The organism is Lentzea sp. CC55, assembly GCF_021056325.1.
GTDB classification, from domain to species: domain Bacteria; phylum Actinomycetota; class Actinomycetes; order Mycobacteriales; family Pseudonocardiaceae; genus Lentzea; species Lentzea jiangxiensis.
Window position 1 is genome coordinate 1 of the sequence record NZ_JAJCXE010000046.1, and the last position, 57,369, is coordinate 57,369.

Annotated in this window: 57 protein-coding genes (1 of these 57 only partly in view); 27 read left to right on the forward strand and 30 right to left on the reverse strand. The window is 69.3% G+C overall.

Going from position 1 to position 57,369, the window contains the following annotated elements; genetic code table 11:
- Nucleotides 1-89 precede the first annotated feature (89 nt).
- Complete coding sequence (locus L6E10_RS29010; RefSeq protein WP_236223298.1) at nt 90-404, reverse strand: DUF3099 domain-containing protein; 315 nt, start codon at nt 402-404, stop codon at nt 90-92.
- 77 nt (nt 405-481) lie between these two features.
- Here L6E10_RS29010 and L6E10_RS29015 point away from each other — a divergent pair, with 77 nt between their 5' ends.
- From L6E10_RS29015 to L6E10_RS29040, 6 genes are all read left to right on the forward strand, one after another.
- Complete coding sequence (locus L6E10_RS29015) at nt 482-1,966, forward strand: CdaR family transcriptional regulator (protein WP_236223300.1); 1,485 nt, start codon at nt 482-484, stop codon at nt 1,964-1,966.
- A 28-nt stretch (nt 1,967-1,994) separates the two neighbouring features.
- Nucleotides 1,995-3,464, forward strand: coding sequence for a methyltransferase (locus tag L6E10_RS29020; protein ID WP_236223302.1), 1,470 nt, complete (start codon nt 1,995-1,997; stop codon nt 3,462-3,464).
- Nucleotides 3,461-3,886, forward strand: a complete 426-nt coding sequence (gene dtd / locus L6E10_RS29025; protein ID WP_236223303.1) for a D-aminoacyl-tRNA deacylase — start codon at nt 3,461-3,463, stop codon at nt 3,884-3,886. Before L6E10_RS29020 ends, dtd begins: the two co-directional genes overlap by 4 nt.
- Before the next feature lie 235 nt (nt 3,887-4,121).
- Nucleotides 4,122-5,111 (forward strand): sigma-70 family RNA polymerase sigma factor, encoded by a 990-nt coding sequence (locus L6E10_RS29030; protein WP_090102658.1) that lies wholly within the window; start codon nt 4,122-4,124, stop codon nt 5,109-5,111.
- Nucleotides 5,112-5,361: 250 nt separating this feature from the next.
- Nucleotides 5,362-7,026 carry a fumarate hydratase gene (locus tag L6E10_RS29035; protein ID WP_374237572.1) on the forward strand — a complete coding sequence of 555 codons (1,665 nt, stop codon included), beginning with the start codon at nt 5,362-5,364 and terminating at the stop codon, nt 7,024-7,026.
- 70 nt (nt 7,027-7,096) lie between these two features.
- Nucleotides 7,097-7,366, forward strand: a complete 270-nt coding sequence (locus L6E10_RS29040) for a glyoxalase (protein ID WP_236223307.1) — start codon at nt 7,097-7,099, stop codon at nt 7,364-7,366.
- A 439-nt stretch (nt 7,367-7,805) separates the two neighbouring features.
- Here the strand turns inward: L6E10_RS29040 and L6E10_RS29045 are convergent, their stop codons facing one another.
- Entirely contained in the window at nt 7,806-8,075 is a 270-nt protein-coding gene (locus L6E10_RS29045) for a hypothetical protein (RefSeq protein ID WP_236223308.1), read from the reverse strand.
- Between the two features lie 98 nt (nt 8,076-8,173).
- Here L6E10_RS29045 and L6E10_RS29050 point away from each other — a divergent pair, with 98 nt between their 5' ends.
- The gene (locus tag L6E10_RS29050; protein WP_236223310.1) at nt 8,174-8,392 is read left to right on the forward strand and encodes a hypothetical protein; all 219 of its coding nucleotides are present in this window, start codon (nt 8,174-8,176) and stop codon (nt 8,390-8,392) included.
- 105 nt (nt 8,393-8,497) lie between these two features.
- Here L6E10_RS29050 and L6E10_RS29055 read toward each other — a convergent pair whose 3' ends face one another.
- Genes L6E10_RS29055 through L6E10_RS29085 form a run of 7 tightly spaced genes read right to left on the reverse strand, consistent with a single transcriptional unit; the run spans nt 8,498 to nt 15,501 of the window.
- Nucleotides 8,498-8,959, reverse strand: coding sequence for a hypothetical protein (locus L6E10_RS29055; protein ID WP_236223312.1), 462 nt, complete (start codon nt 8,957-8,959; stop codon nt 8,498-8,500).
- A 56-nt stretch (nt 8,960-9,015) separates the two neighbouring features.
- A complete protein-coding gene (locus L6E10_RS29060) occupies nt 9,016-10,152 on the reverse strand; it encodes a hypothetical protein (protein WP_236223314.1) in 1,137 nt (378 codons plus the stop codon).
- The gene (locus tag L6E10_RS29065) at nt 10,146-11,405 is read right to left on the reverse strand and encodes a glucarate dehydratase family protein (protein WP_236223316.1); all 1,260 of its coding nucleotides are present in this window, start codon (nt 11,403-11,405) and stop codon (nt 10,146-10,148) included. Before L6E10_RS29065 ends, L6E10_RS29060 begins: the two co-directional genes overlap by 7 nt.
- Before the next feature lie 13 nt (nt 11,406-11,418).
- On the reverse strand, nt 11,419-12,321 hold the full coding sequence (locus L6E10_RS29070) for a 5-dehydro-4-deoxyglucarate dehydratase (protein ID WP_236223318.1): 903 nt from the start codon (nt 12,319-12,321) through the stop codon (nt 11,419-11,421).
- An 8-nt stretch (nt 12,322-12,329) separates the two neighbouring features.
- Nucleotides 12,330-13,208, reverse strand: a complete 879-nt coding sequence (locus tag L6E10_RS29075; RefSeq protein WP_236223319.1) for a carbohydrate ABC transporter permease — start codon at nt 13,206-13,208, stop codon at nt 12,330-12,332.
- Entirely contained in the window at nt 13,205-14,191 is a 987-nt protein-coding gene (locus L6E10_RS40955; protein WP_236223321.1) for a carbohydrate ABC transporter permease, read from the reverse strand. Before L6E10_RS40955 ends, L6E10_RS29075 begins: the two co-directional genes overlap by 4 nt.
- Nucleotides 14,188-15,501 carry a sugar ABC transporter substrate-binding protein gene (locus tag L6E10_RS29085; protein ID WP_236223323.1) on the reverse strand — a complete coding sequence of 438 codons (1,314 nt, stop codon included), beginning with the start codon at nt 15,499-15,501 and terminating at the stop codon, nt 14,188-14,190. The genes L6E10_RS40955 and L6E10_RS29085 overlap by 4 nt, the downstream gene beginning before the upstream one ends.
- 124 nt (nt 15,502-15,625) lie before the next feature.
- Between L6E10_RS29085 and L6E10_RS29090 the strand changes: the two genes are divergently transcribed.
- Genes L6E10_RS29090 through L6E10_RS29100 form a run of 3 tightly spaced genes read left to right on the forward strand, consistent with a single transcriptional unit; the run spans nt 15,626 to nt 18,781 of the window.
- Nucleotides 15,626-16,414 (forward strand): IclR family transcriptional regulator, encoded by a 789-nt coding sequence (locus L6E10_RS29090; RefSeq protein WP_236223325.1) that lies wholly within the window; start codon nt 15,626-15,628, stop codon nt 16,412-16,414.
- Nucleotides 16,415-16,457: 43 nt separating this feature from the next.
- Nucleotides 16,458-17,282 (forward strand): NAD(P)-dependent oxidoreductase, encoded by an 825-nt coding sequence (locus L6E10_RS29095; RefSeq protein WP_308102902.1) that lies wholly within the window; start codon nt 16,458-16,460, stop codon nt 17,280-17,282.
- A gap of 8 nt (nt 17,283-17,290) precedes the next feature.
- On the forward strand, nt 17,291-18,781 hold the full coding sequence (locus tag L6E10_RS29100; protein WP_308102918.1) for an aldehyde dehydrogenase (NADP(+)): 1,491 nt from the start codon (nt 17,291-17,293) through the stop codon (nt 18,779-18,781).
- A 72-nt stretch (nt 18,782-18,853) separates the two neighbouring features.
- Here the strand turns inward: L6E10_RS29100 and cpt are convergent, their stop codons facing one another.
- The gene (gene cpt / locus L6E10_RS29105) at nt 18,854-19,399 is read right to left on the reverse strand and encodes a chloramphenicol phosphotransferase CPT (protein ID WP_236223329.1); all 546 of its coding nucleotides are present in this window, start codon (nt 19,397-19,399) and stop codon (nt 18,854-18,856) included.
- Between the two features lie 208 nt (nt 19,400-19,607).
- The gene (locus tag L6E10_RS29110; protein WP_236223331.1) at nt 19,608-20,927 is read right to left on the reverse strand and encodes an NAD(P)-binding domain-containing protein; all 1,320 of its coding nucleotides are present in this window, start codon (nt 20,925-20,927) and stop codon (nt 19,608-19,610) included.
- Nucleotides 20,928-21,073: 146 nt separating this feature from the next.
- Here L6E10_RS29110 and L6E10_RS29115 point away from each other — a divergent pair, with 146 nt between their 5' ends.
- The 4 genes from L6E10_RS29115 (at nt 21,074) to L6E10_RS29130 (ending at nt 24,155) form a co-directional block, all read left to right on the forward strand.
- On the forward strand, nt 21,074-21,751 hold the full coding sequence (locus L6E10_RS29115) for a hypothetical protein (protein ID WP_236223333.1): 678 nt from the start codon (nt 21,074-21,076) through the stop codon (nt 21,749-21,751).
- A 10-nt stretch (nt 21,752-21,761) separates the two neighbouring features.
- Nucleotides 21,762-22,940: an RtcB family protein gene (locus L6E10_RS29120; RefSeq protein WP_236223334.1), complete on the forward strand. Its 1,179-nt coding sequence runs from the start codon at nt 21,762-21,764 to the stop codon at nt 22,938-22,940.
- A gap of 71 nt (nt 22,941-23,011) precedes the next feature.
- Complete coding sequence (locus L6E10_RS29125; protein WP_236223336.1) at nt 23,012-23,596, forward strand: hypothetical protein; 585 nt, start codon at nt 23,012-23,014, stop codon at nt 23,594-23,596.
- The gene (locus tag L6E10_RS29130) at nt 23,589-24,155 is read left to right on the forward strand and encodes a hypothetical protein (RefSeq protein WP_236223337.1); all 567 of its coding nucleotides are present in this window, start codon (nt 23,589-23,591) and stop codon (nt 24,153-24,155) included. The genes L6E10_RS29125 and L6E10_RS29130 overlap by 8 nt, the downstream gene beginning before the upstream one ends.
- A 92-nt stretch (nt 24,156-24,247) precedes the next feature.
- Here the strand turns inward: L6E10_RS29130 and L6E10_RS29135 are convergent, their stop codons facing one another.
- The 5 genes from L6E10_RS29135 to L6E10_RS29155 form a co-directional block, all read right to left on the reverse strand.
- The gene (locus tag L6E10_RS29135) at nt 24,248-24,589 is read right to left on the reverse strand and encodes a hypothetical protein (RefSeq protein ID WP_236223338.1); all 342 of its coding nucleotides are present in this window, start codon (nt 24,587-24,589) and stop codon (nt 24,248-24,250) included.
- Between the two features lie 339 nt (nt 24,590-24,928).
- A complete protein-coding gene (locus tag L6E10_RS29140) occupies nt 24,929-25,696 on the reverse strand; it encodes a GntR family transcriptional regulator (protein WP_236223340.1) in 768 nt (255 codons plus the stop codon).
- A 31-nt stretch (nt 25,697-25,727) separates the two neighbouring features.
- Nucleotides 25,728-26,513, reverse strand: coding sequence for a glutamate ABC transporter substrate-binding protein (locus tag L6E10_RS29145; RefSeq protein WP_236223341.1), 786 nt, complete (start codon nt 26,511-26,513; stop codon nt 25,728-25,730).
- 217 nt (nt 26,514-26,730) lie between these two features.
- Nucleotides 26,731-29,409 carry a GNAT family N-acetyltransferase gene (locus tag L6E10_RS29150; RefSeq protein WP_374237578.1) on the reverse strand — a complete coding sequence of 893 codons (2,679 nt, stop codon included), beginning with the start codon at nt 29,407-29,409 and terminating at the stop codon, nt 26,731-26,733.
- 18 nt (nt 29,410-29,427) lie between these two features.
- Nucleotides 29,428-30,600: an acetoin utilization protein AcuC gene (locus L6E10_RS29155; protein ID WP_236223345.1), complete on the reverse strand. Its 1,173-nt coding sequence runs from the start codon at nt 30,598-30,600 to the stop codon at nt 29,428-29,430.
- A 100-nt stretch (nt 30,601-30,700) separates the two neighbouring features.
- Here L6E10_RS29155 and L6E10_RS29160 point away from each other — a divergent pair, with 100 nt between their 5' ends.
- Nucleotides 30,701-31,303: a hypothetical protein gene (locus L6E10_RS29160; protein WP_236223347.1), complete on the forward strand. Its 603-nt coding sequence runs from the start codon at nt 30,701-30,703 to the stop codon at nt 31,301-31,303.
- Between the two features lie 43 nt (nt 31,304-31,346).
- Here L6E10_RS29160 and L6E10_RS29165 read toward each other — a convergent pair whose 3' ends face one another.
- Nucleotides 31,347-32,198 carry a sulfurtransferase gene (locus tag L6E10_RS29165; protein ID WP_236223349.1) on the reverse strand — a complete coding sequence of 284 codons (852 nt, stop codon included), beginning with the start codon at nt 32,196-32,198 and terminating at the stop codon, nt 31,347-31,349.
- 78 nt (nt 32,199-32,276) lie between these two features.
- On the opposite strand from L6E10_RS29165, the gene L6E10_RS29170 reads away from it, so the two are divergent.
- From L6E10_RS29170 to L6E10_RS29185, 4 genes are read left to right on the forward strand one after another with little or no spacing between them, the layout of a single operon-like run.
- Entirely contained in the window at nt 32,277-32,972 is a 696-nt protein-coding gene (locus L6E10_RS29170) for a metal-dependent transcriptional regulator (RefSeq protein WP_236223351.1), read from the forward strand.
- The gene (gene galK, locus L6E10_RS29175; RefSeq protein ID WP_236223353.1) at nt 32,969-34,144 is read left to right on the forward strand and encodes a galactokinase; all 1,176 of its coding nucleotides are present in this window, start codon (nt 32,969-32,971) and stop codon (nt 34,142-34,144) included. The genes L6E10_RS29170 and galK overlap by 4 nt, the downstream gene beginning before the upstream one ends.
- 36 nt (nt 34,145-34,180) lie before the next feature.
- Nucleotides 34,181-35,143: a UDP-glucose 4-epimerase GalE gene (gene galE / locus L6E10_RS29180; RefSeq protein WP_236223355.1), complete on the forward strand. Its 963-nt coding sequence runs from the start codon at nt 34,181-34,183 to the stop codon at nt 35,141-35,143.
- A 6-nt stretch (nt 35,144-35,149) separates the two neighbouring features.
- Nucleotides 35,150-37,147, forward strand: coding sequence for a S9 family peptidase (locus L6E10_RS29185; RefSeq protein ID WP_236223357.1), 1,998 nt, complete (start codon nt 35,150-35,152; stop codon nt 37,145-37,147).
- On the opposite strand, the gene L6E10_RS29190 is transcribed toward L6E10_RS29185, so the two are convergent.
- A complete protein-coding gene (locus tag L6E10_RS29190) occupies nt 37,117-38,151 on the reverse strand; it encodes a DUF4192 domain-containing protein (protein ID WP_236223359.1) in 1,035 nt (344 codons plus the stop codon). The two genes, L6E10_RS29185 and L6E10_RS29190, sit on opposite strands and share 31 nt — an antisense overlap.
- A 175-nt stretch (nt 38,152-38,326) precedes the next feature.
- The gene (locus L6E10_RS29195; protein WP_236223361.1) at nt 38,327-40,126 is read right to left on the reverse strand and encodes a Xaa-Pro dipeptidyl-peptidase; all 1,800 of its coding nucleotides are present in this window, start codon (nt 40,124-40,126) and stop codon (nt 38,327-38,329) included.
- Between the two features lie 107 nt (nt 40,127-40,233).
- Here L6E10_RS29195 and add point away from each other — a divergent pair, with 107 nt between their 5' ends.
- Together add and cutA are read left to right on the forward strand one after the other, a co-directional pair.
- Nucleotides 40,234-41,235, forward strand: a complete 1,002-nt coding sequence (gene add, locus L6E10_RS29200; RefSeq protein ID WP_236223363.1) for an adenosine deaminase — start codon at nt 40,234-40,236, stop codon at nt 41,233-41,235.
- The gene (gene cutA, locus L6E10_RS29205) at nt 41,232-41,546 is read left to right on the forward strand and encodes a divalent-cation tolerance protein CutA (RefSeq protein ID WP_090102704.1); all 315 of its coding nucleotides are present in this window, start codon (nt 41,232-41,234) and stop codon (nt 41,544-41,546) included. The genes add and cutA overlap by 4 nt, the downstream gene beginning before the upstream one ends.
- On the opposite strand, the gene L6E10_RS29210 is transcribed toward cutA, so the two are convergent.
- A complete protein-coding gene (locus tag L6E10_RS29210) occupies nt 41,529-43,553 on the reverse strand; it encodes a UvrD-helicase domain-containing protein (RefSeq protein WP_308102903.1) in 2,025 nt (674 codons plus the stop codon). The genes cutA and L6E10_RS29210 overlap by 18 nt on opposite strands.
- Nucleotides 43,554-43,886: 333 nt before the next feature.
- Between L6E10_RS29210 and L6E10_RS29215 the strand changes: the two genes are divergently transcribed.
- Nucleotides 43,887-45,179, forward strand: coding sequence for a 6-phospho-beta-glucosidase (locus L6E10_RS29215; protein WP_236223367.1), 1,293 nt, complete (start codon nt 43,887-43,889; stop codon nt 45,177-45,179).
- Between the two features lie 233 nt (nt 45,180-45,412).
- A complete protein-coding gene (gene lspA / locus L6E10_RS29220; protein WP_236223369.1) occupies nt 45,413-45,898 on the forward strand; it encodes a signal peptidase II in 486 nt (161 codons plus the stop codon).
- Here lspA and L6E10_RS29225 read toward each other — a convergent pair.
- Entirely contained in the window at nt 45,870-46,535 is a 666-nt protein-coding gene (locus tag L6E10_RS29225) for an endonuclease V (RefSeq protein ID WP_308102904.1), read from the reverse strand. The genes lspA and L6E10_RS29225 overlap by 29 nt on opposite strands.
- A complete protein-coding gene (locus L6E10_RS29230; protein WP_236223371.1) occupies nt 46,513-47,478 on the reverse strand; it encodes a DUF3500 domain-containing protein in 966 nt (321 codons plus the stop codon). The genes L6E10_RS29225 and L6E10_RS29230 overlap by 23 nt, the downstream gene beginning before the upstream one ends.
- Before the next feature lie 145 nt (nt 47,479-47,623).
- Here L6E10_RS29230 and L6E10_RS29235 point away from each other — a divergent pair, with 145 nt between their 5' ends.
- On the forward strand, nt 47,624-47,845 hold the full coding sequence (locus L6E10_RS29235; RefSeq protein WP_236223372.1) for a hypothetical protein: 222 nt from the start codon (nt 47,624-47,626) through the stop codon (nt 47,843-47,845).
- Complete coding sequence (locus L6E10_RS29240; protein ID WP_236223374.1) at nt 47,838-48,374, forward strand: SRPBCC domain-containing protein; 537 nt, start codon at nt 47,838-47,840, stop codon at nt 48,372-48,374. Before L6E10_RS29235 ends, L6E10_RS29240 begins: the two co-directional genes overlap by 8 nt.
- A gap of 103 nt (nt 48,375-48,477) precedes the next feature.
- Here L6E10_RS29240 and L6E10_RS29245 read toward each other — a convergent pair whose 3' ends face one another.
- From L6E10_RS29245 to L6E10_RS29260, 4 genes are all read right to left on the reverse strand, one after another.
- Complete coding sequence (locus tag L6E10_RS29245) at nt 48,478-49,404, reverse strand: MBL fold metallo-hydrolase (protein WP_236223377.1); 927 nt, start codon at nt 49,402-49,404, stop codon at nt 48,478-48,480.
- A gap of 25 nt (nt 49,405-49,429) precedes the next feature.
- A complete protein-coding gene (locus L6E10_RS29250) occupies nt 49,430-49,858 on the reverse strand; it encodes a CBS domain-containing protein (protein WP_236223378.1) in 429 nt (142 codons plus the stop codon).
- 145 nt (nt 49,859-50,003) lie between these two features.
- Nucleotides 50,004-50,165: a hypothetical protein gene (locus L6E10_RS29255; protein ID WP_236223381.1), complete on the reverse strand. Its 162-nt coding sequence runs from the start codon at nt 50,163-50,165 to the stop codon at nt 50,004-50,006.
- A gap of 185 nt (nt 50,166-50,350) precedes the next feature.
- Complete coding sequence (locus L6E10_RS29260; protein ID WP_374237573.1) at nt 50,351-51,550, reverse strand: hypothetical protein; 1,200 nt, start codon at nt 51,548-51,550, stop codon at nt 50,351-50,353.
- Between the two features lie 87 nt (nt 51,551-51,637).
- Here L6E10_RS29260 and L6E10_RS29265 point away from each other — a divergent pair, with 87 nt between their 5' ends.
- Nucleotides 51,638-52,396: a DUF4239 domain-containing protein gene (locus L6E10_RS29265; protein ID WP_236223385.1), complete on the forward strand. Its 759-nt coding sequence runs from the start codon at nt 51,638-51,640 to the stop codon at nt 52,394-52,396.
- Here the strand turns inward: L6E10_RS29265 and L6E10_RS29270 are convergent.
- The 4 genes from L6E10_RS29270 to L6E10_RS29285 form a co-directional block, all read right to left on the reverse strand.
- Entirely contained in the window at nt 52,393-53,049 is a 657-nt protein-coding gene (locus L6E10_RS29270; protein WP_236223387.1) for an EcsC family protein, read from the reverse strand. The genes L6E10_RS29265 and L6E10_RS29270 overlap by 4 nt on opposite strands.
- A gap of 10 nt (nt 53,050-53,059) precedes the next feature.
- Complete coding sequence (locus L6E10_RS29275) at nt 53,060-55,576, reverse strand: PEP/pyruvate-binding domain-containing protein (protein ID WP_236223390.1); 2,517 nt, start codon at nt 55,574-55,576, stop codon at nt 53,060-53,062.
- 82 nt (nt 55,577-55,658) lie between these two features.
- Complete coding sequence (locus L6E10_RS29280; protein WP_236223391.1) at nt 55,659-56,555, reverse strand: ADP-ribosylglycohydrolase family protein; 897 nt, start codon at nt 56,553-56,555, stop codon at nt 55,659-55,661.
- 51 nt (nt 56,556-56,606) lie between these two features.
- Entirely contained in the window at nt 56,607-57,158 is a 552-nt protein-coding gene (locus L6E10_RS29285) for a hypothetical protein (RefSeq protein WP_236223393.1), read from the reverse strand.
- A gap of 98 nt (nt 57,159-57,256) precedes the next feature.
- Between L6E10_RS29285 and L6E10_RS29290 the strand changes: the two genes are divergently transcribed.
- A protein-coding gene (locus tag L6E10_RS29290) for an HNH endonuclease (protein ID WP_236223395.1) crosses the window boundary here: on the forward strand, nt 57,257-57,369 show its beginning. Its footprint extends 409 nt past the window's final position; only the first 113 of its 522 coding nucleotides appear in the window; it begins with the start codon at nt 57,257-57,259; its stop codon lies off the right edge, out of view.

The window sequence follows — 57,369 nt, forward strand, 5'->3', positions numbered from 1 at the left end:
GCAATCCACACCGAACCCGGAGGCCCTCCCTCATTCCAAGATCATCCGACTACGTGTCGGACCGTTCGTAACCTCTCACGGCAGTACATCTAGCCGTCGATGACGGTCGTGCTCTTACGCGCGATGGCGCGGCGCTCGGCCTCGTAGCGGTTGGCCTTCTCGGCCTTGCGCGGCGGTCTGTCGTTCGCGATCAGCACCGCCATCCACGGCAGCGGCACGGACAGCACGATGAAGAACAGCGCGAGCCACCAGGTGTGCGCGAACAGAGCCGCGAGGATGAGGCACGGGAAGCGCAGGCTCATCATGATCGCGTACTTCTTGCGCCGGGCGGCGTGCTGTTCCTCGTAGGACGGGGCCGCCTCGGTGATCAACACCGGGGTGTCGTTCCGGTCGGGACTGCTCACGACACCACCTCCACGTGTCCCATGCTCCCACGTCCGAGTGACCGCCGGGACATCCGGTCGGCGGTTAACATCCGCGGGTGGTCGCCCTTGATCGCCTCGTGGACGTGCTCGGCAGTCTGGGCACGCATTTGGCGTGCGCGCCGAGGGGCCGTGACGCCGAACTTCGCGGGGTTGCCTTGCACGACCCCGCCGAAAACACGCCGGCGGCCGCGGGGGACGTTCTGCTCGGGCTCGGCACGCCGTCGGTCGCCGCGGCGGTGCGGCTCGTGTCGTCCACGGCGGCCTCGGCTGTCGTGCTGCACGGCAAGCCTCCGCTCGACGAGCGGGTGATCGCGGCGGCCAAGAAGTCGGGTGCGGCTGTGTTGCTCGTGGATCCGTCTGTGCCGTGGAGCCAGCTTGCGAACGTCACGCAGACGCTGGTCAACGGCGGCACGCGCACCGGAGACCTGTTCGGTCTGGCGGACGTGATCGCGGGCGTGGTGGGCGGGCCGGTCACGATCGAGGACCAGCAGTCCCGCGTGCTCGCGTACTCCTACCGCCAGGAGGACGTCGACCCCGTGCGGGTGCAGACCATCCTCGGGCGGCGCGTGCCCGAGGAGGCGCGCCGGGCGCTCGACGAGTTCGGCGTGTTCAGCCACCTCGCGTCGTCCGACGAACCGATCTTCGTGCCCAAGCTGACGCCGCAGCTCGGCAACCGGCTCGTCGCCGCGGTGCGGGCCGGGCGTGAGCTGCTCGGCTCGGTTTGGGTCGAGGTGACGGGGCCGGTCGATGCGGCACGGAGCGCGGCGTTGGTCGACGGCGCGCGCACGGCGGCGTTGCACCTGTTGCGGTCGCGGGCGTCGACCGACCTCGAGCGTCAGGCCGAGGCGGACCTGGTGATCCGGCTGCTCGACCAGCCGGAGTCCGCTGACGTCGCACGCCTCGGTCTGCCGTCCGCCGACCTGCGGGTGATCGCCGTGCAGGCGCACGCGGGTGAGGGCGAGCACGGCGCGGCGGTGCTGGCGTTCCAGCGGGCGACGGCGGGCTTCGGCTGGTCACGTCCGGGACGCAGCGCTCTGTTCGGCAACGTCCTCTACACCGTCATCCCGGCCGCCGACGACGCCGTCGAGTGGGTGCGTTCGCTGACCCGCGAACTCCCCTCCGAGGCGACCGTGCTGGCCGGCATCGGCGGTCCGGCCGAGGCGGCGCAGCTGCCGACGTCACGGCAGGAGGCCGACGAATGCCTCGCGCTGTCCACCGGTACACCGGTTGTGTACGACGACGCGTGGGCGCAGGTCCTGTTGCACCGGCTCGCCGCCGTCGCCGAGGCCGGACGCCTGCCCACACGTGGGCCGATATCCAATATATTGCGCTATGACGCCGACTACGGGACGCAGTACGCGATGACGTTGAGGGCGTGGCTCGCGGCCCAGGGAGATGTGCGGGCGGCGGCGAAGGACCTCAACGTGCACCCGAACACGTTGCGGTACCGGATGCAGAAGATGGCCGAAGTGACGCCGCTGCCCCTCGACGACCCCGACCAGCGCCTCGCGATGGCCATCGCCCTCCAGATCACGCGGTGAACCGGGCGGCGTGAAAGCATCTCCACCCGTGCACCCCGATCTTTCTGCCGACCTGTGCGCCCGACTGCGCGAAGCCTTCCTGAACGCCGGCTACACCGCGGACGGCGTCGTCGACGCGCTCGGCCCGCAGGCCCACGCCGCGCTCGGCCGCGGTGAGCCGGAGCCCGCCCGCCGCGCGAGCAAGGACGCCGGGTCGCTCGGCACGCTGATCCGCCTGTTCCTACTCGGGGACCAGGAGTCCGAGCAGGACGTCCGCAAGGCGCTCCACGGTGTCGACATCGACGACGCCGTCAAGAACGAGGTCCTCGCCGCGGACAGAACCGCGGGCGACCTCAAGGCCGGCCTGGACGTCCGGCCTTACGAGGACAACTGGTGGGTCATCGCCGACCTCGACTCCGACCTGCGCGGCGGCGCCGTCCCCGAGGACCACGTGCTCGGCGTCGGCCACGCGTCCATCAGCCTCGCCCGCGCCACCAAGCGCACACCGGTCGGCACGCTGCTCGACCTCGGCACCGGCTGCGGTGTCCAGGCGCTGCACGCCAGCACGCACGCCGAGCGCATCACCGCGACCGACCTGTCCGAGCGCGCGCTGAGGCTCGCCCAGGGCACGTTCCGCATGAACGAGCTCGACGTCGAGACGCTGCAGGGCGAGTGGTTCGGCCCGGTGCGGAACCGGCGGTTCGACCAGGTCGTGTGCAACCCGCCGTTCGTGGTCGGCCCGCCGCGCGTGGACTTCGTGTACCGCGACTCCGGCCTCGGCGGCGACGACGCGTCGGCGCTCGTCATCCGGCAGCTGCCGTCGTTCCTCAACGAGGGCGGCGTCGGGCAGCTCCTGGCGTCCTGGGTGCACCGCCGCGGCGAGGACTGGGAGGAGCGCGTCTCCGGCTGGCTGCCCCGCGGTGGCGTCGACGCGTGGTTCGTGCAGCGCGACATCGCCGAGCCCGCCCTGTACGTCGGCACGTGGCTCAAGGACGCGGGTGTCGACCCGCGCAGCCCCGAGGGGCGGGCCAAGGCGAGCGCGTGGCTCGACTGGTTCGAGGAGAACGACGTGCAGGGCGTCGGCTTCGGCTACGTGACGCTGCGGCGCACCGATGAGATGCACTCGCAGGTCGTCTGCGAGGACCTGCGCCACGCCTACGACGACCCGCTGGGTCCGGAGGCCGCGCGCTGGCTCGACAACGTCGCGTGGCTGCGCGCCAACCCCGATCTGCTGGGTCAGCGGTTCCGGGTCGCCGACACCGTCCTGCTCGAGGAGGTGTCCGAGCCGGGCGAGGAGGGCTGGAAGAAGGTCGTCGCACGGCTGCACCGCACGGACGGGCCCGGCTGGCAGCACGAGGTCGACGAGGCGACCGCGAAGCTCGTGGCCGGCTGCACCGGCGCGTTGCCGCTGGAAGACCTGCTCTCGCTGCTCGAGTTCGCATACGGGGAAATCGATGCAGAAGCGGCGTTGCCGATCGTTCGCGATCTCATCCGACACGGAATGCTGATTCCTGCATGAAAGCGGTTGTGGCGCGCGTCACAGAGGCGAGTGTGGAAGTCGCCGGGGAGATCGTCGGTGCGATCGCCGAGGCCGGATTGCTGGTGCTGCTCGGCGTCCACCACGACGACACGGACGCGCACGCTCGGAAAATGGCGCAGAAGCTGCACGGGCTGCGCATCCTCGACGACGAGCAGTCGTGCGAGTCGACAGGTGCTCCGCTGCTGGTGGTCAGCCAGTTCACCCTCTACGGGGACACCCGCAAGGGCCGCCGTCCGTCCTGGACGGCGGCCGCCCGGCCCGAGCACGCGGAGCCTTTGGTGAACGCTGTCGTTCAGGAACTGCGGCAAAAGGGCGCGCGTGTCGAAACAGGACGATTCAGGGCGGAGATGAAGGTGCGGAGCGTGAACGACGGCCCGTTCACAGTGCTCGTAGAGGTCTGACTAAAGGGTTCTCAGCCAATCCTCAGATTAGTCGCGCAACCGCTGTGACAGCGGTGACGTCTTCAGGTCATGGAAGTCGGGAACGAATTCGGAATCGTCTTCGTTACCCAGGTATCAGCCAGCTAGCGATGGGATCCCGAGCGGGCCCGCCGCAACCGGCAACCAGGGCGCAGCGCCGCGCCGCCTTGACCGCCAGCGCGACTTGTCGCCGCCCGCAGCAGGGGGAGGGAGATCCATGACCGTCACGAGGATCTCCGACCGTGAAGTCGGAGAGAACACCGTCACCGTCGTCGAGCACGAACTCGACGCCCAGGGGCCGGCAGCCGATCTCGTTCGAGTCTACCTGAACGGAATCGGCAAGACGGCGCTGCTCACCGCCGAGGAGGAGGTGGAGCTCGCCAAGCGCATCGAGGCCGGTGTGTTCGCGCAGCACGTCATGGAGACGGCCAAGCGCCTCACCCCCACCCGTCGCGAAGAGCTGGGGGCGCTCGTCCGCGACGGCCGCCGCGCCAAGGACCACCTGCTCAAGGCCAACCTGCGCCTCGTCGTGTCGCTGGCCAAGCGCTACACCGGCCGTGGCATGCCGCTGCTGGACCTGATCCAGGAGGGCAACCTGGGCCTGATCCGTGCGGTCGAGAAGTTCGACTACACCAAGGGCTTCAAATTCTCGACGTACGCGACGTGGTGGATCCGCCAGGCGATCACCCGCGGCATGGCCGACCAGGGCCGCACCATCCGCCTCCCCGTCCACCTCGTCGAGCAGGTGAACAAGCTCGCGCGGATCAAGCGCGACCTGCACCAGACGCTCGGCCGCGAGGCGACGAACGAGGAGCTCGCGAAGGAAGCCGGCCTCAACGTCGACAAGGTCGCCGACCTGCTCGACCACGCGCGTGACCCGGTATCGCTCGACATGCCGGTCGGCACGGAGGAGGACGCGCCCCTCGGTGACTTCATCGAGGACTCGGACGCGACCGACGCCGAGAGCGCCGTCATCTCCGGCCTGCTGCAGGACGACCTGCGCCGTGTGCTCGCGACGCTGGAGCCGAGGGAGCAGGCGGTGATCCGGCTGCGCTACGGCCTGGAGGACGGCCAGCCGCGCACGCTCGACCAGATCGGCAAGCGGTTCGGGCTGTCGCGCGAGCGGGTGCGCCAGATCGAGCGCGAGGTCATGTCGAAGCTCCGCCAGGGTGAACGTGCCGCGAAGCTGCGCGCCTACGCCTCGTGATCCCGGTCGGGTCTCACCCGTCCGGCAGTATTGACTTGTGACTCAACTCACGGCACGGTCGGGCGTTACCAGAGCCACGCGTCGCCCGTCGTGAGCCGGGTTTCGCACGCGAAGGAAGGTCGGGGCAGCCGGGGGCTGCCCCGGCCTTCCGCGTTCGGGCGGCCGTTGCGAAGAACACGGTGCACGGGCGGCGGGACGTCCGTTCGATGGCGGTACGGTTTTCTGATCCGAACTGCACACCGTTGGAGTTGTGTACGCCGTGCCCACCACTTTCGAGTACACCGACGTCCTGCCGCTGGCGAAGGACACCGAGACCGAGTACCGCCTCGTCACGTCGGACGGGGTGAAGCTGATCGAGGCCGGTGACCGCAAGTTCCTGCAGATCGCGCCCGAGACGCTGACGCTGCTCGCGAAGGAGGCGATCCGGGACATCCAGCACCTGCTGCGCCCGTCGCACCTCGCCCAGCTGCGCAAGATCATCGACGACCCGGAGGCCTCCGGCAACGACCGGTTCGTCGCCATGGACCTGTTGCGCAACGCCGCGATCTCGTCCGGCGGCGTGCTGCCGATGTGCCAGGACACCGGCACGGCGATCATCATGGGCAAGCGCTCCGAGAGCGTCCTGACCGGCGGTGACGACGAGAAGGCGCTCGCCCGCGGCGTCTACGAGGCCTACCAGGAGCTCAACCTGCGCTACTCGCAGATGGCTCCGGTGACGTTCTGGGACGAGAAGAACACCGGCACGAACCTGCCCGCGCAGATCGAGGTGTTCCACAAGCCCGGCCAGGAACCCGTGTACGAGTTCCTGTTCATGGCCAAGGGCGGCGGTAGCGCGAACAAAACGTTCCTCTACCAGGAGACGAAGGCGGTCCTGAACCCCAAGCGCCTCGCGTCGTTCCTCGACGAGAAGCTGCGTTCGCTCGGCACGGCCGCGTGCCCGCCGTACCACCTCGCCGTGGTCGTCGGCGGTCTCTCCGCGGAGCAGAACCTCAAGGTCGCGAAGCTCGCCTCGGCCCGCTACCTCGACACCCTGCCGACCGAGGGCTCGCCGCTGGGCCACGCGTTCCGCGACACGGACCTCGAACAGCAGGTCCTGGAACTCACCCGCAACTTCGGCATCGGCGCCCAGTTCGGCGGTAAGTACTTCTGCCACGACGTGCGCGTCATCCGCCTTCCCCGCCACGGCGCGTCGTGCCCGGTCGGCATCGCGGTGTCGTGCTCGGCCGACCGCCAGGCCAAGGCCCGCATCACGGCCGAGGGCGTGTTCCTGGAGCAGATGGAGCGTGACCCGGCCCAGTTCCTGCCCGAGGTGGAGGGCGAGGACCTCTCCGACGAGGTCGTGCGCATCGACCTCACCCGCCCGATGTCGGAGATCCGCGAGGTCCTCACCAAGCTCCCTGTGAAGACCCGCGTCTCGCTGACCGGTCCGCTGGTCGTGGCCCGCGACATCGCGCACGCCAAGATCAAGGAACGCCTCGACGCCGGCGAGGAGATGCCGCAGTACCTGAAGGACCACCCGGTCTACTACGCCGGCCCGGCCAAGACGCCCGAGGGCTACGCCTCCGGTTCGTTCGGCCCGACCACCGCAGGGCGCATGGACTCCTACGTCGAGCAGTTCCAGGCCGCGGGCGGCTCGCTGGTGATGCTGGCGAAGGGCAACCGCTCGAAGCAGGTCACGTCCGCGTGCTCCACGCACGGCGGCTTCTACCTGGGCTCGATCGGCGGCCCGGCGGCCCGGTTGGCGCAGGACTGCATCCGCAAGGTCGAGGTACTCGAGTACCCCGAGCTCGGCATGGAGGCGGTCTGGAAGATCGAGGTCGAGGACTTCCCCGCCTTCGTCGTGGTCGACGACAAGGGCAACGACTTCTTCGCCGAGACGTCCACGCCGACCCTGCAGATCAGCTTCCGCCGGTAGACCCCCGCGGTTCGGCTGACGAACCCCCGTTCAAGCAGTACGCTCATACTGTTTGAACGGGGGTTCTGCCGTGATCCATCACGTGCAGATCGCCTGCCCTGCAGGCGCCGAGGACGACCAACGCGCCTTCTACACCGGCGTGCTCGGCTGGGCCGAGTTGCCCAAGTCACCTCTCCTCGCCGCACGGGGCGGTTGCTGGTTCGCGGTGCCCGGCGGCGGTGAGGTTCACGTCGGTGTCGAGCCCGACTTCCGCCCCGCCCGCAAAGCGCATCCGGCGTTCGTGGTCGACGTGATCGGGATGGCGGAGGCGGTGGCGGCGGCCGGCCATCCCGTCGTGTAGGCGGACCCGGCGGAGATCCCAGGCAGGCTGCGCTTCCACACGTTCGACGGCGTGGGCAACCGCATCGAGTTCCTGGCCGACGCCTGAGATCTGATATCGACTCCCGGATCCTGTGCGCCAACCACCTTTGCAACAGGTCTTTTGCGGACGAAGTCCAAAGAGTCATTGCTAGGGCGCAGGTCAGGCAGGTGCCCGAAATCAGGAAGTGTGCAAAGGCGTCGGCGATATGCGATATATCAACCGCAGTAGACGCAACACAGCGGGTGTCTACTGCGGTGGAACCGCGGTGGCCGGGTCAGTCGTACGACACCCAGCGCACGCCGGGACGGCACAGCGGCTCAGGCGGAAGGCCGAGGTTGGAGTGCCGTGGGTGATAGAACACCGGCAAGCCCACGTCGTCTACACGCACTACACGACCGTTCAACCACAGCCCCACACGTCAGCCGGTCTCTTCGCGGGCCTCCAGGACCAGGCGGCGGTTGCCGAGCGGTGCGTCCAGGCGCACGGTCAGCGGCACCTGCCGGACCTCCTGGGTGCACACCGTGCCCGGAGACTGCTTGGTGATCGTGACGAGCGTGATCTGAACGAGCTCGGCGGACTGGCCGCTCACCTCGGCACGGGCTTCCTTGCAACCACCGCCGACGCCGAACACCTCGACGTCGCGACCGTCGCCGAAGACGTAGGCCTCGTCGCGGTAAGTGTCTGACAACGATGTCGTGTCGACCCTTTTCCTTCGCCATGGGCGTGACGTTGGGCGGGACGACCGGCTTTTCCTCCGAGATCGAGACCGGCGGCTGAGCCGGAGCGGTGGGATTCGCGCCGGGTGAGCTGGAGCCGGACGAACCGGGTGCGGACGTGCCCGTGGTGGGCGCGCCGCCGGACGAGCTGGAGCCGGACGTACTGGAGCCGGGCGCACCGGACTGCGTCCCGGTCGAGCAGCCGACGAGCACGACGGCGAGAGCAACGGCAGCGGCGGCGTTTCTCATGCTCACCATCCTCGCAAACCGGGACGGGAGGTCCCTGTGAATTGTCCTGCGACCTGTCCGGTCGAGTTTCCCGGACGGGGACGGCGGGTGGTGCCCGGCCGGCGGGGCAGATGCCGGCCGGGCACCGCGGGGGGAGGAAAGAGGTCTACTTCTGTTCCTGCCGCGACGTCAGCACGACCGTGCGCTCACCCAGTGGCTCGGACAGCTGCACCGTCAGCGGGGGGAAGCGGATGTCCATCGTGCACATTTCCTTGGTCAACGGCAGCGTTTCGAGCAGCTCGATCTTCACCGTGGAGGCGTTCTGCTCCAGGACGGACGCGCTCGCCTTGCCGCACCCGGCCTCCTGGGCCACGACGCCGACGGTTTTGCCGTCACCCTGCGTCCAGACGGTGCGCGGGTAGTCCGACGCCAGGCCGTTGGCGTCCAGCTTCGTCACCGGTTTGCCGTCCGGCGGCACTTCTCCGGGTGCGACACCGGGAGGCGCCTCGGAGGACGAGGTGGCGGTCGGCAACGTCGGACCGCCACCTGCTCCAGTGCTCGCGTTCTGCGCACCGCCACAGGCCGAGAGGACGAGCAGCAGTGCGCCTGTACCAACTACGGTTCCCATGTGCCTCATGTGAAGAGGACGGAACCGCGCTCACAACGGGTTGCAGCGACTTCCCTTCACAGTTGCCGGGACACCGCCGCGACCGCCTCGCGCAGAGCCTCCAGTCGCGCCGCGGACGCGAGGCCTCCGTGGTAGAGGTGGAACTCCTCGACCCCGGCGTCGAGGTAGGCGAGCCATTCCTTGGACAACGCCGCGCCGTCGGCGGGCTTAGGCGGCAGCCCCAGCACGTACGCGGCGATCCGCGTGTCCGGCGCGACCGCGCGCAGTGCCTCGATGCCGGGCACGGCGACCTCCGGGCCGGGCCAGCACATCGTCGTCAGGACGTCGACGTCCGCGTCGACACCACCGGCCACCGTCGCGAACGGCCCGGTGCCCCAAGGGTCCGCCGTCACGTGCATGCCGACGCGAACCGACGGCGCGGCGGCACGGATCTCGCCGACGAGCTTCTGCCGCAACGACCGCACCACTGCGGTGCGCACGGCTTGAACGTCCTCCGTGAGCGCACCCAGCGCTTCCTCGACGCTGGGTGCGCCGCGGTCGACCCCGGCCCGGACCGCTTCGCGCAGGGCATCCGGGTCGGCGTACAGGGCGGTGCAGGCAGAGCAGAAGCACAGCGACAACAGCTTCTGCTGCACCGCGTTCCAGTCCGTGCCGTCGGTCTTCTCGTGGTGGCCGCCGTGGAAGAACCCCAGCGGCCCGCACGCCTCCAGGATGATCCCGTCCGGCGCACCGAGCTCCAGCACCTCGGACACCAGCACGGACGCGTACTCGACGACGTCGGGCTGCGCGGTGCACAGCGCGTACGGGTAGCGATCGCCGAAAGCGTTCACCACCGTGACGTCCGGGTGCAGGTCGCCCAGCCGCGAGTTGTGCGTCAGCACGGTCCACGCGTACACGGGCAATCCGGCCGCGCGAACCAGGGCCGCCGCGTCGCCGAACGAGTTCGGACCGTCCATCCAGGACGGTTCGGCGGGCACCAGCCGGCCGTAGTGCGACGCGCGCACCGGCAGGTAGAACGCCGCGTGCCGCGCGTCCACGAGGCGGTGCGACGGGTGGAGCGGCGTCGCGGCTCGCACGGTGTGGTAGGACGCGGCGACGGCGATCGCGTCGACTCCGAGGTCCTGGTACCGCGTGACGGCGTCAGGATCTCCGATCAAGTCCCACGGGTAGGCGTGGACAACCGACTTCACCACCGGGGACGCTTCCTCTCGTAGCTCGGGTCGAACTTCTGCATGTAGCCCGTGTCGTCACGAGCCGTGATGCCGCACCGCACGTAGTTCTCCGCCAGGCGCGCCAGTGCGTCGCGGTCCAGCGAGACACCCAGCCCCGGAGTCGTGGGCACCGGCACCGATCCATCCACAAAGGACAGAACGCCGGGCTCGACGACCTCGTCGGCCGCGTTCCACGGGTAGTGCGTGTCGCAGGCGTAGTTCAGGTTCGGCGTCGCCGCCGCCAGGTGCGTCATCGCGGCCAGCGAGATGCCGAGGTGCGAGTTCGAGTGCATCGACAGGCCGATGCCGAACGTCTGGCAGATCATCCCCAGCTGGCGCGACCGCTGCAGGCCGCCCCAGTAGTGGTGGTCGGACAGCAGCACCTGCACGGCGTTTTGCTCCACGGACGGCTTGAGGTGCTCGAACGCGACGACGCACATGTTCGTGGCCAACGGCATCGGCGCCTTCGACGCCACCTCCGCCATGCCGGCGATCTCGGGCGCCGGATCTTCCAGGTACTCCAGCACGCCGTCGAGCTCGGCGGCGACCTCCAGCGACGTCGCCGGCGACCAGGCCGCGTTCGGGTCGAGCCGCAGCGGGTGGTCCGGGAAGGCCTCGCGCAGCGCGCGGATCGCCTCGACCTCCTGCTCCGGCGGGAAGACACCGCCCTTGAGCTTGATCGACCCGAACCCGTACCGGGAGATCATCTTCCGCGCCTGGGAGACGATGCCGGCGGGGTCGAGCGCCTCGCCCCACTCGTCCGGCTCGGCGCCGGGGTGCCCCGCCCACTTGTAGAACAGGTAGGCGGAGTAGGGCACCGCGTCGCGGACGGCGCCACCGAGCAGGTCGCTCACCGGACGCCCCAGCGCCTTGCCCTGGATGTCCAGGCACGCGACCTCGAACGGCGAGTAGACGCGGTCGACGGTGCTCTCCGCGGTGATCTTGCCGGTCAGGCCGTGCTTGTCCGGGCCCGCCTTGCCGCCGAGCCGAGCGGCCACACGCGCGTGCATCTCGTTGAGCGCGAAGACGTCGAGGCCGATCAGGGAGTCCACAACGGACCGCGAACGCTCCAGGTGCCCGAGGTCGCCGTAGGTCTCCCCCAGCCCTGAGATGCCCTCGTCGGTGTGCACCTCGACGATCGTGCGCAGCGCCCACGGCTCATGCACGCCGGCGGAGTTCAGCAGCGGCGGGTCCCGGAACGCGATCGGCGTCAGGACGATCTCGGTGATCTTCATTCCGAACGCCCCCTCAGCCCAGCAGGGCCTTGCCGGCGGCGATGATCTTGTCGAGCGCGGCGAGGTGCTCCTCCTGCGGGTCGACGAGCGGCGGGCGCACGCCGCCGACCTCGAGGCCGTTGGCGCGCACCGCGGCCTTCACCAGGGCGACCGCGTAGCCGGGCACCTTGTCGCGCAGCTCGACCAGCGGCTTGTAGAACTCGTGCAGGAAGCGGTTCACGAGCTCGGTGTCGCCGGACTGCACGGCGTTGTAGAAGCCGATCGAGATCTCCGGCGCGAAGCAGAACACCGCCGACGAGTAGAGCTCGACGCCGATGGCCCGGTACGCGAGCTGGGTCATCTCGGCGGTCGGCAGGCCGTTGAAGAACTGGAACGGCTTGTCGACGCCGGCACGCACCGACAGCACGATCCGCTGCATCTGGTCGAGGTCGCCGAGGCCGTCCTTGAGGCCCACGACGTTCGGGATCCGCGCGACCTCGACGGCCGTGTCCGGCGTGAACCGCGCGTTGTTGCGCTGGTACACGATGATCGGCAGCTCCGTGGCGCCCGCGACCTCGGCCACGTACCGCACGAGACCGGCGGCCGGGTTGCTCACCAGGTACGGCGGCAGCAGCAGGATGCCCTGGGCGCCGGCGCGCTCGGCCGCCTTCACGAACTCCTTGGTCATCGCGACCGACCCACCGGCGCCGGCGAACACCGGCACCCTGCCCGCGGTCGCCTCGACCGCGACCGCGACCGCGCGTTCGAACTCCTCCAGTCCCAGCGCGTGGAACTCGCCGGTGCCGCAGGCGGCGAACACCGCGCCCGGCCCGGCGGACACACCGTGCTTGACGTGCTCGGCGAGCACGTCGTACGCGATGTTCCCCTCGCTGTCGAACGGGGTCACCGGAAAGAACAGCACACCATCGAGTTGCATAACCAGACTCATCCCTTGATCGCTCCGGTGGTGATCCCACGCAGGAAGGACTTCTGCAGCGCCAGGTACACGACCAGGCTCGGCACCAGCGCCAGCAACGCACCGGCCAGCACGATGCCCGTCCCGACCATGTCGTCGGAGCGGAGCGCGAGCAGTGCGACCGTGAGCGTGTAGTCGGAGGGGTCAGCGGCGACGATCAGGGGGAGCAGGTACTGCTCCCAAATCATGGTGAAGCCGAACACGGCGATGACGCCGAGGGCGGGTCTGCACAGCGGGAGGATGATCTGCGCGAAGAGGCGCAGCTCCCCCGCACCGTCCACTTTGGCCGCTTCCTCCAGTTCCGCGGGGATCTCCCTCATGAACTCCGTCATGACGAAGATGGAGAAACCCCACGCCCCCAGCGGGAGGATGACGCCGAGCAGGGTGCCCTTGAGGCTCACGTGCACCAGCGGGAGGTCCCCGATCACCAGTGACAGGGGGATCGCGATGACCTCCTCCGGCAACATCATCGTGGCGAGGATGACCAGCAGTGCGATGGCCTGACCGCGGAACTTCTTGCGCGCCAACGCGTAGGCGGCGAACACGCTCACCGACAGCTGCAGCAACAGGGCACCACCGGCGATGACCAGCGAGTTCATCAGGTAGTGCCAGATCCTGTTCTCCGCCGCGACCCGGAAGTTGATCAGTGACGGGTTGTCGGGGATCACCGACAACCGGGTGGGATCGGGGTTGTCGTCGAACGCGCCGGAGAAGATGACCAGCAGCGGGCCGCAGAAGAGGAGCACGGCGAGGGCGCTCAGGACGAATCTGATGCCCCTGCTGAGCCACGCGTCCGTGCGGGTGGACCAGCCGATGGCGCTGTCGAAGCGGCTCGAGTTGATGCTCATCGCGCCTCCCTCCTGCGCCGGTACCACTGCACGCTGACCGTCAAAACCAAGGTAACCAGGAACAACAGCACGGAACCAGCGGAGGCGAGCCCGGCTTCGGACTGTTCGAACGCCGTGGTGTAGACGCGCGTCATCCACACGTCGGTCGATCCTGCCGGTCCGCCCCCGGTGAGCACGTAGACCTCGGTGAAGACGCGCAGGCCGCGGATGGCGGCCAGGGTCAGCAGGATGGTGATGACGGGCCGCAGCGCGGGCAGCGTGACGTTCCAGATCCGTTGTGGCGTCGTGGCCCCGTCGATGGCGGCGGCCTCGTACTGCCGGCGGTCGATGCCGGCGAGGCCTGCGAGGATCAGCACCATGTCGTACGGCGCGTGCTTCCAGATGCCGACGAACATGACCGACACCAGCGAGGTGTCCGTGTCGTGGATGTACTCCCAGGGCCCGAGGCCGACCCACGAGATGAGCTCGTTGAGGAAGCCTTCGGGGGCCGGGTAGAAGAACAGCCGCCAGATCTCGCCGATGACCGCGGTGGCCGCCACGACGGGCAGGAACACCGCGGACCGGACGAGCCACAGCGACTTGGTGTGCCCTTCCAGCAGCAGTGCCAGGAAGAAGCCGACCACCATCGCGCCGGCGGTCTGACCGCCGGCCAGGACGAGGGTGTGCCAGCCGGCGGTCAGGAACTTCTCGTCCCGCAGGATCGTCGCGTAGTTCTCGAAGCCGACGAAGATGTCGCCGAGGAACGGCCGGACCTCGTAGAGCGAGAGCCGGATGCCCTCGGCCATCGGGATGAACTTGAAGACCAGGAAGATCAGCGCGGCGGGGAGCAGGAACAGCCACGGGACCCAGACGCCCGTTCCCGGGGTGGTTCCCGTGAGGCGGCGCCGGCGGCGCCGCCTCACGGGGTGGGTTTCGACGGCACCGCCGCCACTAGCCGTCGAGCCCACGTCTCGGGTGTCGCCGGGTGACTGGACTGAGGTCACTTCGACGCCTTCTGGTTGTCGAGTTCCTTCTCGAGCGCCTCCGCCAGCGACTTCAGCTCGGCCGAGGAGTCCGCGGGGCACTTCGCGAAGATGGAGTTCAGGGTCTCCGAGGTCTTCTGCCGGAACGGCGCGAAGTTCGGAACGCTGGGGAACGGCCGCGCCTCGCTCTGGTAGACGCCCGCCACGGTGGCCCAGCGCGGGTCCTCGTAGGTCGCGTTGACGTCGACGGTCTTGTTGACGGGCAGGCGCACCACGGGCTGCGGGTCGCCCTTCATGCCGGCCTGCTGCGCCTCGGCGGTGATCAGGTACTCGGCGAGCTTCTTCTGGTCGGCGGTCTTCGCGGAGCCGGCCATCCGGTAGATGTTCTCGCCCTCGCCGAGCACCGCGGCGCCGGCCGGGCCGCGCGGGGACGCGATGACCTCGTACCTGTCCTTGCCGACCGACTTGTCGAAGCGGCCGATCATGTAGGGGCCGGTGAGGTAGATGCCGCTCTTGCCAGACTCGAACAGCGGGTGCGCGTCGTTCGTGCCGAGGGTCAGCGATCCGGGCTGTACGACCTTTTCCTCGCAGAAGAGCTTGCGCAGCCGTTCGACCGCCTTGGCCGACTCCGGGGAGTCGACGCCGACGCGGAACTTGCCGTCACCCTCCTCCTCGAGGATGTCGCCGCCGCCCTGCCAGATGTAGCTGGACGCCCACCACGCGAGGTAGCCGCGATCGGTCGTTCCGGGCACGAGCATGCCGTAGGTGTCGTTCTGCCCGTTGCCGTCGGGATCGTCGCGGGTGAAGGCCTTCGCGAGGTCGTCGAGCTCTTCCCACGTCGTGGGGATGGGCTTGCCGAGCTTCTCGCGCCAGTCCTTGCGGATCAGCGTGACCATCGCCTGGGTGGAGTAGGGGATGGCGTAGAACTTGCCGTCGGCGCCCTTCCCGTTGTCCCACGCGCGGTCGACGATGTCGGTGCCACCCACCACGTCCCCGCGCTCGACCTCGGTCGCCCAGCCCTGCTTGACGAAGTTGCCGAGCGAGCCGGTGTCGGTGATCACCACGTCGGGAAGGTCCTTGGACGCGGCGCGCTGCTGCACCTGCTTGTCGAAGTCGTTGAAGATCGGCTTGTAGTCGACCTGCACCCCGGTCTTCTCGGTGAACGTCTTGAAGATCTTCTCGTAGACCTTGGCCGTCGCCTCGGTCGAGCGGGTCCACACCTCGAGGGGCTTGTTCGGGTCCTTGGCCGCCGTGCCGCCACTGCCGCCACACCCCGCGAGCACGGCGGCCACGCCGAGCGTGGCGATGGTGGTGGCTGTTCTGCGGCGCATCCTCGGAACCCTTCATGTTCAGATATATGAACTGGGGTCGTACTTGTGAACCTGATGCAGGACTGTAAGAATCAGCAGAGCAACGTGTCAAGGGCAAGTTGCTTAACTGTTTCGAGGAGGTCAGGTGGCGTCGCCGATCGACAAGGGCACGGCTCGTCCAGGCGCGGTGAAGTCCGCTGACCGCACTGTGGAGCTGCTCGAGGTGCTGTCCGCGTCAGACCGCAGGCTGACGCTCACGGAGCTGCACCGCGAGCTCAGCTATCCCAAGTCCAGCCTCTACATGCTGCTGCAGACGCTCGTCGCACGCGGCTGGGTGGAGGTCGACTCGGACAGGGGCACGTACGGCATCGGCGTTCGCGCGCTGCTCGTCGGTACGTCCTACCTCGACCACGACCCGGTCGTGCGGGCGGCGATCCGCGTGATGGAGCAGGTCCGCCAGGAGATCAACGAGACCGTGCACCTCGCCCGCCTGGACGGCGCGGACGTCGTCTACCTCGCGAGCCGCGAGTCCGAGCACCACCTGCGCGTCGTCTCGCGCGTCGGCCGCCGGCTCCCCGCGCACTCGACGTCGCTCGGCAAGGCCGTGCTCTCGACGCGCACGCCGGAGGAGGTCGACGTGATCCTCCCCGACGAACTGGCGCCGCTGACCCAGAACACCGTGACCGATCGGGCGGCACTGCACGAGCAGCTCGCCGGGTTCCGCAACGTCGGCTACGCCCACGAACGCGAGGAGAACACGCCCGGGCTGGGCTGTTTCGCGGTGGCGCTGCCGTACCGCAACCCCGTGCTGGACGCGATGAGCTGCTCCGTCCCGCTGGGCAGGCTGACGCCCGAGCACGAGAAGCAGGTCATCTCCGCGCTGCTCGACGCCGCCAGGACCATCACCGAGCTCCTCCGCCAGTTCGGTCGCTGAGCCTTTTGACGGAACACCCGAACAAGACGGAAGGGTCCAACCCGTGACCGCACGCATCCTGATCACCGGCGCCGGTGGCGGGGTGGGCACGCTCATGCGTACCCGCCTCGCGGCCGAGGGCCGTGTCCTGCGGCTGCTGGACATCGCGGATCTCCCCGCGGCCACCGACGGCGAGAACGTGGAGCTCGTCCAGGCGTCGGTGACCGACATGGCCGCGATGGAGGCCGCGTCGGAGGACGTCGACGCGGTGATCCACCTCGGCGGCCACAGCCTCGAGGAGTCGTGGGACAAGATCCTGCGGGTCAACATCGACGGCACGCACACGGTGCTGGAAGCCGCGCGGCGGGCCGGTGTGCGCCGCGTCGTCCTCGCCAGCTCGAACCACGCCGTCGGCTTCGTCGAGCGGGCTCAGGGCGTGGCCGGCGACTACGCGTTCCCCCGCCCGGACACCTACTACGGAGTGTCCAAAGTGGCGATGGAGGCGTTGGGGTCGCTGTACGCCGACCGCTACGGCATGGACGTGATCGCGATCCGCATCGGCTCTTGCTTCGAGAAGCCGAAGGACGTGCGGATGCTGTCGACGTGGATGTCGCCGGACGACGGCGCGCGCCTGTTCGAGGCGTGCCTTTCCGCTCCGTCGCCGGGGTTCCGCGTCGTGTGGGGTGTCTCGGACAACAAGCGCGGCTGGTTCTCGCTGGACGAGGCCCGCGCGCTGGGGTACGAACCGAAGGACGACTCGGAGCAGTACGCGGCCGAGGTCCTGGAGGAGCACGGTGAGCTGGACCCCTCGTCGCCCGCGGCGAGGTACGTGGGCGGGGCCTGGTGCGGCCCCGATTTCGACACGGCAGTCAAGGAGGCAGGGCGTTGAGCCACGGCGTGCAGGGATACAACCCGCGAACCGGTGAGCCGTTCGGTGAACCGGTGGCGAAGACCCCCGACAGCGAGGTGGACCGGATCGCCTCGGCCGCCGCTGTGGCGTTCTCGGCGTGGTCGGTCGTTCCGGCGGCGGACCGGGCCGTGGTGCTGGAGAAGGTCGCGGACGCGCTGGACGCCGAGTCGTCGCTGCTGGTCTCGACCGCCGACAGCGAGACCGCGCTCGGGACGCCGCGGCTGACGACCGAGCTCAAGCGCACGACGAACCAGCTGCGGCTGTTCGCGGAGGTGCTGCGCGAGGGCAGCTACGTCGAGGCCACCTTGGACTCGGCGAACCCGGACATCATCCCGCCGCGCCCGGTGCTGCGGCGCGTTCTGCGTCCACTCGGGACGGTCGCCGTGTTCTCCGCCTCGAACTTCCCGTTCGCGTTCTCGGTGGCCGGTGGCGACACGGCGTCCGCGCTGGCGTCCGGGTGTTCCGTTGTGGTGAAGGCGCATTCGGCGCACCCGTCGACCTCGCGCGAGACCGCCAGGGTCGTCGTGGACGCCCTGCGTGAGGCAGGCGCGCCCGAGGGCGTGTTCGGCATCGTCCACGGCACCGAGGCAGGTGTCGCGCTGGTGAAGCACTCCGCGGTGCGCGCTGTCGGCTTCACCGGCTCGACCGGGGGCGGCCGGGCGTTGTTCGACCTGGCGCAGGGCCGGCCGGACCCGATCCCGTTCTACGGCGAGCTGGGCAGCGTGAACCCGACGGTGATCCTGCCGGGCGCGGCGACCCCGGACATCGCGGAGGGTTTCGCGCAGTCGCTGACGATGGGCGTCGGGCAGTTCTGCACCAACCCCGGCCTGGTCTTCGCCCCCGAGTCGCTCGTGCCCGCGCTGGGCGAGGCGGTCGCCGCGACCTCGGGCGGCGCGATGCTGAACGAGCGGATGTGCGACTCCTACAAGGCGGGCACGGACGCCTTGGCCGCGTCGGACCTCGTGTCCGTGGTGTCGACGGGAACCCGCCCGGACGAGGCGTGGGCGGTGGCGCCGCTGTTGTTCTCGACGTCGGTGGAGGTGTTCGAGGAGAACCTCGAGAAGCTGACCGAGGAGCACTTCGGCCCGGCGGCGCTGATCGTCACGTACTCCTCGCCGTCCGAGCTCCACTCGGTGCTGGCGAAGCTGCCGGGAACGCTCACCGGCACGGTGCACGCCGCCGAGTCGGACCACGCGGAGGCCGGTGAGATCGCCGAGGTCCTGCGCCGCGTGGCGGGCCGGCTGATCTTCAACGCCTGGCCGACCGGTGTCGCGGTCGCGTGGGGCCAGCACCACGGCGGCCCGTGGCCCGCGACGACGAACCCGCTGCACACGTCGGTCGGCGCCACGTCGATCCGCCGCTGGATCGCCCCGGTGCCGTACCAGTCGTGGCCGGACGCGCTGCTGCCCGCGGAGCTGCAGGACGCGAACCCGCTCGGCATTCCGCGCCGGGTGGACGGTGTGCTGGGCGTGCACTGAGCTGTGGGACGAGCGGGGCCGCCGACGCACCGTCGGCGGCCCCGCTTTCTTCGATCGTTCCCCGTCTTGCTTTCAGCCGCTCCGCATCTTCTCGGCGATCGCCCGCGCACACTCGACCGCCTCGGCGTGAGCGGTGTCGACCTCGATGTCGTAGGTCAGCCCGCGGTGGACCACGTCGGCCTGTGCCTCGGCCATCCCGGCGACCCGGTCTCCCCTGGCGAGCTCCCGGCCGGCGGCGACGTCGGCGTCACACCGCACCCCGACCCACAGCACGTCGAGTCCGTCCAGCGCCTTCTCCCACCGCGACCGCGACTCGGTCCCGCCGAGGAACACGTCGTCCACGATCACCCGCGCCCCGGCGTGCACCATCGCGGCGACCCCGGCCATCCACGCGTTCTCGAGCACCTGGAACTCGGCCCCGACGCTGACCTCACCGTCCCCCGCGAGCCCGATCCCCTCCGACCCGAGCCGCAGCCGCGCGGGCATCACGTCGATCAACGTGTCGACCCCGATCGCCAGCCACGCCTCCGGCAACACGGCCTGCAGGCACCGCGCGATCCCCGACTTCCCCGAGCTGGACCCGCCGTTGAGGACGATCACCTGAGCACTCGACGCCACGCTCCGACCGTACCCAGCCGACCCGGCATCCAAGCCCTCACCACTCGCTGCACGCCTCCTAGCAATGAGTCTTTTGCGGACAAAGTCAAAAGTCCCATTGCTAAAACGCAGTTCAGGGCCCTGCCGCAACTGATATATCGGTAGCTTGATCCGACCACATGCAAAAAACGTTTGCGGACGAAGTCAAAAGACTCGTTGCAAAGGTGCGTCAGACGCGAGCCGCGCCCGCTCGTCGTTCCTGCCGCAGCTCCCGCTGGTACCCGAGGAAGTCGACCTCCAGCGTGTGCCGCTTCGACTTCACGTACCGGCGCCGCAGCCCTTGCCGGTAGGAGGTGATCTCCGCCTTCATCTCCGGCACCGGCGGCAGCGCGGCCCGGCCGGAGATCAGGTCGGCGATCCACTCGGCCTGGGCCTCGGCCAGCGGCATGATCGCCCCCAGCGGCTGGATCAGCCCGAGGAAGTACAGCCCCGGATGCGCCGGGTCGACGACCCGCCGGTACAGCGACACGTCGTTGTCCGCGGACGAGACGGCGGGGAACTCGGCGGCGGGCAGGAACGGGAAGTCGACCTGGTAGCCGGTGCAGTAGACGATCACGTCGACGTCCTCGCGGGAGCCGTCGGCGAACACGACACCGGAGCCGTCCAGCCGCTCGAGGTTCGGCTTCACGGTGATGTCGCCGTGCCCGAGCCTGGTCAGCAGGTCGTCGGACACGGTCGGGTGCGCGGCGAGGATGCCGTGCGACGGCTCGGGCAGGCCGTAGTCGGAGAGCTTGCCCCGCGCCAGCCGCAGCATCACCTTCAGCGACAGCGCCTGCAGCCAGGAGGGCGCGAACCGGGCGAGCGGCGAGGTCGTCAGGTGGTCGGTCGGCATGCCGAACAGGTACTTGGGCATGATGTGCGCGCCGCGGCGCATCGCGAGGAACGTCCGTGCGGAGACGCGCGAGGACTCGACAGCGATGTCGCAGGCGGAGTTGCCGATGCCGAGGACCAGCACCTTCTTGTCGGTGAAGCGCTCCGGCGTCTTGTAGAAGTGCGCGTGCATCTCCTCGCCGTCGAAGGTGCCCGGGAACGCGGGCTCCGGCATCCGCGGCGACCAGTGGTGCCCGCTGGCGACGATCACCGACCGGTAGGTGGCGGTGGCCTCCTCCCCCGTGTCGCGGTCACGCGTCGTCACCGAGTACCCGCCCGGCGCGACGGCGACGGACGTGACCTCGGTGCGGAACCGGATGCGGTCGCGGAACCCGTGGTGCTTCACGAAGTCGTCGAAGTACTCCGCGATCTGGAAGTGCGAGGGGTAAGCCGGCAGGTGCGACGGCATCGGGAACGACTTGAACTCCATCATCTGCCGCGAGGTGTTGATGTGGAGCGAGCGGTAGGCGGACGACATGCTGTTGTCGTTGAGGTAGCGCCAGTTTCCGCCGATGTCGGACCCGGTCTCGAAGCAGTCGAACTCGATCCCGCGGGCACCGAGGACCTGACATGCGGCGATGCCGGACGAACCAGCCCCGATGACGCACACGCGTTCCATGGCTCTGAAGTATTTTCACGTTCATTGCGACTGTCAACAACCCCGGCCAATGGAATCCGGACGACCGATCACCAGCACGAACAAGCACCGGCCCGCTGAGTGGAACGGGGTGTACCCGGCCACTCCGGGCCCATACGTTGTGGCGCATGCGAAATCTTCTCGTGGCAGTCACGTCGGTGTTGGCGTTCGCGGTCTCGACGGGCACGGCGGCGGGAGCGCCGCTGCCGTCCCCGGAGATCTTCGCGTCGAACAACACCGCGATCATCACCGATCCCGCCGACCCGCGCCTGGAGGACAGGTTGACCGGGTTCGACCGCGAGGTCCGCGGGATCGTGAGGGCGAACGGTGGCGTCACCACTCGCTCTACTCTGCTCGACGGCGTGTTCTGGTCGAGCGACCTGCAGCAGACGACGTTCGAGCGATCCCGCAAGTTCGACGTCACGCTGAACGAGGAAAGCCTCCGCCACACCGCCTCGACCATCGCCAAGCGGTTCGGGCAGGAGTCGGTGCTCACGTTCCGGTTCCTGCACGCCAACTCCCCGGAGGTCGACGCCGTCCAGGTCGAGGTCCAGGGCATCACCGCTCAGCAGGTCCGCGAGGGGCTGCTGCAGGACGCGGTCGCGCGCGAGAAGCTCGGCGGCGGCAGCGTCACGTTGCACGACAAAGCGATCCTCATCGCCGGCGTCGACGACCTGCCAACCGTGCGGGCGTTCATCACCAAGATCGGCGGGGACGTCTCCAGGGCGAAGGTGCGCAAGGGCACCTGGGAGTTCGTGGGTGCCGAGGCGGAAACTCTTTTGTGGAACGGGCAAAAGGCCGCCTAACCTCGGTGTCATGGCAGCAACGTTGGTCCGCGGCCAGAACGTGGACATCCGCATGTGGACTCGACCGGACGAGGTCGAGGAGTTCGCCATGCGGCAGCTCCAGAACATCTCCTCGCTGCCGTGGGCGTTCAAGCACGTCGCGGTCATGCCCGACGTGCACTACGGCAAGGGCGCCACGGTGGGTTCGGTGATCGCGCTGCGCGACGCCGTCTCCCCCGCGGCCGTCGGCGTGGACATCGGCTGTGGCATGGCCGCCGTGCGCACCTCGCTCACGGCCAGTGACCTGCCGGAGACGCTGCGCGGTCTGCGATCCCGCATGGAGGCCGTGGTTCCCGTCGGCTTCGGTCAGCACAAGGCGACCGCCTTCACCGAGAGGGACGCGTCCGACTGGGGAATGTTCTGGCGGAAGTTCGACGACCTGACGCCTGCCGTGAAGGCGCGCGCCGACAAGGCGATGCACCAGATGGGCACGCTCGGCGGCGGCAACCACTTCCTCGAGGTCTGCCTGGACGAGGACCAGCGGGTGTGGGTCATGCTGCACTCGGGGTCGCGCGGCATCGGCAACGAGCTGGCGCAGCACCACATCTCGGTGGCGCGCACGCTCGCGCACAACTCCGAACTGCCGGACCCGGACCTCGCCGTGTTCCTCTCGGGAACGCCGGAGATGGCGGCGTACCGCCACGACCTGTACTGGGCCCAGGACTACGCGCGACGCAACCGCGCGGTCATGATGCGCCTGGTCTGCGACGTGCTGCGCGCCGACTTCCCGCACGTCGTGTTCGAGGAGCCGATCTCCTGCCATCACAACTACGTCAGCGAGGAGAACCACTTCGGTGAGGACGTCCTGGTGACGCGCAAGGGCGCGATCCGGGCGGGACGGGGCGAGCTGGGCATCATCCCGGGTTCCATGGGCACCGGCTCGTACATCGTGCGCGGGCTCGGGAACCCGGACTCGTTCGAGTCGGCGTCGCACGGCGCCGGGCGGAAGATGTCGCGCAACAAGGCACGCAAGACGTTCACCGCGCAGGATCTCGCCGAACAGACAAGTGGTGTCGAGTGCCGCAAGGACTCCGGCGTCGTGGACGAGATCCCCGGTGCCTACAAGGACATCGACACCGTGATGGCGAACCAGTCCGACCTCGTCGAGGTGGTCGCGAAGCTCAAGCAGGTGGTTTGTATCAAGGGCTGATGTTTCCCGTGTGAGTGAACCGGAAAGCCTCCCGGACAGCCAGAGAGTTTGCCTGTCTTGGAGGTTTTTCCATGTCAACGGGCGCCATCATCGGCGTGGCGGTCGCGATTGTCGCGGCATTGGTGATCCTCGCTCTCGTGCTGAGGCCCGCCATGCAGCGCAAGAAGCTGCGCGACCGCTTCGGCCCTGAGTACGACCGCGTGGTCGAGCACAGCGACAACAGATCGGCCGCGGAGAAGGAGCTCGCCGAGCGGGAACAGCGCCACAGCGAGTTCGATCTGAAGCCGCTTTCCCCCACGGCGCAGGAGAGTTACCGCCGGCACTGGGCCGACGTGCAGGCCAAGTTCGTCGACTCGCCGGAGAGCGCGATCGCGGACGCGGACCGGCTCGTGACCGATCTGATGGCGGAGCGCGGTTATCCCACGGAGGGTTACGAGGCGCAGCTGAGCGTTCTTTCCGTCGAACACGCGCGGACGCTCGAGCACTACCGCAAGGCGCACGACATCTCCGAACGCCAGGAGATCGGGGAGGCGAGCACCGAGGACCTGCGGACCGCGATGGTCCACTACCGCGAGCTGTTCACCGACCTGCTCGAACGCGGCGCCGAGCCGCACACGAACCGGGAAGCCGCGCGGAAGGAGAAGACCGATGTCTGAGGCCCCCGCCCACTCCGCTGGAGTCCCCACCCCCGCCCGGCCGCAGCAGGCCGAGCGCGCAGCGCAGGTGGAACGGCACGTCGAGGAGCGCGTCACGCACACCGATCGCATGCCGCAGCAGGTCCAGCGCCAGGACCAGCGGCGTCAGGAGGACGTGCGCGCCGACCAGGCCCGTGGCGACCAGACGCGCACCGAGCACGTTCGTACCGAGCAGACCCGTGCCGACCAGACGCACGGCGAGCACACGCGTTCTGAGCAGCAGCGTCACGAACAGCAGCGCACGGAACACCACCGCACCGAGCAGCCGCGGTCCGAGCAGCAGTCGACCGGCAGGCTCGAGGACGAGTGGCAGGCGGTGCAGTACGAGTTCGTCGACGACCCGAAGGCGGCTGTCCGCAAGGCCGACCAGCTCGTGACGCGGGCGCTCGAGGAGCTCACCACGCGGCACCGTTCCCTCACCCAGCAGCTCGAGGGAAACCGTGATCCGCAGACCGAGGACTTGCGACTGGCTCTCCACCGGTACCGGGAACTGTTCAGGTCGCTGGTCGCCGTCAAGTAAGTGCTGCTGGAAGCCCCGGCGCCGCGGCCGTGACAGGTGGCGGCGCCGGCAGGCACGTCCGGACACTTCACGACTGGTGAACCACGCCCGGATCAGCTGGGCAGTTCGCGGATTTCCATCTCCAGCACGTCGATCTCGTCGCTGATCGCCTCGTCGAGCATGTCGTCCAGCAGCTTGCGGCACTCCTCCGAGCCGCACCGCGGCAGTCCCGCGCCGAACCTCGGCACCTGCTCCCACCACACCGCCGGGTTGTTCCAGAACGATCCGGACCCCTGGTCGACACCTTCGAGGCAGCGCAGCCTCTGGTCGCTCGCCGGAAGCGCCCGCACGAACTCGATGAACAGGGCGAGTGCGTCGGGATTGCTCACCGGGACCGCGCCGTAGCCGCGCAAGCAGTCCTCGAGTTCTGCGAGGAACTCCGCCTTGAAGGACACGGCACACCCCCCGCTCCTCCGCACCTTCGCGGACGTCCTGAAGTTCGTGAGAACAACAGTACCTCCGCGACTGGAGCGGGGAACGAGTGCGAACGGGCGGTATCTTCCTGAGCCCGTACGGGTTTCCGGTGACCCGTAGTCACTTCTCCTAGCCGCCGGGCGCATTTCGGCACGGTGCGCGACGCTGTCAGCCGCCCGGACGCGCCGGGTGGGTCACGCAAAGTGCGCGGCTTCCGCAACGCCGCGAAACCACGAAAGCCGTTGGGGCCCGAAAGGAATTCCGCCGCGCATTTCGTTGACGACGAAGAGAGCGTGCCAGTTCCATTGTGGACGAATGCTTCAGCGGTCCGCGTGGAGCCTCGCGACGAAGCTGAACCGATCACCCCGGTACAGCGACCGGGCGCGTTCGATCGGGTGACCGCCGACGTCGTAGGAGACGCGGTGCAGCAACAACATCGGCAGCGCGGGGTTCGTGCCGATCAGCAGCGCCTCCCGGGGCGTGGCGAGCACCGTCTCGACACGTTCCTCGGCTTCGGCGAACCGCACACCGAGCCGTTCGGTGAGGCAGGCGTAGAGCGAGCCGGCGGGGTCGAGCTTCTCCGGCAGGTCCGGGAAACGACTCAGGCTCAGGTACGTCGACTCAAGGCCGATGCGCTCGTCGTCGGCGAGCAGGACGCGTTCCAGGTGCACGACCGGGTCGCCGGCGTCGAGCGCGAGGTCGCGGGCCAGCCCCTCGTCGGCGTCGAGCTCCTCGACCGTGATCACGGTGCGGTTCGGCTCGACGCCCTGACGGCGCATGCCCTCGGTGTAGCTGACCAGGGACAGCGGCTGGACGAGCTTCGGCGGCGCGACGAACGTGCCGCTGCCCTGACGCCGGATCAGCTTGCCTTCGAGCACCAGCTCGCTGACGGCCTGGCGCAGCGTGACGCGCGAGACGGAGAACCGTTCGGCGAGCTCGCGTTCGGACGGCAGGACCGTACCCTCGCCGAGGGTCTCGACGAGGTCGAACAGCTCGGCCTTGACCGCGTAATAGCGCGGAACTCGGCCGTGTTCTGGGATGCCCGCGCGAACGGGTCGATCAGCACGGTGCGGCGGGACGCGGTTCACGTGGCGTGAGCCTACGTGACTCCCCGTACGATCAGGACGACAGCTTCGGCGGATCGGGGATCTTGTAGCCGGAAGATCCGATGTTGACCTCGAGCGACTTGCGCCAGGCACCGGTGTCGATCATCTTCTGCAGCGCGGCCTGGACCTTCGCCTTGCTCGTCGGGTCGTCGCGGTGCAGGCCGACGCCGTACTCCTCCTTGCTGAACGGTTCGCCGACGACCCGCAGCAGCTCGGGGTTCTGGGCGGCGTAGCCCGCGAGCAGGACGTCGTCGGTGGTGACGGCGTCGACGTTCTCCGCGAGCAGCGCCGTGACGCAGTCGCTGAACTTCGCGTACTCGACCATCTTCACGTCTTTCGCGAACTGGTCGCGCACGTACTCGGCGGAGGTCGAACCCGCGGTGGAGCACAGCCTGAGGTTGGCGTTGAGCGACTTCGGGCCCTCGATGCGGTTCTCGTTCATGCGCACCAGCAGGTCCTGGCCGGCGACGAAGTACGGGCCGACGAAGTCGACGATCTGCTTGCGCTTGTCGGTGATCGAGTAGGTGGAGACGACCATGTCGGCCTCACCGCTGGTCAGGAGCGTCTCCCGGTTGCCGGGCTGCGCCTCCTTCCAGACGATGTTCTCCTCTTTGACGCCCAGCTCGCCCGCGATGAACTTGGCGACGTCGACGTCGAAACCGCGGTAGCTGCCGTCGAGCCTGCGCACCGACAGTCCCGGTTGGTCGTACGACACGGCGATGACCATGCGGTCGTTCGAGCTGACCTTCCCGGCCATCGTGGACGCGTCACCACCCGCGCACGAGGCCAGCAGGAGCACGGCCGCGCTTGTTGTCGCCGTCAGGCGGAGAAGTGCTCTCGGCGTCATTCGTCCCTCTTACAGCGTTATTCCACGGGCACGCGCCCTCGCACCAGGGTCGGCGCTGCTGGGCGATGCGGGAAACCTAAGCGGCGGCAGGACGCATGTCCATACCTGGGAGCGAATGAAAACAACGGAATCGTTGCTGTAACAGTTCAGCGCCGAGACTGGCGCGGGGCTAGCGCAGACGCCTCGGACCGGCGTCGTGCAGGGACGGGGGCGGGCCGACGACTATGCGGGCGCTGCTGACGAAAGCCCCTGCGGCAGAAGCAAGAACGGGTTCGAGCTTCAGCGACCGCACCTCCGGAAGGTCCTCCGCCAACGCGGCCAAACGGAGTACCAGCTCCTGAAGTGCTTCCAGGTCCGCTGGTTCGTCGCCGCGATATCCGGTGAGCAGAGGCGCGGCTTTGGGTGCGGCAACGAGTTCCGCGGCGTCGGTGTCGGTGAGGGGTACCGCCCGGTAGGCCCGGTCGCCGAGGAGATCGCTGACCAGACCCGACAGTCCGAACCAGACCAGTGTGCCGAAGCTCGGGTCGTCCTGGAGGCCGAGGACGCAGCTGACTCCCTTGGGCGCCATGCGTTGCACGTACACGCCCGGCTTGCCGGAGAGCGCCGCGAGGTCGTGGTAGGCGGCCCTGACCGACTCGCGCTGGGCGATGTCGAGCCGGACACCGACGAGGTCGGTGCGGTGGCGCAACCGCTCGCTGGTCGCCTTCATCGCCACGGGGTAGCCGAGTTCGTCCGCCACCTCCACGGCTTCCTCCTCGCTGGAGGCGATGCGGAACGGGACGACGTCGATGCCGTAGCACTCCAGCAGTGCGACGGCCTTGTGGTCGTCGAGCCGGACCTCGGACGCCGGCGAGTCCACAATGGACCTGGCCCGTTCGGTGTCGATGCCCTCCGGCCGGACGAAGGTGCCCTGCGGTGCGGCGCGCCAGCGGGCGTAGCGGACGGTGCGGGCCAGCGCGAGCACGGCGCGTTCGGGACTGGCGTAGCTCGGGATGGAGCCCTTGCCGGGCATCTTCAGCTCGTCGGGGATGCCCTCGACCGCGAGGAACGTGGAGACGATCGGTTTCGTGCTGGGCGCGGCCTCCTTGAGGGCGCGGGCGTAGGCGGCGCCGGGAACCGCGATCGGGGGCACGAAGACGACGACGAGCGCGTCGGTGTCCGGACGGTCCAGGGCCTCCTTCACGGCCTTGGCGAACTCCTCCGGCGTGGCCTGGGCACCGACGTCGACGGGGTCGCCCGCGAGGTCGAGGTCCTGGGCGAGCAGCGTGTCGGCGGCCAGCAGGCCGATCGCGGTGGAGTTGCCGACGACGGCGACGCGCTTGCCCGCGGGCAGCGGCTGGTGGGCCAGCAGCAGCGCGGTGTCGAAGAGCTGCGCCAGCGAGTCGACCCTGATCACGCCGGCCTGCTCGAACAGGGCCTGGACGCTCGCCTCGTCTACCTTCGCGGCCGTGGCGGCGAGGCCGGGCACGACGGCGTGGCGGCCGGACTTCACCGCGACGATGGGCTTGGTGCGGCCGAGCCTGCGCGCGAGCCGCGCGAACTTGCGCGGGTTGCCGAACGACTCCAGGTAGAGCAGGACGACGTCGGTGGCCGGGTCGGTCTCCCAGTACTGCAGCAGGTCGTTGCCGGAGACGTCGGCGCGGTTGCCCGCCGAGACGAACGTGGACAGGCCGAGGCCCCAGCCGGCGGCGTTGGCGAGGATGGCCGTGCCGAGGGCGCCGGACTGGCAGAAGAAGCCCGCACGGCCGCGCGACGGCAACTGCGGGGCGAGACTCGCGTTGAGGCGGACCTTGGGGTCGAGGTTGAGCACACCCAGTGCGTTCGGACCGACGACGCGCATGCCGTGGGCTCTCGCCTCCGCAGCGAGCCTGCGTTCGGCAGACAGACCGTCAGGTCCCGTCTCGCCGTAGCCGGAGCTGACGACGACAAGTGCCTTCACGCCCTTGGCGAGGCAGCCGTCCATGACCTCGTCGACGCTGGCCGCGGGAACGGCGACGATGGCGAGGTCGACGTCGTCGGGGATGTCGAGCACGGTCGGATAGGCCCGTACGCCGCGCACAGCGCGATGCTCGGCGTTGACGGGGTAGACAGGGCCGTTGAAGTCGGCTTCGAGGAGGTTCTTGAGGACCGCGTGCCCGATCTTGGTGGGATCGGTCGAGGCGCCGATGACGGCGACGCTGCGCGGGTGCAGCAGGTTGTGCACGCTGCGGGCCTCGGCGGCCTGTTCGCGGGCCCTGGCGACGGCGACGGACTCGTCGGTGGGGTCGATCGCGAACTCCAGGTGCAGCACCCCCTCCTCGAACGCCCTGCTGACCTGGTAGCCGGCGTCGCGGAACACCCGGACCATCTGGCCGTTCTCGGCGAGCACCTCGGCCTCGAACCGGGTGAGCCCGACCTCCCTGGCCGCGGCGGCGAGGTGTTCGAGCAGGATGCTGCCGAGCCCGCGCCCCTGGTGCCCGTCCTCGACGACGAACGCCACCTCGGCGCTGTCGCCGTGGTGCAGCCGGTCGAAGCGGCCGACGGCGACGATGTCGTCGCCCAGCAACGCGATGAGCGCCACGCGGTCGTGGTGGTCGACGGTGCTGAACCGCTCGAGGTCGCGCTGCGGGATCCGCGGGTAGGGCCCGAAGTAGCGGAAGTACCGCGTCCGCTCGGACAGCCGGCCGTGGAACTCCCGCAGCTCCTCGGCGTCGGCCGGCGTGATCGGCCGCAGGTGGACGGTGCCGCCGTCGCTGAGGACGACGTCCGCCTCCCAGTGCCGCGGGAAGTCGAACGGGTCCCTGGCCGCGTCGTCGGCGCTGTCTTTCGGAACGTCGTTGGAGACGCCCGTCGGGACGTCCTTCGGCACGTTGTCCGGCACTTTGTGTCAGTCCCTGGGGTCGTCGGGGTCAAGCCCATGCAACGGGAACACCGCACGGCGCGTGTCGCGGATCGCCTTGTCCACCGGCTGCTCCGCGTCGCCGCCCCACGCCTGGTACCCAGGGTCGCACCCATCAGTCATGGACGCAGGCAAAGGCCACTCGGGTGCGATCTGCGTCGCATGCGCGACCCACTCCGCCGGCAGCGGCCGGTTCGGGTCGACGTCGCGGTCCAGCACCGTCGCCAGCAGGTGCGTCCACGACCGCGGCACCACCCTGAGCAGCTCGTACCCGCCGCCGCCGAGCGCGAGCCACTTGTACCCGTGCTCGTTCACGATGTCGCGGAACGCCTGGTAGATCGCCCGGTGCCCGTCCACGCTCAGCGACAGGTCCGCGAGCGGGTCCTCCCTGTGCGTGTCGACCCCGCACTGCGTGACCAGCACCTGCGGCCGGAACGCCTTCAGCAACGCGGGCACCGTCGCGTGGAACGCCCGCAGCCACGCGCCATCGCGCGTGCCGGCGGGCAGCGGCACGTTGACCGCGCTCCCCTCGGCCCCGGCCCCGCCGACCTCACCGGCCCACCCGGTCCCCGGCCACAGGCTCATCGGGTGCTGGTGCAACGACACCGTCAGCACCCGCGGGTCGTCCCAGAACGCCGTCTGCACACCGTCCCCGTGGTGCACGTCGACGTCGACGTACGCGATGCGCTCCACTCCGCTGCGCAGCAACCACTCGATGGCCACCGCGCAGTCGTTGTAGACGCAGAACCCGGCCGCGCTGTCCGGCATCGCGTGGTGCAGGCCGCCGGCGATGTTGACCGCCCGGTCCGCCTCCCCCGACGCGATGGCCCGGGCCGCCACCAGCGATCCGCCGACCACCAGCGCCGACGCCTCGTGCATCCGCTCGAACACGGGGTTGTCCGCCGTACCCAACCCGTGCCCGACGTCCCACCCCGCCGTCGGCGCCGCCTGCACCGCGCTCAGGTAACCGGGCTTGTGCACGAGCTCGATCTCGTCGTCACCGGCCGGCACCGGCGCCCGCAGCTCGACGCCGTCCAGCACTCCGAGGGCGGTCGCGAGCCGGACCGTCAGGTCCAGCCGGACGGGGTTCAGCGGGTGGTCGCCACCGAGGTCGTACCCGAGGAAGGACCTGTCCCAGACAACCGCGGCTGGCTTACCCATGCCCAGCAACCTACAGTCGCTCCCCGTCGGCGCACCTCCGGCCACGAACCCGGGACCACCACCCCGGAACCGATCTCACCGAACAGGGGTCAGAGGCGACATGCACCTGCGACCAGCCGCCGTCCTCCTCGCACTGGGCCTGACCCTCGCCACCGCCACGGGCTGCGCGGAACAGGTGCGGGGCTCGGCCTCCCCCGACCCGAACGCCGCGGAGCAGTCCACCGCGCCCTCCACGACCTCGCGGAAGCCGCGGAGCAGTGCCACGCCGTCCAAGCCGGCGCCCCCCACCGCCCAGAAGCAGGGCGACGTGAAGATCGGCACCAGGAAGAAGGCGACGGGCCTCGAGACCTGCGGTGTCCTCAAGCCCGCCGACGTCGAGGCCGCGACCGGCGGCAAGTCCTCGGCGGACGGCGGCTGCATCCACACCGTCACCAACCCGTCCGCCGTCATCACGCAGCTGGTCACCGTCCCCGACGCCGTGGACCAGGAGGGCGAGAAGAAGCAGATCGACATCGGCGGCAACACCGCGTGGCAGGTCGCCGCCTCCAAGGAGGACTGCCAGGTCACCGTCATGCTGACCGACGACCCGGACGTCATCACCCCGGCCTTCTCCGTGAGCGTCCTGGCGATCGACGACCTGGACACCTGCGGCACGGCGCTCAAGCTCGCCACCGCGGGCTTCAACCGCATCCCCAACGCCTGACCGGCCCCACGCCGTCAGGCGACGGCCTGACGGCAGCCGGGCATCAGCCGCCGGTGGCGACCTCCCGGTCCAGCGCACACCAGTTGGACCACGACCCGGCGTACAACGCCGCCGGGTTCCCGGCCGACGTGATCCCCGCGACCTCCAGCGCGAGCACGACGGACGAAGCGGTCACGCCGGACCCGCAGTAAGCACCAACAGCCGCCTCCCCCGTCACCCCGATCTCGGCGAACCGCGCGGCCAGCTCAGCCGCGCCGAGCCATCGCCCGTCCGGACCGACGTGCCCGGTGCTCGGCGCGTTGAGCGCCCCCGGAACATGCCCGGCCTTCGGGTCCACCGGCTCGGTCTCGCCCCGGTACCGGGCCGCCGCCCGCGCGTCGAGCAGCACGCCGTCCCGAGCGAGCGCCGCCGCCCCGTCCGCGTCCAGCACGGGCATCTGCCCAGGCCGCACCACGACGTCTCCGGCCGCATCACCGGTCAGGGCCCCCGGTTCCTCCGCGGTCACCGGCAACCCGGCGGCCTCCCACGCGGCGAACCCGCCGTCCAGCACCGCGACCTCGCCGTACCCGGCCCACCGCAGCAACCACCACACCCGCGCGGCGACCGACCCGTCTCCCGCGTCGTACGCGACGACCCGGCCGCCCTCGCGCACGCCCGCGCGCCGCAGCACCTCCTGCAGCAGTTCCGGATCCGGCAGCGGATGGCGCCCACCCGCACCGGGCGGGGCGGACAGCTCCGTGTCGAGATCCACGTACACCGCACCGGGCACGTGGCTGACCTCGTAGTCTTGGCGTCCGGGTGGTCCGCCGAGACGCCACCGCACGTCCAGCACGACGGTGGCCGGCTGCATACGCAGCGCGTCGGCGAGGGCCTCAGGAGTGATCAAGGGATGCACGGCACACATCCTGCACCCGCGCGGACACCTGTGTCCCCCGGCACGACTACCATCGACACCATACGAAGGGGAGCGGGTGTGAACGACCTCATCGACACCACGGAGATGTACCTCCGCACGATCTACGAGCTCGAAGAAGAGGGCGTCGTGCCACTGCGCGCCCGCATCGCCGAACGCCTCGGCCAAAGTGGACCGACGGTGAGCCAGACCGTCGGCCGCATGGAGCGCGACGGCCTGGTCATCGTGGCGGAGGACCGCCACCTCGAGCTCACCGAGCAGGGCCGCAACCTCGCGATCGCCGTCATGCGCAAGCACCGGCTCGCCGAGCGCCTCCTCGTGGACATCATCGGGCTCGAATGGGAGCACGTGCACAGCGAGGCGTGCCGCTGGGAGCACGTGATGAGCGAAGCGGTCGAACGCAAGCTCATCAAGCTGCTCGGCAACCCGACCACCTCGCCCTACGGCAACCCGATCCCCGGCCTCGACAAGCTGGGCGACGGCGAGCCGGCCCCGCCCGCCGAGGCGGACCTGGTGCGCGTGGACGAAGTGGCTCGCCGCGGCGGTGGCCGCGTCGAGGTGCGCCGCATCGCCGAGCACGTCCAGCTCGACCCCGACCTCATGGCCGAGCTCAAGGAAGCCGGCGTCGTGCCCGGCAGCACCGTGGAGGTCGAGGCGCTCGCCGGCGCCAAGGTCGTCCAGGTGCGCGGTGGCAACGGCAACTCCGCAGAACTCGACCCCGCGGTCGCCCACGCCGTCCTGGTGCTCGCCCGGTGACCCAGGCGACGGCACCGGCGGCGAAGGCGGCCGAGGCGTTCCAGCGCCTGCACGGCCGCGCTCCCGAGGGGGTCTGGTCGGCTCCCGGCCGCGTCAACCTCATCGGCGAGCACACCGACTACAACGACGGCTACGTGCTGCCGTTCGCGTTGCCGCACCGCATCGCGGTCGCGGCGTCTCCCCGTGCCGACGGCGTGATGACCGTCAGCACGATGGGAGACGACGGCGGGTTGCAGGAGGCGGACCCGATGGTGGTGGCCGACCTAGCCCCCGGCACCGTCAAGGGGTGGCCCGCGTACCCCGGCGGAGTCGCCTGGGCCCTGCGGGAGCAGGGGATCGCCGTCACCGGAGGAGCCGACCTCGTCATCGCGGGCGACGTGCCCGCCGGCGCCGGTCTCTCGTCCTCCCACGCCCTGGAGTGCGCCGTCGCGCTCGCCCTGCTCGGTCTCGCCGGTGTCGACGCCGAGCGGCCGGACATCGCGCGCTGGGTGCAGCGCTCCGAGAACGACTTCGTGGGCGCGCCGACCGGCATTCTCGACCAGACCGCATCGCTGTGCTGCATCGAAGCGCACGCCCTGTTTTACGACGTGCGCTCGGGCAAGCCGGAACAGGTCGCGTTCGACGCGGCTGCCAGCGGGCTCGAGGTCCTGGTCATCGACACGCGCGCGAGCCACGCGCTCGTCGACGGCGGCTACGGCGCCAGGCGTGCCGGCTGTGAGCGCGCCGCCGAGATTCTCGGCGTTCCGGCTCTGCGCGACGTGGACATCGCCGAGCTCGACCAGGCGCTCGTCCGGCTGCCCGAAGACCTGCGTCCGCTGGTGCGGCACGTCGTGACCGAGAACGACAGGGTCCTGCGCAGCGTCGAGCTGCTCCGCGCGGGCGAGCTCGCCGACGTCGGACCGCTGCTCTCCGGCTCCCACGCGAGCCTGCGGGACGACTATCGCGTCTCCTGCCTGGAGCTCGACGTCGCCGTCGACTCCGCCATGGCGGCCGGCGCGCTGGGTGCCCGGATGGTCGGCGGCGGTTTCGGTGGCTCGGCCATCGCCCTCGTGCCCGTCGAAAGGCACGACGAGGTCGAGCGGTCCGTGCTCGCAGGCTTCGCCTCTCGCTCGCTCACGCGGCCGAGGCTCTTCACGGCGGTTCCGTCCGCGGGCGCGGGCAGGGACCGGTAGCAGAGAACGATCTTGACCAGGAATGCGAGGACTGCGGTGAAGCTGCTCGTCACGGGCGGGGCCGGATATGTCGGCAGTGTGTGCGCTGCCAGGCTGCTCGAAGCCGGGCACGAGGTGGTCGTCCTCGACGACCTCTCGACCGGCCACGAGGATGCCGTCCCCTCGGGAGCGCGCTTCATCCGGGGTGACATCGCCGAGGTCATCGACGATGTCCTCGCAGAAGGGTTCGACGGCGTTCTGCACTTCGCGGCGAAGTCCCTCGTGGGCGAGTCCATGCAGGACCCCGGCAAGTACTGGACGGGCAACGTCCTGACGGCGGTCCGCCTGCTCGACGCCATGAAGGAACACGGCACGCCGAAGCTCGTCTTCTCCTCGACTGCCGCGACGTACGGCGAGCCGCGGGAGGTGCCGATCCCCGAGACCGCGCCGACCGCGCCGACCAACACCTACGGCGCCACCAAGCTGGCCATCGACCACGCGATCACGTCGTACGCCGCCGCGCACGGCCTGGCGGCGACGAGCCTGCGGTACTTCAACGTCGCCGGCGCCTACGGCAGCATCGGCGAGCGGCACGCGACCGAGACCCACCTCATCCCGCTGGTGCTCCAGGTCGCCCTCGGGCAGCGCGAGCACATCTCGATCTACGGCGAGGACTGGCCCACCGAGGACGGCACCTGCGTCCGGGACTACATCCACGTCCTGGACCTCGCGGACGCCCACCTCCTCGCGCTCGAGAACGCCACCGCGGGCGAGCACCGGATCTACAACCTGGGCAACGGCACCGGCTTCTCCGTCAAGCAGGTCATCGACACCTGCCGCGAGGTCACCGGCCACCCGATCCCCGCCGTCGTCGCCCCCCGGCGCGCCGGCGACCCCGCCGTCCTGGTCGCCTCCGCGGAGCGGGCGCGCACCGAGCTCGGCTGGAAGCCGGAGCGCGCCGACATCACCGGCATCGTCCGCGACGCGTGGGAGTTCACCCGCGCCCGGCATGGAGCCTGAGCCGGGATGACCGACTTCGCCTCCTTCGAGAGCTACAACGCCACCCCGCGGCTCGCGTCGCTCGCACTGTCCCCGGACGGCACCAGGCTCGTCACGGTCGTCTCCACGCTGGCCCCGGACGGTAAGACGTGGCAAGGCGCCCTCTGGGAGGTCGACCCCACCGGGGAGCGGGAGGCCGTCCGGCTCACCCGCTCCGCCAAGGGCGACTCCTCCCCCGTGTTCGCGCCGGACGGGTCGTTGTTGTTCCTGTCGGGCCGCCCGGACCCGCTCACGAAGCCGGGCGAGTCCAACGACAAGAAGGCGCTGTGGCGCCTTCCCGTCCATGGCGAGGCCGCCGAGGTGCTGCGGCCGGGTGGCGGAGTCGGTCAGGTGCGGGCCGCCGGCGAGACGGTGCTGTTCACGTCGTCGGCGCACCGCTTCACGGAGTTCGGTGACGAGGACGACGCCAAGCGCAAGGCACGCGAGGACGCCGGGGTGACGGCGATCCTGCACGAGTCGTACCCGATCCGGTACTGGGACGCGGACCTCGGTCCCACCTACCCACGCCTGTTCGCGGCTCCTCTCGCGGACCCCGGCACCGTCATCGCTCTCAGCGAAGACGCCGAAAGCAGGCTCAGCGATGAGGACGTTGAGCTGAGCCCAGACGGGAAGTGGGCCGTTTTCGGCCACGACGTCGACGTCAGCCCCTCCTACGGTCGCCGGACCGAACTGCGGGTCGTCGCCACCAGTGGTGGCGCGCCGCGAACCATCGCCTCCGAAGAGGGCTTCTCCTTCGGTGGCGCCACGTTCACGCCCGACTCGGCCGCCGTGATCGCGATCCGGTACCGCGAGTCCACTCCGGACTCCCCACACCGGCGCGACCTCGTGCGCATCGACCTGGCGGAGAACTCGATCACGCCACTGGCGCCCGGTTTCCAGGAGGAGCCGGACCACCCGGTGGTGAGCCCGGACGGGTCGGCGGTCTTCTTCACCGCGAGCCACCTCGGGCACCAGCCGGTCTGGCGGCTCGATCTCGCGACCGGCGAGGTCACCAAGCTGACGGTGACCGGTTACTACAGCGATCTGGTGGTGAGCCCGGACGGCAAGACGCTGTACGCGTTGCGCAACTCGGTCGACCACCCGCCACAGCCCGTGCGGTTCGCCTCCGAGGGAACCGACCAGGACCCGGAACGGCTGCGCGCGCCCGGCGCCCTCGCGTCGGTGCCCGGCACGCTCACCGAGATCTCCACGGTCGTCGCCGACGGCAGGACCGTCCGCTCCTGGCTGGTGCTGCCCGAGGGTGCCTCCGCCGACTCCCCCGCCCCGCTCCTGCTGTGGGTCCACGGCGGCCCGGTCATGAGCTGGAACGGCTGGACCTGGCGCTGGAACCCGTGGCTCATGGCCGCTCGCGGCTACGCCGTCCTGCTGCCCGACCCCGCCCTCTCGACCGGGTACGGGCCGGACTTCATCAAGGCCGGCTGGGGCCGCTGGGGCGCCGAGCCCTACACCGACCTGATGGCCATCACGGACGTCGCGGTCGAGCGAGCCGACATCGACGCGTCCCGGACCGCCGCCATGGGCGGGTCGTTCGGCGGTTACATGGCCAACTGGATCGCCACCCAGACCGACCGGTTCCGTGCGATCGTCACCCACGCGTCCCTCTGGCACCTCGACGCGTTCTCCGGCGGCACCGACAGCTCCTACTTCTGGATGCGGGAGATGGGCGACCCCCTCACCCAGCCGGAGCGGATCCAGGCCAACTCCCCGCACCTGCGGGTCGCCGACATCAAGACCCCGATGCTCGTCATCCACGGGGACAAGGACTACCGGGTCCCGATCGGTGAGGGGCACCGGCTGTACTTCGACCTCGTCCGCCACGGGGTGACCGCGAAGTACCTTTACTACCCAACCGAAAACCACTGGATCCTCACCCCCGGCAACTCTCGGGTCTGGTACGAGACGGTGTGGGCGTTCCTGGCCGAGCACGTGCTGGATCAGGGCTGGGAGCGACCCGAACTGCTCTGAGCGAGCAACTGGCGGGCGCTGTCCATGTACCTCACGGCCAGCGCCCGCATCTGCGAGGGCGGGAACGCGGCGCTGACGGCGGCCCTGATGAGCTTGCTCAGCGAATGACCGGGGCACGCCTCATCGGCCGCGTCGAGGGCGACGGACGCGATCCCGCCGTCGCCGCGTTGGTAGGCATAGAACGCGAGCAGGCACGCGGCCTCCGCACGTTCCGGTGCCGGGCAGGCTCTGGTGAGCTCGAGCCACAGGCGTTCGGCGAGACGGGACCTGGCTTGGACGGCGAACCCCAGGCTCGCGTCCCGGACGTCGGGCATCGCCAGGGCCCGTGCCAGTGCGACGATCTCGTCGTCCCGCAACGGGCCCTTGCGGTTCTCCACCGCGTCGATCGCGTCGCTCACGCGGCGCAATTCGGTGCCGGGATCGGGTTCGGCCGAATTCGTCATGAGCTCGTCGAGCATCGCGGACCTGCGCTCCATCGCCTCAGGTGGGTCAAGCGCGAGGATCGCCGCCATCGCGGCACGCGACTCGAACGTCACGTTGCCTTCGTGGGCCGACGCGGCGGCGACCGCGGACAGCCGGGGGTCCGGCAGCGTGCCGTGGCAGTCGATGTCGAGGTAGCAGAGCCACTTCGCGTCCTTCTGGCACGACGGCAGCCACACGGCTTCGACGACGTCGATGCCCACGCCGCCCAGTCCGTGTCTGAGCGCGGTGACCAGCGGTTCGTGAGGTAGTTCCTCGGGTATGTGCTCTGTCGGCGCACAGACGACCACGAGGATCACTTCTGTCGCGCCTTGGTCGAGCAGCGGCCCTTCCAGCTGGGCCGCCAGGAAGCCCCTATGTCGCGGGCGTGGCAGGTCGACGCGCATGGTCATGCTGACCAGGTCGTCCTTCAGCACCAGCACGACGAGCGAGTCGGACGGGTGGAACCCCATCAGGTGCGGGATCGCGGCGTAGAGCTCGGCGGCGTCGCGAACCCGGATCGGTTTCGGGAGGGTAGTGGGCATGGGGCTCACTGTGGCGGGGCGAGCCAGGTGATGAGCCGGGATGGACGCCAGGTTGTGGACAACTCAGCGGCTGTGGACAGGTCGAGATCATGGACCGCCTGGGAGCGGGGTTCTGTCGGGGGTGGGTGCTAGGTTGCCGTGCTCCGGTCCTCGCCGACCGGAGCACGGCATCACCTCAGAACGCCTGGAACACCGAACGCCAGCCGCCGACGACCGGCAGCTCCACCGACGTCCGGGCGAGGTCGAGCGACAGTCCGGCGCCCGGCTTCGGGCGCAGCGTGTAGTCGTAGTCGCTGGAGATCACCACGAACTCGAGCCGGTGACCGACCTGCAGGACGTAGTCGTCCGGCACGATCGGCACCTCGACGTCGTAGAACTTGCCGGGCTTGATCGGCGACGTCCTGTCCGGTCGTTCCCTGTTCTGCGGGTCGGTCGAACCGCGGGTGATGACGTGCGACGTGCCGTCCGGACGGCGGTCGACCAGCAGCGTCGTCACGTTGGCCGCGGGCCGGTCGAACGCGAGACGCAGGTTCGCGGTCGACTTGCCGGACAGCCGCACCGGCTTCTGCGCCGGCTCCGAGGTGTAGGACAGCCGGTTCGGCGAGGTCGCCTGGTCGATCAACGACTCGGCGGTCTTCGTCGCGTCGTCGGTCAGCTTCTCCACGCCGCGGCCGGGCAGGACACCGAGACCGCCCTTGGTGGTTCCGCCCGCGGACAGGCGCAGCCGCACGTCGGACGTGCCGGCGGCCGGCCAGTCCTTCTCGTCGACCCACGTCTTGTCCTCGCGCTGGATCGTCGCCTTCGGCTCCTTGTCGATGCCGTTGCGGTGACCCCACAGGTACTGGGTGAACCAGCGGTTCAGCGTGCGCCGCCACTCGGCCGAACGGAGCGTGTCGGCGTCCGTGTGCCCGGACTGGTGCAGCCAGATCTTGTGCGGCGCGCCGACCTTCTTCAACGCCGAGTACCACTGCTCGACGTGCGTCATCTTGACGTTCCAGTCGTTGAGCCCGTGCACCGCGAGAACGGCCGCGCGAACCTTGTGGACGTCGTTGAGGTAGCTCCGCTTGTCCCAGAACCGGCTGTAGTCACCGGTGATCCGGTCCTGGTCCTTGGCGATCTCGGCGATGATCGGCTTGCAGATCTCCCGATCAGCACGCGTGTAGACGTATTCGGCCAGCACGTCGGCGTCCTCGCCCTGGAACGTGCCGGGTGCGACGACGGCGCCGTCCGCGCGGTAGTAGTCGTACCAGCTGGAGATCGCGGCGATCGGCACGATCGCTTCGAGGCCGCGGACGCCGGTGGAGGCGACGGCGTTGGGCAGCGTTCCGTTGTAGGAGACGCCCATCATGCCGGTCTTGCCGGTCGACCAGGTCGCCTTGATGGCCTCGCCCGTGGCGGTCCGCGCCGTCGCACGGCCGTTGAGCCAGTCGACGACGACACGAGCGCCGATCGTCTCGTTGACGTCGCCCGTCGTCGGGCAGCCCGTCGACTTGCCGGTGCCGAGGGACTCGGCGTAGACGACCGCGTACCCGCGGGCGATGAAGTAGGCCTCGTAGCGACCGGAGGTGATCGGGTTGGGGCCGAGGGCGGCGGTGATGCGTTCGTCGGAGTTGGCCTTGAGCAGGCGGCCGTTGCGCTTGTCGGGCACGTACAGCTCGACGTCGACGTTGTGGTTGGCGACGTCGTTGCCGCCCGAGAAGTACGGGCTGACCATGTAGACGACCGGGACCTTGAGGCCGCGTTCGGTGGCGCGCGGCCGGACGATCTCGGTGTAGACCTCGTCGTCCTTGCCGTCGCGGTCGCTGTCGACCGGGGCGCGGACCCAGAGGCTCTCCTTCACCACGTCTTTCGGGTCGAAGACGGGCTGGGCCTCGCCGTTCTGGAAAACGGGCCCTTCGGCGGCTTGAGCGGTGACGGGCAGAAATGGCAGAACGAGCACCGCGGTCAGCAGTGCGACTCTTCGTGCGCCCCTCACGAGGCACCCCCAATGCGGAAGCCAGAGACAGGAATCGCCCTGCACCCTCTCCTTTGACTGCAAGACATGTCACCCGTCGATCGGCTCTTGACCTGAGAGCATGGACCGTGCACATTTCCGACTTCGTCCACGCGCTGCCGAAGGCCGAGCTGCACGTCCACCTCGTGGGCGCGGCTTCCGCCGACACCGTCCTCGCGCTCGCCCGCAACCACCCCGGCGGGCGGGTGCCGACCGACGAGACCGAGCTGCGGAAGTTCTACGAGTTCACGGACTTCCGGCACTTCATCAACGTCTACGGCATCGTCAACGACCTCGTCACCACGGGCGAGGACGTCCGCACTCTCGTCGTCGGATACGCGCGTGACGCGGCACGGACCAATGTCCGATATGCGGAGCTGACGATCAGCGCGACCAGCCACCTGCGAGCCGGCATCGCGCCCGACGAACTCGTCGAGGCGTTGCACGCCGGACGCGACGAAGCGCTCGCCGTGCACGGCGTGACGTTGCAGTGGATCTTCGACGTTCCCGGTGTCTGGGATCGCGACTGGGGCATGACGAGTGCGCGGTTCGCCACCGAGCACCGGCCGGAGGGGCTGGTCGGCTTCGGACTCGGCGGGTTCGAGTCGGACGCGCCGAGGGCGAATTTCCGCGAGGCGTTCGCGATGGCGCGCGACGCCGGACTGCACATGGTCCCGCACGCCGGTGAGACGACGCCGCCCAGTGAGATCTGGGCCGCTCTGCACGATCTGCGAGCCGAACGGATCGGGCACGGCGTCAGCGCGGCGCAGGATCCCGGCCTGCTGCGGCACCTCGCCGACGAAGGCGTCGTCGTCGAGGTGTGCCCGACGTCGAACCTCCGGACCGGCGCGGTGCGGTCGTTCGACGAGCACCACCTGCCGCGGCTCGTGGAGGCGGGCGTGCCGGTGGCGATCAGCACCGACGACCCCGGCATGTTCCACACCGACCTCGACCGCGAGTACCTGCTGTGCCACGAGCGTTTCGGGTTTGGCCGGGACGAGCTCGCCGACTTCGCCCGTGCCGCCGTGCGGGCGTCCTACGCGCCGGCCGAGTTGAAGGACCAGTTGCTGAAGGAGATCGACGCGGTATGAGTGGTGCGAACGTGGTGACGACGACCGTCGACTCGCCCGAGGCCGCCGAGTCGCTGGCGAAGGGCATCGTCGAGGCCAGGTTGGGCGCGTGCGTGCAGATCGTGCCCATCCGCAGCGTCTACCGGTGGGACGGCGAGGTGCGCGTCGACGCGGAGTGGCAGTGCGTCGTGAAGACGTCTTCCGTCCGCGTCGACGACCTCGTCGCGCACATCAAGGCGCATCACAGCTACGACGTCCCCGAGGTCGTCGTCACCCCCGTGGTCGGGGGCAACGACGACTACCTCGCGTGGATCTCAGAGGAGACCTCGTAGGTGACGCGGCAGCGGCTCGGTGTGCAGCACGCCAAGCCGCTGCGTCGCCCTCGTCAGCGCGACGTACAGCTCGCTGGGCGACATGCGTTGCGGTTCGACGACGAGGACGACGTCGAACTCCAGCCCCTTCGACGCACGCGGCGGCATCCAGCCTTCGCCGATGACGGCGATCGTGCGGCCGTTGCACGAGTTGGCGTGCGCATCGAGTTCGTCGCGCACGGCTGCCGATATATCAGTTACGCGACGGGCCCACGGGCGTTCAGCGGTCTTGCGCACTGACACCGGGGCCGACGCATCGGGGTCGACGAGCTTCAGGACCGGGGTGGCGACGGCCATGATCTCGCCCGGGGTGCGGTAATTGACCTCCAGCCGGCGGTAGTTGAACCGCTCGAACACCGATCCCCAGCTCCGGACTCCTCCCGCCGCCTGGCGTTGAGCCAGGTCGCCGACAACGGTCATGGACTTGTTGGGACACCTGCGCAGTAGCACGCGCCAATCCATTGCGGACAGCTCCTGTGCTTCGTCGACGACGACGTGGCCGTATGTCCACGTGCGGTCTGCGGCGGCGCGTTCGGCGAGGGATCGGTGATCGCGCACTTCGTGCCCAGCGGCCAGCACATCGGCGTTGACGAAGTCGGTGACGATGTACTCGTCGGCATCGGCGCGTTCGTCGATCGACAGGACGTCCATGACGCCGCGGGCGTACTCGAGTTGTTCCTCCTCCGCTCGCCTCGCCTCACGCTCCGCGGTGCCGTCGGACCCGAGCAGGTCGGCGAGCTCGTCGAGCAGCGGCACGTCGGACACGGTCCACGCGTCGGCGTCTGCCCGGTACAGCTCCGGCGCACCGATCCGGAAGCAGCGACCCGCGTACAGATCGGCGAGCAACTGTTCCGGTGTCAGCAGCGGCCACAGCTTGTCGACGGCGTCGCGCAACGCGGAGCTGCGGCGGAGTTCGTGGCGGACGTCCTCCTCGATCTCCGGCCAGTCGACACCGATCAAGCGCATCGTCGGCGCGACGAGTTCCTCGGCGAGCGCCAGGAAGAAGTACTTGCGGGCGGCGTTGTGCGGCAGCTCGTAATAGCGCGTCTTCTCGCGTGCAACGGCGGCGATATGAGCGTCGAGCGGCACGACGATGTCTTCCAGCTCGATCTCGATGGGCTCGTCCGGCAGTTCCTGCCGGTCGGCCACTGCGACGGCCAGCAGGTCGAGAACGGACACATCGCCTTTCAGCCGTTGCAACGACGGCGTGTCTTCGGCGTCGGTGACAACACCGGGGTAAAGCTCACCGGGCGTCGCGAAGACGACGTCGGTCTCCCCCAGCGATGGCAGGACGTCGCCGACGTAGTGGAGGAAGCCGGTGTTCGGGCCGACGATCAGCACACCGTGCCGGGACAGGCGTTCACGACGCGTGTACAGCAGGTATGCCACGCGGTGCAGGGCCACCGCGGTCTTGCCCGTTCCGGGACCGCCCTCGATGACGAGCACACCGGGGCCGGAGTGGCGGATGATTTCGTCCTGCTCGGCCTGGATGGTCGAGACGATGTCCCGCATCGTCGCCGTCCGCGGTGCGTTGAGGGCGTCGAGCAACGCGGTCGTGTCCGTCAGCAGTTCGTCGTCGTGGCAATCGCGCAGCTCCCGGTCGCGAATGCGGAAGTGCCGCCGCAGCACGACACCCTCGGGGTTCGCGGCCGTCGCCGTGTAGAACGGCCGCGCCGCCGGTGCGCGCCAGTCCAGAAGCAGTGGCTCGAAGTCGTCGCCGAACAGTCCGACCCGCCCGATGTAGGTGCTGTCGCCGTTCTCCGAGTCGATGCGTCCGAAGCACAGCCCTTCTTCCGCCGCGCGGTACTTCCGGAGGTCCTTGGTCAGCACCTCGACCGCGGCTTCGCGGTCGTGCCTCTGGGCCGTGTCGTCCCGCAGCGCGGCGGCGAGATCCGCTGCCGCTTTGTTCCTTTCCCGGTCGAGCTTTTGATACAGAGAGGTGATTCGCGCCTGTTCGCTCGCCAACACATTGCCCCCTGTGATACAATAGTGCCGTGCACTCGGAAATCTAGTTCCGATAATGCAAAGCCATTCTTTGTATCACATCTCCGCTGTGCGCGGAATCCCTTGCATGATCTACCAACGCCCGCGCGTGACGTGCTGCGATGCGGTTCGATCAATGCTGGTCGAGACAGCGTGCTGACGTGCCCCTAGGCATCTGGACCAGGCAATTCAAGGGCATGATGAGCTGGCAGCGTGCCGCGCCAACCCCTTCGAATCATTGGCGGCCGCACCGGAAAATGTAGGATTCGGCTACACGGCTCGCACAGCTGGAGAGGCCGGAATGGACGTGGTCGAAGCATGAAGCTGGTCATCCTGGGCGGAGGCGGCTTCCGCGTCCCGCTGGTCTACCGCGCGTTGCTCGCCGATCGGTCGCCGGGGCGCGTCACCGAAGTCGCGCTGTTCGACCTCGACCCCGGCCGTCTTGCCGCAATCGGTGTCGTCCTGGCCGAGCTCGCGGCGGAGGTACCGGACGCGCCCGCCGTGACGACGTCGACCGATCTCGACGAAGCGGTGAGGGGCGCGGACTTCGTGTTCTCCGCCATCCGCGTCGGTGGTCTCGAAGGACGCGCCGCCGACGAGAGCGTCGCGGCGGGCTGTGGTGTGCTCGGGCAGGAGACCGTCGGTGCCGGTGGCGTTGTGTACGGGCTGCGCACAGTTCCTGTCGCGCTCGACATCGCACGTCGTATATCGGAACTCGCGCCGGAGGCGTGGGTCATCAACTTCACGAACCCCGCCGGCATGGTCACCGAGGCGATGTCGGCGCACCTCGGCCGCCGCGTCATCGGCATCTGCGACTCCCCCGTCGGGCTCGGCAAGCGAGTGGCCCGTGCCGCCGGTGTGACCCTTGAAGACGCATGGCTCGACTACGCCGGCCTCAACCACCTCGGCTGGCTGCGGGGCGTCCACGTGGCGGGGCGGGATGTGCTGCCTGAACTGCTCGCCGACACCGCCCGGCTCGAGTCGTTCGAAGAGGGCAGGCTGTTCGGTGCGGAATGGCTGCGCTCCTTGGGCGCCGTCCCGAACGAGTACCTGCACTACTACTACTTCACGCGGGAGGCCGTGGAGGCCGGTGCCTCACGCGGGGCATTCCTCTTGGAGCAGCAGAAGCGGTTCTACGCGGCGCCATCCTGGGAGAGCTGGGACCGCACGCGCCTGGAACGCGAACAGACGTACATGGCCGAGACCCGTGACGAGGAACGCGACAGCGACGACCTCGACGGCGGCGGCTACGAACGCGTCGCCCTCGACCTGATGCACGCGATCGCGTCGGACAAACGAACCACCTTGATCCTCAACGTCCCGAACAGGACGACGCTGAGGTGTCTCGACTCGGAGGCCGTCGTCGAGGTGCCGAGCCTGGTCGACGCGAACGGTGCGCGCCCCGTCTCGGTCAGCCAGGTCCCGGACGAGGGCGTCGGACTCGTCACGGCGTTGAAGGTCGTCGAGCGCGCCACGATCAAAGCGGCCATCAGCGGTGAACGTGCGCACGCCGTGAAGGCGTTGGCGTTGCATCCGCTAGTCGACTCCGTCAACGTGGCTCGCAGGATCGTCGACACCCACCCGCTGTTGCAGCGGTTCTCCACGCCATGACCGCTGAGGTTCGTGAGCGAGCGCGGCGTCTCCCAACTCGTGTCGAGACGTGCGGACGGTGACGGCCGCACGTTGCCTGGTCCGCTTCCACACATGATCGATGAACGGTCGAGGCCGCTGGAGGAAATGTTCCTCGCGGCGATCGGTGTCGAGGGCGCCGACGCGTTCAACACCGAGGACGTGACCAAGGCCTGATGCCGAGTGGTGGTGTTCTTAACTACGCTCGTCCACAAATGGACACCACCACCTCTCGCCGCGTGCCGCTCGTCATGGGCATCGCCGTGCTCGTGCTGCTGCTGGACCAGGCCACGAAGTTCTGGGCCGAGAGCGCGCTGACCGGCCGCGCGCCCATTCCCGTGCTCGGGGAGTTCCTGCAGTTCAGGCTCCTCTACAACCCCGGTGCCGCGTTCTCGATCGGCGCGGGGTCGACGTGGATCTTCACCATCGTCGCGGCTGTCGCCGTCGTGCTGCTCGCGCGGTACGGCATGCAGCCGCAGACGAGGCTGCGGGCCTTCGCACTCGCGTTGATGCTGGGCGGCGCGACGACGCACCTGCTCGACCGGCTGTTCCGCCAGCCCGGGTTCGCGCGCGGGCACGTCGTCGACTTCATCGACTACAACGGCTGGTTCGTCGGCAACGTCGCGGACATCGCGCTGGTCTGCGGTGCGATCCTGCTCGTGCTGCTGAGCTTCACTCCGACGAAGCAACCTGCCGCGTGAGTGCGTCGGCGCGGCGGGTCGTCTCGGGCAGCCGGTAGCGCGGAGCTAGACGCAGCACCTCGGCGCATGCCCGGTCCAGGTCGATCTTGTGGCCGACTGACACGAAGACCGGTTTCACGCCGGTCTGAGTCCGCAACGCCCTGCCGACGACCTCGTCGCCGTTGTCGCCGTCCATGACGAGGTCGCTCGTCGACCCGCGGTCGTGGCCCGGCGGGTCGAACCTGCCCATCGCGTTCTTCGCGACGCCGATGCTGGGGATGCCGGTGTGCACGCCCAGATGGCACGCCAGGCCGAAGCGCCGGGGGTGCGCGAGGCCCTGACCGTCCGCGACGAGCAGGTCCGGTGTGACGGTCACCTGTTCGAGGGCGCGCAGCAGGACGGGCATCTCCCGGAACGCGAAGAGACCGGCGATGTAGGGGAAGTCGGTCGTGCCCTCAACGACGACTTCGTCGAGCACGACCAGCGATTTTGCATCGAACACCACGCAGACGCCCGCAACTGTGTCGTTGCTACGGTAGCCGACGTCCAGACCTGCAACGGTGTCTATGCGCAGGTCAGGGGCACTAGTGGTGATCACCTGCGTGCGCAGGCGTTCTTGCATCGCGATGGCGTCGTCAACCGTTCTGGGCCACTCCACGTACGACAGTGTGCCGTGACGCGTCGTAGTGGGCGGTCAGGAGGTCGTCGCCGAAGTCACCCGAATGGCGACGCAAGACGGTGTGGATGTGGTTCGCCTCGTTGGCTGTGTTGTCGTACTCGATGAGCAGTTCCGGGCCCTGTATGCGGTAGTAGTGCCCCTCGCCCCGGCGCAGCGAGCCTTCCCAGGAGAAGTGCAGGCGTTCGGGGTCGACTCGCGCGTACTCCTCGTCGGCGAGTTCGAACGCGAGCCTGTCCAGGTAGAAGCGGACGATGTCGACGAGGAGCTCACCGGCCGGCTTGCCGAGCTGGGCCGGCGTCACTCCGACCGGTTCGGACGGGCTGATCCGCGGGGCGTTGCCGGTGCGGATGTCGTGCGGCGCGGTGTCGGACACGACGGCCAAGCGGCGAGCGGTCGGGCCCATGCGGTCGAGGAGTTCGCGGGCCAGTTCCTCTTCCAGCTTCAGCGGCTGGCTGACCACGCGGCCCCGGTAGGTGACTCGGGCGGGGTTCGCGCCGAGGAAGAAGGGCGTCGCGGACACGTGGCCGTCGGCGACGACGACGTTGACCGAGAGATGGTGTCCATCGACTCGCCATCCCCACGGCTCGTCGCTGCCGGGTGTGCCGAACAGGACGGTCCAGTAGTCGGCGCTGTGCCGATTTCGGTGTCCGCCCTCGCGGTGGTCGAGCACGTCTTCCAGCGCCATGACCGCGGCCACTTGGGCGTACGCGTGCGGGCTGAGAACGGTGGCGAGCATGCCGTGGACTGCTTTGCGCTGGTCGCGTCGGAGGTCTCCGAGCGCCAGGCCCGGTCGTGTGCCCGGTGTGTACGCCCAGCGGTGCCTCAGGTCGTCGTCGGTGATGGCGCGGATCGCCTGTTCGCGCTGGTCACCGCCCAACAAGCCGATGTAGTGATGCGTGGCGTCAGCGACGTCGTGCAGCATCTTTTGAACTTATCGGCCTTGCGGTCACAGAGCAGTGGATGCGGTCGACGCCAGCCGCAATGGGTGCCAAAAATCTGACGTGCATGAAGACGCAACATGATGACGACGCAGTCTGGCGCGCCGTGGCGAACCCGTTGAGGAGGCGTTGGAGACCAGCCTGCACGTCGTCATGCGGCACCTCGGGGTGCTTGACCTGATGCTCGTGGAGCCGCGGGGCCGGAAGCGGGTCGACCACCTCAACCCCGTGCCCATTCAGCAGATTCACCAGCGGCAAGTCGCGCATCACGAGCGGAACTGGGCAGCGGCGCTCGTCGGCTTGAAGCTCACGGTCGAGAGCGTCGGACAGGAGGACGAGGACGTTGGGTGAACCCGGCACCGAACTGGTGCACAGCATCGTGATCGCCGCGCGGATCGAGGAGGCGTGGGCGGAGATCACCCGACTCGACGGCAAGCAACGCGCCATGATGGACGCGGTTCTCGATTCCACGCTCGAGCCGGGTGCGCCGCTGCACTACCGATCACCGGACGGCAAGCGGGTGTTCGTCGTCGGCCGCGTCGTCGAGGTCGATCCGCCGCGACTGCTTTCCCACACGCTGCGGCTGACCATGCGCGACAACCCGTGGACCGCCGTCTCGTGGCAGTTGGAAGAGGTGGACGGCGGAACGCGCGTCATGTTGCGCAACTCCAGTTGGCCCGAGGGCGTCAAGCGGCTCGGCAAGGTCGACTCGACGTGGAAGGGCATCCTCGTCGCGCTCAAGCAGGTCGTCGAGACCGGCGACGTCAGCTCCGGTCTGAAGGTCCGGTACGCGTTGATGCGCGCGTTCATGTGGGCGATGCCGGCGGGCACGAAGGCCGGGAACGTCCCCGAGCCGCCGGGTATCGGCCAAGCCGTCTGAGACGCGATCCCGGCTTTGCAACAGGTCTTTTGACGACGAAGTCAAAAGACCTGTTGCAAAATAGCAGGTGAACGCGGTGGAGCAGCCGATATATTGGTTGCTGTTAGGCGTGGCAGACGATGGGGCCGCCGTGGAGTTCCATCATGTCCATCCAGACGCGGGGCAGTTCAAGGCGTTCGGAGAGGGGCTTGCCGTCCAGTTCGTGGTAGGCGCGGTGGAGGTTGCCCACCAGGCGCTCGGACTCCTGCCACGACGAGAAGCGTGACTCTCCCGCCTCGCGGACGACCTCCATCGGAGTCTTGCCGGCGGCGTGGCCGGACGACGCCAGGTCTGCGAGGTACGTCGTGTAGGCGGCGAGGTCGTCCAGGACGCGGTTGATCTGGGCGCCTCGCAGCAGCGGACCGTGGCCGGGAACGACAACGGCGGCGTCGAAAGAGCGCAGGAACTCGAGGGCGGACCGGTAGCCGGTGATGCTGCCCTCGGCGAGGAACGGCTGGCCGCCCGCGAACACGAGGTCGCCGGTGAACAGGACGCGCTCGGCCGGGAGCCAGACGACGGTGTCGCCGCGGGTGTGCGCCGGGCCGGGGTGGTGCAGTTCGACGACGCGCGTGCCGAGGTGCAGGGTCAGCGACTTCGTGTAGGTGAGGGACGGCGGGCGGACCTCGATGTGGCCGTAGTCCGGGCCGGTGAGCACCTGGGCGGCGAGCAGGCCGGCGGTGAGGACCTCTTCGCGGCACGCCTCGTGGCCGATGATGACGGTCGACGGCGGGACGAGCCAGTTGCCGAACGTGTGGTCGCCGTGGTGGTGGGTGTTGATGACGTAGCCGGGTTCGGCGGAGCTCACCGTGGCCACCGAGGCGAGCAACGCGCGGTTGCGCGCCTCGGTGGACGTGGTGTCCACGAGCAGCAGCGAGTCGTCGGAGCCGACGACCGCGCCGGTGTTGTTGATCATCCAGGACCCGTCGGGCTGGACGTAGGCGTGGACTCCGGGAGCGATCTCGACGAGTTCGGGCTGAGCGGAAGGCTTCACCCGTTCCAGCGTAGAGACAGGCGGGTCAGCCCTGGGCGATGTAGGCCTGCAACTGGTCCTGCGACTGTTCGAGCTGGCCGATGCGGCTCTTCACCACGTCACCGATGCTGACGATCCCGACCAGCTGGCCGTCGGAAAGCACGGGTGCGTGGCGGAAGCGCCGTTCGGTCATCACGACCATGAGGCTGTCCACGGTGTCGGACGGGCTGCAGGTGAACACGTCGGCGGTCATGATCGCCGACACGGGGGAAGACAACAGATCAGCGCCGGATTCGTGCAGCTTCCGCACGACGTCGCGTTCGGACACGATTCCCGCCACGCCGGAAGCGCCGACGACGACGATCGCACCGACGTTGTGTTCCGCGAGCGCTCTGAGAAGTTCGGACACGGGTACGTCCTGGCCGATCGTCGCGACCGCCGATCCCTTGGTCCGCAACACGTCAGCGATCCTCACCTGGCGCCTCCGATCCTGTCGGTCCGGTAGCACCTCAGGCTAGATCGGATCCGGGCGGAGCGGGAGGTCGTGCCCTCGAAGGGAGCAGGGGACGCGTCCGGTGTGAACGCGTCCCCCGCCGGTGTCGCGCCTGGTTCGGCGTCGGCTACGCGGCTCCTCCGCGGCGACGGGTCGCGAACTGGCGCGGCTGGACCACGGGGACACGCTGCTGCGGCAGCGGGAAGTGCGTGGTCTGGTCGTGCTTGTTCCGCTTCTGCGCACGGCGCGCGGCGCGGTTGCCCTGCTCGGGCGGGGTGGTGTCAGGCATGCGAAAGCCTCCTCACGAAGAGGGCGTGCAAGGACACGGCGAAAGCCGTGGAAGTGGACCCGCAAGGGTCACCGAGGAGAGCGCGACGACGAGGTCGCGGAGGCGGCGTCGAGAGCGCCGCGGGCTTCATCAGATGAAGAACATGCCCGCAACGCTAGCGATGATGCTGTCCCGTGCCAACCGAATTAACCGCGGGCCCGTGCGGCGGCCGCGCCGGCGCCGAGCATCACGAGGACGATCGTCACCATGGCCCACTTGCGGGACTTCGTCATCGGCGTCGTCTCGGGGTCGAGCGGGAGGTCCCGACGCGGCTCGGGCTTCTGCCGCGCCGCATGCACCGGAACCGGCTGCACGGCAACAGGAGCAGGCGCGGGCTTGGCCATCGCGGCCGGGGGCGGCGGGACCACCGGAGCGGGTGCGGGCGCCGGAGCCGGAACGGGCGCGGGTGCGGGAGGAGACGGCGGCGCGGGCGCCGGCACCTCGGGACGCGGCGAGGGCGGCTGGACGCGCGGAGGCATGGGGGCCGGGAGGCAGCCCGCCGCGTCGATCATGGCCATCGACGGGCCCGACGAGAGCTCCACCGCCACGCCGCCGGAGATCCGGTAGAGGCGGCTGCGGCCCTTGTAGCCGTTGTTGACGGCGTAGACGGTGCCGGCCGAGTCGATCACCACGGCGCCGTAGGTGGACTTGCCGGGAAGGCCGGCGATCTCGGTCCTGCTCACCACCCGCCCGTTCGCCGGGTCGAACGACACGACCTCGCCCGGTCCGTGGCCCGCCGCCGACACCCCGGTCAGCTTCCCGGCCGGGTCGGGGGCGAAGTCGTCGAGCGTCAGAGCGGGCCAGCCCAGCACGACGGTCCGCGTGATCGTGAGGTAGGTGGGGCTGGCCGGGTCGATGTCGATCGCGTGCAGCTTCGCGTGGTCGCGCACGTAGAACGTGGTGCCGACGACCGTGCCCGCGGACACGTCGTCGGTGCGGAACCAGTGCGCGCCGACTGGTCCCAGGTCGTCGACCGCGCCCTTGGTGTCGACCAGCACGACGTGCGAGGGGTTCTTCCACGAGCGGTGGCCCTGGGACGTGAGACCGACCAGCCGGCCCAACGACGACGAATACCCCAATGCGTTCAGCGCGTAGTCCAGGTGAGCCACTTCTGTCACCCCACCGGATGACAGCTCCACTTTCGTGAACGACGAAAACGAACCACGATGGTGTGAACGTACTTGATAAGCGTCACAGTTCGACGGTGCAGCCTGAGCAACAGCGCTGGTGAACGGCGTGGAAAGCACCATGAGCGCCGAGACGGCTCCCAGCGCGAACACATTCCGCCGCAACCGGAATGGAGTAGCCCAATACGACAACCGGGTATTCGTGCTGTTGCCGCGCATTGCCACCTGACCATTGCTCGTTACCCAGACCGTGCTGTACCGGTCACAGTAGACCGTGGTCTAATCCCACACCAGAAAGGAGCCGAATTGAGCATTTACCTCAGCGGCGCGCTCTGGGTTCTGGGCGCCGCCGTCATCTCGGCGGTCCTCGTCGTCATCACCCGCCGGTTCGGCTCGGACGAGGTGGGCGAGAAGAACCTCGGCACGGGCGGCTCGGTGTTCAGCATCGTCGCCGGCCTGCACGCGGTGCTGGCCGCGTTCGTCCTGATCTCCCTGTTCGACTCCGCCAACAGCACGGAGGACCAGGTCCAGAAGGAGGCCAACGCGCTCGTCGCGGTCAACTGGTCGGCGGACTCGCTGCCGGAGCCCGCGAAGACCAAGGTCGACGAGCTGATCCGGGACTACGTGTCGATCGTCGTGCGGGACGAGTGGCCCCGCATGCGCGAGGGCGAGAACGTCGGCAACGAGGGCTGGCTGACGTTGAACCAGCTCAGGGACACGATCGCGTCGGCGGCACCGGACGGCGACTGGCCGCAGGACCGCAAGGCCGAGGCCGCGAACCAGCTCTGGGAGGTCTACCAGGCCCGCCAGCAACGCCTCGACGCGGCCGACAACGGCGTGAACCCGGTCGTCTGGCTCGCGCTCCTGATCGGCACGGGTCTGTCGCTGCTGTTCCCGTACCTGTTCCGCGGCCCGACACTGGTCTCGCAGCTGCTGATCACGGTCACGCTCACCTCGACGCTGGTCCTGCTGCTGTTCGCGATCTACCAGTTGCAGAACCCGTTCGACGGCGGCGTGCTCATCCCTTCCGACGCGTTCAGCTCCGCGGTCGACAGGCTGAGTTAGCGCGAATCCGCCGTTCCGTCCGCTTCTTCGATCTCGACGGACAGCACCTCTCCGTCGAGGACCTTCGGCAGCGGGTCGGCCTGCGCGAAGTAGCGGTTCGCGAATGCGCCGACCGCGCGGGTCGAGGCGGCGTCGACGCCACCGCCGATGACGCCGCCCAGCACCGGAACGCCCTTGGCGACGACGCTGCCGAGTTTCTTCGTGCCGTATTTCGTGATGAGCGCCGAAGCGGCCTTCTTGGTGAACTGCTTGATGCCGACCTTTTTGAACAGCTCGGTTCCGGCGTTCCCGAGAAGGCACAGCAGGATCGCCATCTGCACCTCTTCGCTGTCCACGTCGTGGCCGCGCAACGACGCGATGGACGCGATGAGGTGTGTCTGGATGACGTACGTGGCCGCCACGTTGGACGGCAGCGAGATCGGCAGTGTGATCAGGCCGCCGAGGTTCGTCAGGAAGCCCTGCGCGCCCGCCAGCGCCACGTGGGTGCGGATGAGGTGTTTGATCGCGTCGGTCTCGTCGCCCTTCTTGGCGAGCGCGTCGGACGCGGACTCGCGAGCGCTCTTGAACGGGCCGAAGCCGTCCACGCCCGCACGCAGCAGGTAGTCGGCGATGCCCTGCTGGACCTTGTTCAGCTCACCCTTGGACTCAGCCACGATCCCGACATTACGCGTCCGGTTGCCGCGGCGAGACCTCAACCGGCGAGTCGAGCGTCGTGACCGCGCCCGTGCTGCCGTCCACGGTGATCCGCTCACCCGTCCTGATCCGCGTCACGGCCTCCCGAACGCCCACCACCGCGGGAATCCCGTACTCGCGCGCCACGACGGCACCGTGCGAGTTCGCGCCGCCCATCTCCATCACGAGGCCGCCCGCGGTCAGGAACAGCGGTGTCCAACCGGGATCCGTCGAGGGCGCCACGAGGATCTCGCCGGGTTCGAGGTGCGCGCCCACCGGGTCCATGACGACGCGCGCGACACCGGTGATCGTGCCCGCCGACGCCGGTGTGCCGACGAGATCGCCGTCCACGGGGGCGCCGTGGTGCACGGCCTCGGGTTCCGTGCCGTCCGACAGCAGCACGCGCGGGACGTGCCGGCGCCGCAGCTCGCGGTCGTAGACCTCGCGCCGCGCCGCCACGAGCGGCCGCAGGTCTCCCCGCGGAGAGCGCATCTCCTCGAAGTTCAGGAAGAACACGTCGTCCGCGGTGTCGAGGCGCCCGTCGGCGACGAGCTGGGCGCCGGCTTCGGCGATCCGCTTCCGCAGCGCGCCGAACAACGTGATGACCAGGTACTTCGGGTACTCCCGCAGACCGGCCAGCACCCTGGTGCGGCGCAACGCGAAGCGCACGAACCAGCCGCGTCCCCACGCGCGGCGGGCGAGCGTCTCGATCATCGCCTCGGCGTCGGCGGCGCCCCGGGCGAACACCGCGTCGGGGTGCGCCTGGTCGTCTTCCAGACGCAGGAAGTTCTTCACCACGCCGACGACGTGCGCGGGGTCGTCGGACCAGCGGGGCAGTCCGAGGTCGATCTCGGCGACGGCGCGGTGCCCCCACCGGGCGAGGAAGCGGTCGAGCGCGGCCGGGCGTTCGCCGTCGCGGAACTGCCGCAACGCGACGGGATCGTGCCGGATCTCCTGCGCGAGGTCCCACAGCGCCAGGTCCATCTCGGTGGTGATGTTGTTGGGCAGGCCGCGCAGAACGGTCTGCAGCTCCCCCGGCCGGGTCTTCACGACCTTGCCGGCCAGGCCGAGCATCGCGAAGCCGACCAGCGCGGTCGGTGCGAGGCGGGGCAGCACCGGAACGACGCACTGCCGCAGTGCCTGCTCGACGGAGAGGCCGGCGGCCTTCTCCAGGACCTCCCGTTCCAGCCGCAACGCGGTGCGCACGGCCTTTTCCGGGTCGGCCAGTGCTTTCGCCACCGTCACGGGCACGCGGAACCGGCGGGCGAGCCGGAGCACGCGCTTCAACGCGGGTGTCGGCGAGGAGTTCCTGATCGCGAACCGCGGGTCGTCGAACAGCCCGTGCAGCACCTCGGAGGACCGCGCCTCCATCACGGCGAGCAGGCGTGTGACGAACTCGCGGCCCACCTTGCTCCACAGGACCTTGGTGACGTCGAAGAAGATGCGCTCGCCGTTCTCCACATAGGACCGGCTCGCCGGGTCTCCGATCACGATCTCGAAGGCCGCTTTGGAGATCTCCCGGAACGCCGCGCGCCCCATCGGGGTGATCGGGCGTTCGAGGCCCTGCGCGAGGCTGAAGCAGAAGTACACGTGGCTGCCGCCGTCCGGGTTGTCCGGCAACGAGAACAGCGTCGTGATCGGGCGCGCCTGCGTCAGGTGCGGCTCGCCCTCGTGGTCGATCGCCCACTCGGTGTCCTGCGGTGTCCCGTAGTGCCGCTGCACCTTGCGGCCGAGGACGGCGAGCGCGTGGACCTGCCCGTCGGTGAGACACTGCTCGCCGCTCTCCCCGACCTCGACGTGCTCGGTGCCGCCGCCGGGCAGCGAGCGGATGACAAACCTCTTGTCCCCCAGCCGTTTCTCGACGATGTCGGAGCCGTCGACGACGAAGTGGTCGGGGTTGACCGCGCCGGACACGACCGCCTCGCCGAGACCGGGGCTCGCGTCGATGACGATCTGGTCGCGCTTGCCGGTGACGGGGTTCGCCGTGAACATCACGCCCGACACCACGGACTGCACCATCCGCTGCACGACGACGGCGAGGTACGTAGTGGTGTGGTCGATGCCGTTCGCCTCGCGGTAGCTGACCGCGCGGTCGGTCCACAGCGAGGCCCAGCAGCGGCGCACGGCGTCGACCACCGCGTCCTCGCCGACGACGTTGAGGAACGTGTCCTGCTGGCCCGCGAAGCTCGCGAAAGGCAGGTCCTCGGCCGTGGCGCTGGACCGCACCGCCACGGGCACGTCGTCACCGAGCGCGCGGTACCCGGTGACGATCGCGTCCCGGATCTCCTGCGGCACAGGGGTTCTCAGCAACGTCTCGCGGGCGTTGCCCGGCGTGGTGCTCGCCGGATCGCCGGCCCGCGCGACGGCGCGGTAGGCGTCGGTGGTGACGCAGAAGCCGGGCGGCACCGGCAGGCCGGCTCTGGTCAGCTCACCGAGGTTCGCCGCCTTGCCGCCGACGGTGGCGAGCATCGAGCCGTCGATGGACTCGAAGTCGATCGTGAGCGCCATGGTCGCCCCTCCCGGATCCGCCTGGGAAGGAGGCTACGAGCCTTGGACCAGAAACTCAACAAGTGATGAATAATTTGCCGGGTCACAGCTCCTGTCCGGAGCGGCTCACCCAGTCCGGCAGCGGTTCGCGGGCCTGCAGCCACTCCTGCGGTGGTCCTGTGACGACGCCGCCGACGATCGCGGCCGTCGTGTCGACGTCACCGCCCGCTTGGACGCACGTCGTGATGGCAGCGCGGTAGTCGCCGAGGTGGCGCGAGGCGACCCAGAGCGCGAACGGCACGGTGTCCTGCGCCGTCACGCGCGAACCGTTGCCGAGGACGTGTGCGGCCTCCTCGGCGTCGTCGATCCCGCGCGCCTTCTCGATCCCCTTGCGCACCAACGACTCGCCGAGGTGCTCCAGCACGCCGCCGAGCAGGTCGTCCGGTGGCGCGCCCGTCAGCCGGGCCCTGGTCGCGATGGCGGATGCATGCGCGACGGCCACTCCGCCCGCGATGCCCTCCGGGTGCCGGTGCGTCACCTCGCCGGCCCGGACCGCCTGCGTCGTGACGGCTTTCGGGTCGTCGGCGAAGTACGCGCCCAGCGGCGCGATCCGCATCGCCGCTCCGTTGCCGCACGAGCCCTGCCCGTGGAAGGCGCTGCCGGCGGCCTGCTTCCACGGCATTCCCCGGCGGATCTTGTGCAGGATGGTGAAAGCCCCCGCGCCGTACCCGCGGTAGGGCTCGCAGCGGTCGGCGAACGTCGCGGCGAGGCTGTCCTGGTCGACCTCGCCGTGGTCGCGGAGCTCGGCGACGAGGTTGCAGGCCATTTCGGTGTCGTCGGTCCACTCCCACGGGCCCCGCGGCGGCTTGCCGGCCACGAGGTCGGACACCGAGCGGCCGACCATGAAGAACTGCGCGCCCAGAGCGTCGCCGACGGAGAGCCCGTCGAGCGAGGCGTAGGCGAGGTCCAGGCGCGCGCGAGTGTGCAGGACTATGCGCATCACCTGCGATTTTACCCGTTCACCCTGCCCCGGTCGCGTGATTTTCGCGGGTCAGCGCGCCTGCCCGGCGGGCGTGAAGACGAAGCTGTCGCGGAAGCCCCCGTCGCCGCGCCTCGTCGCCATCAGCCGCAGCTCCGGCATGAAGTGGAAGAACACCAGCGACCCCGAGCGGTCCGGGTAGCCGAGCGTCTTCGAGTACTTGGGGTTCGTGCCGCCGAGCCACAGCGGCGGCTCGCCGTACTCGGCGATCACGTCGTCGAGCAGGCAGTCGTGCTCGCCCAGCACGCCGGGGATGCGGCTGTCGGCGTCGAGGCTGAGCCAGCCCTGGCGGTGCGCGAGGTCCGCGTACACCGACGCCATGACGTCCTCGCTGCGGTGGCCGAGCGCCTCCTGCACCGCGCCGCTGACCATCGCCGCGTTCGCCGCGCCGCGCTTCACCAGCGCCTCGAGCTCGCTCTGCCAGCGGTCCGTGCGGTCGTCGGCGAACGCCAGCGCGTCGAGCAGGGTGAGGATCACCGCCTCACCGCCGTACATGCCGGGACGCCGGACAGCGGCGTTGAGCTGACCGAGCAGGTAACGACGTAAGTCGTCGAACGAAGGCATCTCTCCCCCTTCCTGCGAGATGTTCTATCAGTTGCACGGGGGCGAAACGGAATCGCCTTCACGACCGACAGGGGAGGCAACGACCGGGGAAGGACCACATGAGCATCAGCAACCGGCAGATCGTCGCGTACTGGGTCGAGCACGAGGTCGACCTCGTCATCGACTGGAGCACGGCCCACGAACGGTGCTGGCGCTGCGGTTACAGGTCCTC

Bases quoted from the DNA above. Each gene is read 5' to 3' on its own strand.
- dtd (WP_236223303.1), top strand. From the start codon at position 3,461: ATGAAAGCGGTTGTGGCGCGCGTCACAGAGGCGAGTGTGGAAGTCGCC.
- L6E10_RS29030 (WP_090102658.1), top strand. From the start codon at position 4,122: ATGACCGTCACGAGGATCTCCGACCGTGAAGTCGGAGAGAACACCGTC.
- L6E10_RS29055 (WP_236223312.1), bottom strand. From the start codon at position 8,959: ATGGGAACCGTAGTTGGTACAGGCGCACTGCTGCTCGTCCTCTCGGCC.
- L6E10_RS29065 (WP_236223316.1), bottom strand. From the start codon at position 11,405: ATGAAGATCACCGAGATCGTCCTGACGCCGATCGCGTTCCGGGACCCG.
- L6E10_RS29070 (WP_236223318.1), bottom strand. From the start codon at position 12,321: ATGCAACTCGATGGTGTGCTGTTCTTTCCGGTGACCCCGTTCGACAGC.
- L6E10_RS29075 (WP_236223319.1), bottom strand. From the start codon at position 13,208: ATGAGCATCAACTCGAGCCGCTTCGACAGCGCCATCGGCTGGTCCACC.
- L6E10_RS29085 (WP_236223323.1), bottom strand. From the start codon at position 15,501: ATGCGCCGCAGAACAGCCACCACCATCGCCACGCTCGGCGTGGCCGCC.
- L6E10_RS29110 (WP_236223331.1), bottom strand. From the start codon at position 20,927: ATGGAACGCGTGTGCGTCATCGGGGCTGGTTCGTCCGGCATCGCCGCA.
- L6E10_RS29115 (WP_236223333.1), top strand. From the start codon at position 21,074: ATGCGAAATCTTCTCGTGGCAGTCACGTCGGTGTTGGCGTTCGCGGTC.
- L6E10_RS29120 (WP_236223334.1), top strand. From the start codon at position 21,762: ATGGCAGCAACGTTGGTCCGCGGCCAGAACGTGGACATCCGCATGTGG.
- L6E10_RS29125 (WP_236223336.1), top strand. From the start codon at position 23,012: ATGTCAACGGGCGCCATCATCGGCGTGGCGGTCGCGATTGTCGCGGCA.
- L6E10_RS29130 (WP_236223337.1), top strand. From the start codon at position 23,589: ATGTCTGAGGCCCCCGCCCACTCCGCTGGAGTCCCCACCCCCGCCCGG.
- L6E10_RS29155 (WP_236223345.1), bottom strand. From the start codon at position 30,600: ATGGGTAAGCCAGCCGCGGTTGTCTGGGACAGGTCCTTCCTCGGGTAC.
- L6E10_RS29160 (WP_236223347.1), top strand. From the start codon at position 30,701: ATGCACCTGCGACCAGCCGCCGTCCTCCTCGCACTGGGCCTGACCCTC.
- L6E10_RS29185 (WP_236223357.1), top strand. From the start codon at position 35,150: ATGACCGACTTCGCCTCCTTCGAGAGCTACAACGCCACCCCGCGGCTC.
- L6E10_RS29190 (WP_236223359.1), bottom strand. From the start codon at position 38,151: ATGCCCACTACCCTCCCGAAACCGATCCGGGTTCGCGACGCCGCCGAG.
- cutA (WP_090102704.1), top strand. From the start codon at position 41,232: ATGAGTGGTGCGAACGTGGTGACGACGACCGTCGACTCGCCCGAGGCC.
- L6E10_RS29215 (WP_236223367.1), top strand. From the start codon at position 43,887: ATGAAGCTGGTCATCCTGGGCGGAGGCGGCTTCCGCGTCCCGCTGGTC.
- lspA (WP_236223369.1), top strand. From the start codon at position 45,413: ATGGACACCACCACCTCTCGCCGCGTGCCGCTCGTCATGGGCATCGCC.
- L6E10_RS29230 (WP_236223371.1), bottom strand. From the start codon at position 47,478: ATGCTGCACGACGTCGCTGACGCCACGCATCACTACATCGGCTTGTTG.
- L6E10_RS29255 (WP_236223381.1), bottom strand. From the start codon at position 50,165: ATGCCTGACACCACCCCGCCCGAGCAGGGCAACCGCGCCGCGCGCCGT.
- L6E10_RS29260 (WP_374237573.1), bottom strand. From the start codon at position 51,550: ATGCGCGGCAACAGCACGAATACCCGGTTGTCGTATTGGGCTACTCCA.
- L6E10_RS29275 (WP_236223390.1), bottom strand. From the start codon at position 55,576: ATGGCGCTCACGATCGACTTCGAGTCCATCGACGGCTCGATGCTCGCC.
- L6E10_RS29280 (WP_236223391.1), bottom strand. From the start codon at position 56,555: ATGCGCATAGTCCTGCACACTCGCGCGCGCCTGGACCTCGCCTACGCC.
- L6E10_RS29285 (WP_236223393.1), bottom strand. From the start codon at position 57,158: ATGCCTTCGTTCGACGACTTACGTCGTTACCTGCTCGGTCAGCTCAAC.